This window comes from Microtetraspora fusca (assembly GCF_001570365.1).
GTDB classification, from domain to species: domain Bacteria; phylum Actinomycetota; class Actinomycetes; order Streptosporangiales; family Streptosporangiaceae; genus Microtetraspora; species Microtetraspora fusca.
Window position 1 is genome coordinate 1 of sequence record NZ_BBYK01000084.1, and the last position, 45,104, is coordinate 45,104.

The following is a 45,104-nucleotide window of genomic DNA, read 5'->3' on the forward strand; positions in this document are numbered from 1 at the left end:
TGGCTGCCGCGCAACCCCACCGTCCAATGATCAGCTTTCGGCGACGTTGGAGAGCGGCGTGGAGCGCACCAGTTGACGCCCACGCCTGCGAGTTGTCCGTACTGCCGACGCGGCGCGGAGCCTCTTGCGCCGAGTAGGCCGCCGCCCCACGGAACAAATCGGCCACCAAGCGAGCCACCGAGTGAGCCGACCAGCGAGCATCCAAACTGCCGAACAGCTGAGCCGACGAGCGAGCCGCATATCGAGCGAGCGCCCAAGCAGGTGATATGACGCCATACCGATCGCGGTGGTGAAAAACGCACACGGTATCGGTGAACGGTGTAACTAGACCCCACACTGACGCGTTCGCCATTCTCTCTGTAGCGATAAACAGGGAGATGGCGGCATATGGATGACTACGAGCTCTACTGCCTGGCCGATTTGTTGTTTTATGACAGCCCGGACCAGAAAAATGCTGAGTCTTCGGATTTTTCCGTCTTGTCGAGAGAAATCCCGGAGGGCTGGTTTCATCAGGCGACCGACACGTGGATGTACTTCACGCCGGCCGATGTCGCCGCGCTCCCCACGCAGGGTTGGAAGATCCACGTGTCCGCCCGGCTGGCCGACGCGGAACGGGCGGTGCGTATGGTCTGGGACTACTGCGTGCCGAGGAACGTGGCGTTCAAGTTCCTGCGCAGCGAGTCCGTGCTGGTGATGCACAACTCCAAGGCCGCCTCCCGTTCGTCCAGCGGCAAGCTGATCACCATCTATCCCCCTGACGATGCTCAGCTCGAAACCGTCCTGACCGAGCTGGACGAGCTGCTGCGCGGGGTCGAGGGCCCGTACATCCTCAGTGACCTGCGCTACGGAAGCGGCCCGCTCTATGTGCGGTACGGCGGCTTCGCCGAGCGGCGCTGCCTGGACGCGAGCGGCGAGATGGTGCTCGCCATCGAGGACGGCGAGGGCCGGCTCGTCCCGGACGTGCGGGGGTCCACCTTCGCGGTTCCCCCGTGGGTCGAGCTGCCCGCGTTCCTGGAACCCCATCTGGCCGCGCGCAACGCCGTGACGACGGAGGGCCTGCCGTACGAGATCGAGAGCGTGCTGCACTTCTCCAACAGCGGAGGCGTCTATCTCGGCCGGGACAAGGCGACCGGCCGGCGCGTGGTCCTGAAGGAGGCGCGGCCGCACGCGGGGCTCGACGCGGCCGGACGCGACGCGGTCGCCCGGCTGGAGCACGAGCGCGACATCCTGCGGCGGCTGGCCGGCCTGGACGCGGTGCCCGCGCTGCTGGACCACTTCACGGTCGGAGACCACCACTTCCTGGTGGAGGAGTTCGTCGACGGCAACCCGTTGCAGCGGCTGCTCGTCCACCGCTATCCGCTCACGCGGACCGACCTCGCGTCCGACGCGCTCTCGGCGTACACCGAGTGGGCGCTGGACATGCTGGGCCGGGTGGAGCGGGCGGTCGGCTCGCTGCACGAGCGCGGCGTGGTCTTCGGCGACCTCCATCCGAACAACATCCTCGTCACGGACGAGGGCCGGGTGGCGCTGATCGACTTCGAGGTGGCGACCTGGGCCGAGGACCGGGCCCGGCCGGCGCTGGGCCATCCCGCCTATGCCGCGCCGTCCGACCGGCGCGGGGTGGCGGGCGACGAGTACGCGCTGGCCTGCCTGCGGCTGGGCCTGTTCGCGCCGCAGACGACGATCATGGCGCCGATGCGGCCGGGCAAGGCCCGGCATCTGGCCCGGCTGGTCACGGACACGTTCCCGGTCCCCGCCGCGACGATCGAGGAGGCCGCGCGCACCATCGCGGGCGACCACGACATGGAGGAGCCGCCCGACCCGGGCCGCTGGCCGGAGATTCGCGACGTGTTGTGCCGTGCCGTTCTGGCCTCGGCCACGCCGGACCGCGACGACCGGCTGTTCCCCGGTGACGTGGCGCAGTTCCGTCCGGGCGGCGGGCTCGGCCTCGCGCACGGCGCGGCCGGGGTGCTCCACGCGCTGGCGGCGACCGGCGCGGGACGGTGCCCGGACCACGAGGACTGGCTGCGCAAACGCGCCGTCGCGCCGGAGCCCGGCAGCGCCCTCGGCTTCTACGACGGCCTGCACGGCATCGCCCACGTCCTGGAACGGCTCGGGCACCGGCAGGACGCCCTCGACGTCATGGACATCTGCCTGCGGGAGAAGTGGGAGGGGCTGGGGCCGGGCCTGTACGCGGGCCTGGCCGGCATCGGGTTGAACCTGCTGGACCTCGGCGCGGCGACCGGCGAGTCCGAGCTCCTCGACCGGGCGCGTGAGGTGGTCGACGTGTGCGCCGACCGGCTCGGCGGCCCGGACGACGTGCCGGACGTCAGCGGCGGCGCGAACCCGCGCGCCGGGCTGATGTTCGGCTCATCCGGCCCGGCGCTGCTCTTCCTGCACGCGTACGAGCGGTCCGGCGACGCGGGGCTGCTCGACCTGGCCCGCGTGGCGATCCGCCAGGACCTGCGGCGCTGTGTGCGCGCGGCGGACGGATCACTCCAGGTGAACCAGGGCTGGCGTCACCTTCCGTACCTGGACGAGGGGTCGGTCGGCATCGCGCTGGTGCTGTCCCGGTATCTCGCCCACCGCGCCGACGAGGAGCTCGGCCCCGCCCTGGACGACCTGCTGGCGGTCACCCGATCCGCGTACTTCGTGCAGCCCGGCCTGTTCACCGGCCGGGCCGGGGTGATCGCGGCGCTGGCGATGATCCGGCGGTCGGATCCCGGGCTCGCCGCGCAGATCCGCGGCCTGCGCTGGCACATGCTCCCGTACGGCGAAGGCGTGGCGTTCCCCGGCGACGGTCTGCTGCGGCTCTCGATGGACTTCTCCACAGGAACGGCCGGCGTCCTGTTCGCCCTGGGCGCGGCCCTGCACGAGGAACCGGTGTTCCTCCCCTTCAGCCAGCCGCCTGGCCAGCGGCTCCCGTCCCGACGAGCAGGAAAGGAGGTGTAGACAATGGTTCTCCTCGATCTTCAGGGCATGGAGACCCCCGGTGGGGCCGGCTCGTACGGCGGCGGCAGCACGCTGACCGTGCTGACCTGCCAGTCGTGCCGGCCGAGCAACCTCAGCATCGTTCTCTGCCACTAGCAGAGGTCGGTCATATGAAGGTCGCCCGTCCACGGCGGCCGCTCGGGCCCCGGGTGCTTGCGTCCGGGGCCCGACCCCTGCGGCCCCACCCCCGTCGAGCGGGTGGGGGCCGCCCGCTCGGAAGGAGCACCCCCGAAGACAGCCACGGCACGCGCCGGAACCCCGGACATCGGGAACCGGCGACGTCCCGGACGAGCGTCGCGCTCGGTGAGGAGGACGGATGGAGGCGGCAGACCGGCTGGTGGTCCGGACGATCCGGCACGGCGGCCCGTGGGTGTTCGTCCTGGCCGTGGTGGCCGTCGGAGGTTCGGTCCTCGAACTGGCCCTCCCGTACGTCATCGGCCGGACCGTGGACACGTTGACCGCTGGAACCTCTCCGGGCGTCCTCCCCGGCTCCGTCACAAGCTGCGCGCTGGTCCTCGCCGGAGTCATCGTCTGCGACAGCCTGCGCGTGTGGGCCTCCGGCGCGTCCGGCGCCGCCGCCTCGGCGTGGCTGCGCCACCGGACCATGACGCACGTGCTCGGCGCCGGCCCCGCGTTGACCCGCCGCCTCCCCGAAGGGGACCTCACCACCAGGCTGGGCATGAACGCCGAGGAGACCGGGCACGCGCCCGAGGCGATCGTCACCGGCGCGTCCCTGCTGGTCCCGACGGCCGGCGGCCTGGTGGCGCTCGTTCTCATCGACCCGCTGTCGGCGCTCACCCTCGTCGCCGGGCTCGCGCTGATCGTGCTCGTGCTGCGCGCCTTCATGCGGGACACGTCCGAAGTCGTCGCCGCGTACCAGGGGACGCAGGGCGACATCGCCGCCCGCCTGGTCACCGCGCTGTCCGGCGCGCGTACGATCGCCGCCGCCGGGACGACGGAGAGCGAGGTCGCGCGGGTGCTCGCGCCGCTTCCCCTTCTGAGCGCGTACGGCGAGGGCCTGTGGCGGGCGAACGCCAAGGCCGGGGTCCGCGCCGGCATCGTCGTGCCGCTTCTCGAGGTGGCGGTGCTCGTGGTCGGCGGCCTGCGGCTCGCCGGGGGCGATCTCACCGTCGGCGAGCTGTACGCGGCGGCACGGTACGCGGTGCTCGGCGCGGGGCTCGGCTCCGCGCTCGGATACGTCGGACGGCTGGCCAGGGCGCGGTCGGCGGCCGGACGGGTCCAGGAGCTCTGGCGGCAGCCTCCCCTGACGTACGGGCGGCGCGCGCTGCCCGCCGGTTCGGGAGCGCTGGAGTTCCGTGACGTCTCGGGGAGCGGGCTGCGCGGCGTCGACCTCGTCATCCCGGGCGGGGCGGCGGTCGCGGTGGTCGGCAGGTCCGGGTCCGGCAAGTCGGCGCTCGCCGCGCTGGCCGGTCGGCTGGCCGACCCGTCCGAGGGGACCGTGCTCCTCGACGGCGTGCCCGTGCGCGAGCTGTCCCGTACGGCGCTGCGCCGGGCGGTCGGCCACGCGTTCGAGCGGCCGGTCCTGGTCGGCGACACGGTCGGCGACGCGATCGGCCTCGGCCTGGCCGAAACGACCGAGAGTCTGGCCGACACGACCGAGGGTCTGGCGGACACGACCGAGGGGCTGGCCGACATGACCGAGAGGCTGGTCAACACGACCGAGGGGCTGGCCGACATTACCCAGCCGGAAGCGGACGAACAACCCCTTCTCCGCTCACAAGACCCTCTCGAGCCGGGACGAGACGCGCCTTTCGTCCCGGCGGCGCAGGCGGCCTGCGCCGACGAGTTCGTACGGCGGCTCCCCCTCGGCTATGCGACCCCGCTGGCGCAGGCGCCGATGTCGGGCGGTGAGCGGCAGCGGATCGGGCTGGCCCGCGCCTTCGCCCAGGGATCGCGCCTGCTGGTGCTGGACGACGCGACCTCCAGCCTCGACACCCTCACCGAACGCCGGGTCGCCGCCGCGCTCTCCGGCGAGCTGGGCGGGCGGACCCGCATCCTGACGACCCACCGGGTCGCGACCGCCGCCAGGGCGGACGCGGTGCTGTGGCTGGAGGACGGGCGGCTACGCGGCTACGGCCCGCACGAGGTGCTGTGGGCGCGGGACCCCGCTTATCGGGCCGTCTTCCAGACCGATGTCCCCGATGTTCCCGGCGTCCCCGGAGTTCCCGGCGTCCCCGGCGTCTCGGACGGGGGGCGGGCGTGATCTGGCGGGCGGTGACGCGGGAGCCGCGCCGGCTGGCGCGGCTGGCGGGATGGTCCCTCGCGGAGACGCTGCCCTCGTTCCTCATCGGGCACGCGATCGCCCGCGCCATCGAGGACGGCTTCGCGGCGGGCAGGCCGGTCGCGGGGCTGGCCTGGCTCGCCCTGCTCGGCGGCGCATGGCTGGTGGCCGCGGTGGGCGCCCGGCAGTCCGTCCTGGCCGTCGCCGCGATCGCCGAGCCGTTCCGCGACGAGTTGCTGGCCCGGGTGGTCGGCGGCACCCTCCGCCACGCGGTGACGCCGCCGTGGCGGCCGGGCGCGGAGTCGGTCGCCCGGTCCACCCTCCAGGTCGAGCTGGCCAGGGACGCCTTCGCCTCGGTGATCACGGTGGTCCGGTCGTTCGCGTTCACCGTGGTGAGCGTCGTCCTCGGCATGGCGACGCTCCTGCCGGCCATGCTGCCGCTGGTGCTGCCGCCGTTCGCCGCCGGGCTGGCGGTGTTCCTGCTGTCGCTGCCCGCCATGGCGCGCAGGCAGCGCGCCTTCCTCGTCGCCGACGAGCATCTGGCGGAGTCCGTGGCGGCGATGGCGGGGGGCCTGCGGGACATCGTCTCCTGCGGAGCCGAGGACCGCGTCGCCGCGGACGTCGGACGCGCGATCGCGGCGCAGGCGGCGGCGGCGCGCCGCGTCGCCCGCGTCACGGCGGTGCGCACGCTGTCGCTCGGCGTGGCCGGCTGGCTGCCCGTCCTGCTCGTGCTCGCGTACGGTCCCGGGCTCGGCGCGAGCGCCGGAGCCGTCGTCGGGACGCTCGCCTACGTCGTCCAGTCGCTCGCGCCCGCGCTCGGTGGCCTCGTCGAGGGGCTCGGGGTCAGCGGGGTGCGGCTGGCGGCGTCCGTCTCCAGGATTCGGGAGACCACGCCGTTGCCCGGTCCCGGGTCGAGGCGCGCCGGAAGGGGCCGGGGCCGGGCGGCCACCCCGCGCGGACCGCGCCTCGGGCCGCGGAGGACGGTCCGGCCGCGCGACACCCGGGTCGAGCTGCGCGGCGTGACGTTCGCGTACGGGCCGGAGGCGGAGCCGGTGGTGTCCGACCTGGATCTGGTCCTGCCCGAGGGGTGCCGCCTCGCCGTGGTCGGCCCGAGCGGGCTCGGCAAGTCCACCCTCGCGGCGCTGGTCACCGGCCTGCTCGAACCGTCCTCGGGAGAGGTCAGGATCGGCGGCGTGCCCGCGCGGGACGTCGATCCGGCCGCCCGCGTGCTGATCCCACAGGAGGCGTACGTCTTCCACGGCACGCTCCGCGAGAACCTCACCTACCTGTCCCCCGCCTCCCCCGCCGCCGTACGGAGGGCGATCGACGAGGTGGGCATGACGGAGCTGGCGCGCCGGATCGGCGGGCCGTCGGCGGAGGTCAACCCGGCGGCCCTGTCGGCGGGCGAGCGCCAGCTCATCGCGCTGACCAGGGCGTACCTGTCACCGGCCCGGCTGGTGATCCTGGACGAGGCGACCTGCCATCTCGACCCGGCGGCCGAGGCACGGGCGGAGGCGGCGTTCGCCCGGCGCGGGGGCACCCTCGTCGTCGTCGCGCACCGGCTCACCTCGGCGCTTCGGGCGCAGCACGTGCTGCTCATGGACGGCACGCGCGCACGGCTCGGCACGCATGACGAGCTGGTCGCCGTGTCGCCGCTCTACCGCGATCTGCTCGGCCAGTGGACCCCCGACGTGAAGCAGGTGTCATGAGATACCCCTATGTGGAGCGCCAGGCTGTCGTCGATCGGCTGCACGGCGTCGCCGTACCGGACCCCTACCGCCGCCTCGAGGACCCGGACGACGCGGAGACACGGAGGTGGCTGGCCGCGCAGGACGACCTCTGGCGGGCACACGCCGCCGCTCTGCCCGGCCGGGCCCGGCTGTACACGCGGCTCGCTGAGCTGGCGGACGCGGGCATGGTCACCGCGCCGCTGTGGCGGGGCGAGCGGGCGTTCTTCCTGCGCCGTACGGCGGGGCAGGAGCACGCGGCGCTCCACGTCACCGGGCCGGGCCCGGCCGAGCAGCTTCTCCTCGACCCGTCGGTCATCGACCCGACCGGCCTGACCACGCTTGACGCGTGGCAGCCCGACCCGGACGGCGGCCTCCTGGCGTACCAGATCTCGCGCAGGGGGGACGAGCGGTCGGAGCTGTACGTCATGGACGTCCGGACGCGCCGCGTCGTGGACGGGCCGGTCGGCCCCTGCCGCTACTCCCCCGTGGCGTGGCTGGCCGGCGGGACCGGCTTCTTCTACGTGCGCACCGAGCCGCGCGGCGTCTTCCTGCACCGGACGGGCATCCCGGTGGACGTCCCGGTCTTCGCCCGCGAAGGGGTCGCCTCGTACGGGCTGGAGATCAGCGCGGACGGCCGCTGGCTCGTCGTCTCCGCGTCCCTCGGCTCGCGCAACGACCTGTGGCTGGCCGACCTGGCCGGGGGCCGCCCCGAGGAGCCTGATCTGCGGGTCGTACAGGAGGGCGTGGACGCGCGGACCGCGCTGACCGTCGCCCGCGACGGCCGCGTGTACGTCGTCACCGACCGGGACGCGCCCCGGGTGCGGCTGTGCGTGGGCGACCCGCAGCGGCCGGACGTGTGGAAGGACCTGGTCCCGGCCGACCCGGAGGCGGTTCTCGCGGACTTCGCCATCCTCGACGGAACCGGGCCGAGCCGCCCCCTGCTGCTCGTCACCCACATCAGGCACGCGATCGCCGAGATCGGCGTCCACGATCTGGACACGGGCGAACGGCTCGGCTCCGTGCCGCTGCCCGGCGCGGGATCCGTCGGCTCCCTGTCCGTACGGCACGGCCGCGAGGCGTGGTTCACCTACACCGACCACGTCACACCGCCTGCGGTGTGGCGCTTCGACGGCCGCACCGGCGAGACCGCCCCCTGGCCCGACCCGGGCGCGCGGGCCGCCATACCTGGCGGACGGCCGCGCGGCTCCTCGTCCGGCGACGAGGAGCCGCGGATCGAGAGCCACCGGCTGCACTGCGTCTCGGCCGACGGGACTCGGGTATCGATGCTCGTCATCGCGCGGGCCGGTTTGCACGGGCCGAGGCCCGCGATCCTGTACGGCTACGGCGGGTTCGGGGTCGCGCTGACCCCCGCGTACGCCGCCGACACCCTGGCGTGGACCGAGGCCGGCGGTGTGGTGGCGGTGGCCATGGTGCGCGGCGGCGGCGAAGAGGGCGAGGAGTGGCACCGCGCCGGCATGCTGGAGCGCAAGCAGAACACCTTCGACGACTTCGTCGCGGCGGCGGAGAAGCTGATCTCCGACGGCTGGACCACTCCGGACCGGCTCGGGATCTGGGGCGAGTCGAACGGCGGCCTGCTGGTCGGCGCGGCCCTGACCCAGCGGCCCGACCTGTTCGCCGCCGCGGTCTGCTCGGCCCCGCTCCTCGACATGGTCCGCTACGAGCGCTCCGGCCTCGGCCCGGCCTGGCGGGGCGAGTACGGCTCGGCCGAGGATCCGGACCTCTTCCGCTGCCTGCTCGGCTACTCGCCCTATCACCGGGTGCGCGAGGGCGTGGACTATCCCGCCACGCTGTTCACCGTCTTCGGCGGGGACACCCGCGTCGATCCCGCGCACGCGCGCAAGATGTGCGCCGCCCTCCAGCAGGCCACCGGCGGCGATCGGCCGATCCTGCTGCGGCACGAGGGCGACGTGGGGCACGGGGCCCGGGCCACCAGCCGGGCCACCGCGCTCGCCGCCGACACTCTCGCCTTCATCGCCGCCCACACGGGCCTCTTCCAGCCGGAACACCGGTGACCCGCCGAGCGCCCGGCGCACCGAGGCTTGATGCACCTGGTGGGGTGTCCACGAACCTTGGCCGGCCGGTCACCTCGCCGGAAGAAACCCGCGGCCCGATCAGCGCCGGGGCGCCGTACGGCCGGGGACCGGGGCACGCTCGGCGCCGCCGGAGCCGCGCCGAGGGCCGAGGGGCGGGTAGTGGACCATGCCGATGTCGCCGCCCGTCTCCGGCCACAGCCAGCCGCGCTCCAGCGAGATCCTGATCGCCTCCACACGGGTACGGGCGCCGACCTTCGGCAGGATGCGGCACAGGTAGTTCCGTACCGTCCCCGGAGACAGATAGAGCCGGTCGGCGATCTCGGTCACCGTGGAGCCCTCGGCGGCGACCTGGAGAACGTCCAGCTCCCGCGAGGTGAGCGGGTTCTCCGGGGCGTTGAGCGCGGCGAGGGCCAGCTCGGGGTCGATCACCCGCTCCCCGCGCGCCACCCGGCGCACGCAGTCGACGAGCTGCTCGGCCGAGGCGTCCTTGACCATGAAGCCGCGCGCCTTGGCCCCGAGCGCCCGGCGCAGCGCCGCCGGGGTGCCGAGGCCGGTGAGGATCACCGTCTTGCATTCGGGCATCCGCTCGTGCAGCTCGGCCGCGGCCGTCAGGCCGTCGACGCCGGGGAGGCAGATGTCGAGGAGCGCGACGTCCGGACGGGTCTCCCCGGCGAGCGGGACGATCTCGCCGCCCTCGCCGGTCTCCGCGACCACCTCCAGGTCCTCCTCCGTGGAGAGCAGCGCCACGAGGGCCGATCGGACAAGGTGCATGTTCTCCGCTAGCAGTAGACGGATCAAGCCCGTTCTCCTTATGCGCCTTGGCAAGGTCGGTTGCACGCGATTTCTCCCCCGGCCCGCACAGCTTCGTATCTCTCCCCCTTGGAGTCTGCGCCCACTCCATTTCGGAAATATAGCGTTACCTTATGCCGAGGCACTGAAATACCGTGATCTAGCTGGATTATTTCTCCAGCCTCACCAAGATCAGACGCCAGGCCGCTCCCGACGGTTTACCGGCGCATCCCACCACATCAACGAGCAGGACACCCGTCTCATCGTTGATCCACGCACCTCACAACAGATCCGGACAATTCGCAATGAATTTAACAAACCATAGGGACTCGGATATAGATCCACCGATTACGCCATTTCCTGGCGAATATGGAGTTCCAAACCGCGCGGGATCCCCCATCATTCGAGGACCGAGAGCGCTTTGATGCCTTCATCGACGGGGGCGCCGTACCTCTTGAGCGCCGCGACATGGGCGGCGGTGGCCGCGTCGTACTCCCCGGCGACGCCGGTCGAGACAGGTGCGGGCCAGGGCCCGGCCCATCCCGTCGGTACCACCAGTGATGACGATCGCTGTCATGAGGACGCCTTTCCGGATGTGACGGCCTGGGGGTGGTCGGCCGACACCTGAGGACGGCCGGGCAGCAGCGGGGTCGCGGCGAGGACCACCGCGATGGCGGCGACGACGAGCCAGAAGACTCCGTGGAATCCGGCGATCGGGTCGCCGGAGGTCTGCAGGACGAGGGTGACCAGGGCGACGCCGAGCGCGGCGCCGAGCTGGTTGAGCATGTAGAGCACGGAACTGCCCTGCGCCACCATGGGACCGGGCAGGCTCCGGTACAGCGACCCCATCGTCGGGGCACTGAAACAGCCCATGCCCAGGCCGATGGTCAGCGCCGCCAGCACGGGCCACATCTCGGCGGTATCGGCTCCGATCCGGGTGAACGCCAGCGCGCTCAGCCCGGCCAGGACCGCGCCGCCGACGGCCAGGCCGCGGGCGCCGAGCCGGTCCGACAGCCCACCCGCGAGCGGCATGGCGATCGCGCCGCCCAGACCCGCAGGGGCCATCAACAGCCCGGCGGCCAGCACACCCTGCCCGTGTGCCTGCTGGTAGTACAGCGGCAGCGCGAACAGGGTCGCGAAGTTGGCCAGACCTCCCAGCCCCATGATGGTGACGCCGGCGGTGAAGCCGCGGGAGGCGAACAGCCGCACGTCGATCAGAGGCGGCGTGCGCCGCGAGGCGAGCGCGTGGACGACGTAGCCGAGCATCAGCGCGATGCCCGCGGCCAGCGGAAGCAGTGCCTGCCAAGCGATGAACGCCCCCTGCTCGGCCGTTTGCGACAGAGCCAGGACGAGCGCGGCGAATCCCGGTGCGAGCAGGGCCAGTCCCAGGACGTCCAGGCGGACCTGTGCCCGCCGCCCGGCCGGGGAGTCGGCCGGAATCACCCGCAGGGCCAGCAGGTAGGCGATCAGCCCGATGGGCACACTGAGCAGGAACATCCAGCGCCACGACAGATCGTGCAGGACGGCGCCGCCCGCGATCGGCCCGAGCACCGGTCCCAGCGACAGCACCACTCCCATCAGGCCCATCACCCGTCCGGCGCGCCGCGGTCCGGCGGCGCGGGCCAGCAGGATCAGCACGAGCGGGTCGAGCAACCCGGCGCCGATGCCCTGCAGAGCGCGGAAGGCGATCAGGCTGCCGACGTTCCAGGCCAGCCCGGCGGCCAGCGACCCGGCCACGAACAGCGCCAGGCCCGTCAGCCACAGCCGCCTGCCGCCGAACCTGTCGACCGCCCAGGTGGTGAACGGGATGGTGGCGGTGACCGCCAGCAGGAAACCGGTGGAGGCCCAGCCGACCATGCTGAGCGAGGCGTCGAACGCCGCGGCCAGGCTCCCGGTGGCGACGGCGGCCATCGTGCTGTTGAGAATCCCCAGCAGCCCGCCCAGCAGGACCACGGCGATCATCACCAGCAACCGTCGATCGAGACGATCGTCTGCCGTTATTGAACTCATGGGTTCAAAATACTTATCTGGTTGATCCAAATGCAACCGATCGGTTCATGTGACTGAACCGGCCAGTACAATCGGGGCATGGTCAGGTCACGTGGACGGATCGACAAGCGGCAGGCGATCCTGGACGGCGCGTTCACCGTGTTCGCCCGCCAGGGGTACGCCCAGGCCTGTGTGCAGGAGATCGCCGACGAGGCGGGCGTGGCCAAACCCACGGTGTACAACCACCTCAGCGACAAGGCCACCCTGTTCCGGCACGCGATGCAGGCCGCGGCCCAGACGGCGCTGCATCAGCGACTCGCCGCGTTGGAACCGCTCGCCGACCCCGGCCCCGACCTGCGCGCCACGCTGGAGCAGGTCGGCCACCACCTCCTCCGCCTGCACACGGACGACCGTTCCTGCGCCCTGCGGCGGCTGCTCTACTCGGAGATCACCCAGTTTCCCGACCTACTCGACATCGTCACCGAGAGCGGGCCGCACCGCCTCACCCAGGCGATGGCCGACCGGCTGGCACGGCTCACCCTCGCCGGACGCCTGCGCGCCCCCGACCCCGACCAAGCGGCCGAGCAGTTCATGGCCCTGCTCACCGGCCCGCTGGAAGCACGCTCCCGGATGGGAACCCGCCAGATCGGCGACGCCGAGCTGCATGAGATCGCCCGCGCCGCCGTCGGCACATTCCTCACCGCCTTCGGACCGGCGGACGGTCGGACGGCGGATTGACTTCCTCCCCGCGCGCTCCACAGAGCGCGTCTCGCCGGCCGGGTCAGGCGGGCAGAGAGGCGAGCCAGCCGGTCAGGATCTCGTTGACCCGCTCTCGCCGTTCCTGTTGGATCCAGTGGCCGCAGCCGTCGAGTATGTGCGAGGCGACCAGGCCCGGCAGGGTCGCGGGGTATGCCTTGATGGCGTCGGCCATCCAGGTGGTCGACGCGTCCAGCGCACCTCCGATGAACAGCGACGGCTGAGTGATGGGGGAACCGTTGAAGCGGGCGAGGTCCTCCCAGTCCCGGTCCATGTTCCGGTAGCGGTTGAGAGCCCCGCTCATACCGGTCCGTTCGAACTCCGCGGCGTAGACATCGAGATCGTCCTCGCTGAGCCAGGCGGGCAGCCGACCTGCGGGGAACCGGTCACGCAGCCTTCCGCCCCGGGACACGAAGTGCGGGTCCGGGGCGCCGGCGGGCGGCATCGTGTCGGCGGACAGGGCGGCGTAGAGGCCGGCGAGCCAGCCGCGGACGTCCGGTTCGATCTCGGCCTCGGCCCGGCCGATCGCCTGGAAGTAGCTGACGTAGAACTCCTCGTCTCCGCCCATCTGTGCGAAGACCTCGCTCGGGCGCGGTCCGCCGGGCGGCGCGTACGGCACGCTCAACAGCCCGACCGCGCGGAAGACGTCGGGCCGTACGACGGCGGAGTCGGCGGCGATCGTCGCGCCCCAGTCGTGGCCCACGATCACCGCCGTCCGCTCGCCCAGGGCACGCACCACGGCGACGTTGTCCTCGACCAGTTCCAACATCCGGTACGCGGCCACGTCGCCGGGCTTGGAGGAACGGCCGTAGCCGCGAACGTCGACGGCGACGGCCCGGTAGCCGGCCGCCGCCAGTGCCGGCAACTGGTGGCGCCAGGAGTACCACGACTCAGGGAACCCGTGCACCAGCAGCACCAGCGGCCCGGAGCCCTGCTCCACCAGGTGGATACGACCAGCGGGCGACGCGACCAGACGATGTGTGGCCGCGGCGGCGGGAGCGGACGTCGACATCGATCCCCCAAAACTCTTGATCCTCGTGCGAGCAGGTGCGGACCAGGTGGGCGCACCGATCGTGGCTCGCACGTCAATCGTCCGCTGTGCGGTGACGCCGCCGTGAATCGTGTTGCCGCTTCGGCAAGTCCTGCCGCTGCCCCGCGCTGCTCCGCCGCGGGTGACGGCGGAGCAGCGGGAGGGACGTCAGCCGGCGCGCAGGGCGGTCCAGGCGGACGGGTGCGCCGAGCAGGGGCCGCCGTCGTGCACCATGAGGCGGCCGGCTTGGGGCTCGACCGCGATGGTGGCCAGCGACGCCCAGCGCGTGCCGAGCCGTCCGTCGGCGGGCGCGTGGCAGCAGACCTCCGCGCCGTCGCTCTGATGGGCGGTGAGCAGCGCGGCGAGGTCGTCGGCGTCGTCGAGGCGCCATCCGTCCCGGATCCGCCCGGCGAGCAGGCGGGCCCGGTCGTAGGTCTCCGGCTCGGCCCGGCCGCGGAACTCGCCCGCGGCGAGCGCCGGGTCGGCGAAGTGGTTGGTGTGGACGAGCCAGGCCGAGCCGTCCGGCGTGGTCAGGTCGGGGGTGATCACGGCGGCGCCCGCCGGGCTCAGCTCGACGCACGCCGCCCGGTCCGCGGTGACGACGGTCACGACGGTGGAGGCGGACACCGGGGCCTCGGTCAGGATGCCGACCGCCTCCGCGTACGACCGCGCGCCGCCGAGGACCTTGCGGGCGACGAGGTGGACCGGCACGCCGTCCGCGCCGTCGTCCGCGTGGCCGAGGATGTTGAACAGCACACCGACCCCGGCCTCGTTGAGGCCGATCTTGGCGAGGATGCCGTGCTCGGTGATGCCGGTGAAGGCCACCGCGTCGCCGCGTACGGACTGCAGGTGCCACCCGTCCGCCAGCTCCTCGTGCCAGTCCCACGTCTGCCCGCCCAGGACGCCGGCGCGGACCACGGTCGAGCACTCCCCGGCGCGCGGCGTTCCGGCCGTGGCGAGGATCTCGGTGCGCGCATTGAGAGCGGCGGCGACCCACAGCGGGACGCCCGCGCCCTCGGCGACACCCTCGACCTCGCCGGCCAGTTCGGGCGCCCACGCGCGGGTGGCGGCGAGGCTCCGGAGGGCGAGCGCGGGGACGTCGAGCGTCACGCCCGTGGCCGCCGCGGCGACCTCGAAGAGCTCCGCGTACGTGCGCCAGCCCCGCACGATGTCGGCGCTGAGCCGCTGCCCGCGCTCACGCCCGCGCCGCCTCGGGTCGGCCTCCTCGATCCGCAGGTGCGTATGGGGGCTCACGCCTCCACCTCCCGCGCGTCCGCGCCGGTGGACAGCCGGGGCCGCCATCCGGGCCGGGGCGCGCTGTCGCGCAGCAGCATCGTGTACGCGTGCCGGGGACGGTCGAGCACCTCGTCGGTGCTCCCCCGTTCGACGATCCGGCCCTGCCGCATGACGACGACCTCCTCGCTCACCTGCCGTACGACGGACAGGTCATGGGTGATGAACAGATAGGTGAGCCGGCGGGCCTGCCGGATCTCGGCCAGCAGGTTGAGCACCTGCGCCTGCACGGACACGTCCAGCGCGGCGACGGCCTCGTCCAGCACGAGGACGCGCGGCTCGGCGGCGAGCGCCCGGGCGATGGCGACCCGCTGCTGCTGGCCGCCGCTGAGCTCGCCGGGCAGCGCCCGGGCGTGCGCGGGCCGCAGGCCCACCTGGTCGAGCAGCTCGCCGACCCGGCGACGCGCCTCGTCCCCGGTGACCCGGTGGTGGGCGGCGAGCACCTCCTTGATCGCGGCCTCGACCGTGCGGCGGCGGTTCAGCGACCCGTTCGGGTCCTGGAAGACCATCTGGATGTCGCGGGCGCGGGCCCGCCGCTCCGCCCGGCGCGGCCGCCGGGCGACGGGGCGGCCGGCGAGCACGACCTCGCCGCCGTCCGCGCTTTCGAGGCCGACCAGGATCCGGGCCAGGGTCGTCTTGCCCGATCCGGACTCGCCGACGACCGCGAGGCAGCTCCCGTCGGCGACGGCGAGGCTGACGTCGTCGAGCGCGTGGACGGTGCGGCGCCGCTTTCCCCGGCCGACGGCGAACTGCTTGCGCAGCCCGCTGATCTCGATGACGTTCTCCGCGGTGGTGCTCACGCCCTCGCCTCCGTTTCGCCGTCCCGGCCGGCCTCCGCCGGTGCCCCCGAAACATCCGCCGCATCATCGGCGGGTGCGCCCGCCAGCTCGTCGGCCAGTTCGCCGGCGCGCAGGCAGCGGGTGGCGCGACCGGCGTCGTGGACCAGCGCGGGCTCCTCCCGCTCGCAGCGCGGCGCCGCCCACGGGCAGCGGGACGCGAACGCGCAGCCGCCCTCGATCTCGTACGCGGCGATGGGCCGGCCGGGGATGACGGGCAGCGCGGGCACCCGGGCGGCGATGTTCGGCCGCGAGTCGAGCAGCAGCCGCGTGTACGGATGCCGCGGCGCCGCGTGGAGCTGGGCGGGCGTGGCGATCTCCACGATCTCCCCCGCGTACAGCACGGCGATGCGGTCGCACACGGCCGAGGCGAGTTCGAGATCGTGGGTGACGAAGAGCATCGCCATGCCGTGCTCGCGGCGCTGCCCGTCGAGGATGGCCATGACCTCCGACTGCGTGGTGACGTCGAGCGCCGTTGTGGGCTCGTCGGCCAGCAGCAGCCGGGGCGCGCTCGCCACCGCCGCGGCGATGACGACGCGCTGCAGCATCCCGCCGGAGAGCTGGTGCGGATAGGACGCCATGCAGCGGTCCACGTCGGCGATCCCGACCTGGGCGAGGAGGTCGCGGGCCCGGCGGGTGGCCGCCTCCCGGCTCTCGCCGCGCGCGTCGCACAGCCCCTCGACGAGGAACCGCGAGACCCGGAGTACCGGATTCAGCGCGGCCCGGGGGTTCTGGCTGATCATGGTGACGGCGTCGGCGCGCACCCGACGCAAGTCGGCGGCGCCGAGCGTCCGCACGTCCCGGCCGTCGAGCACCACCCGTCCGGTCACCCGGGCGCCTTCGGGCTCGGTGCGCAGGACGGTGCGCAGCGTCATCGACTTGCCCGACCCCGACTCGCCGACGAGGCCGAGAGCCTCTCCGGGGGCGAGGGACAGCGAGACGCCCCGCAGGAGGGTCCGGTCTCCGTGCTTGGAGGGCAGGTCGAGACGGACGTCGTCGAGTTCGAGGACGTTCATGCCCGGCCACCCGCCTTCCGCCCGCCGAGCCGCTCCCCGATGACGCTGAACGCGGCGACGGCGACGACGATGCACACGCCCGCGAAGACGCTCTGCTGCGGGTGACCCTGGAGGAGCGAGTCCTTACCCTGCGACACCATCAGCCCCCAGTCGGCGGTGGGCGGCTGCACACCGAGCCCGAGGAACGACAGCGCGGCGAGGTCGATCATCGCGTACCCGAAGTTGATCGCGGCGCCGGTGAGGATCTGCGGCGCGATGTTGGGCAGGATGTGCCGAACGCTGACGACGAGCCCGGACAGCCCCTGGAGCTCGGCCGCCTGGACGTAGCCGAGCCGCCGCTCGCGCAGCGCGACGCTGCGCAGCACGCGCGCGGTGTAGGGGACGTACGCGATGGCGAGGGCGACCGTGACCTGTCCGAGCCCGGTCCCGAACACGGCGACGGCGAGGATCGCGAGCAGCAGGTTCGGGAAGGCGAACAGCAGGTCGAGGACGCGGCCGACGAGCGCGTCGACGGTCCTGCCGAACCAGGCGGCGACGAGGGCGAGCAGGGCGCCGCCCGCGCCGGCGAGCAGCACGACGACGGCCGCGCCGAGCAGGCTGGTGCGCGCGCCGTACAGCAGGCGGGCGAGCAGGTCGCGGCCGGACTGGTCGGTGCCGAGCAGGTGCTCGGCGCTCGGGCCCTGGTAGCGCTCGATGACGCTGCCGACGGCGGGGTCGTGGGACGTGATCAGCGGGGCGCACAGCGCGGCCAGCGTGATCAGCGCGACGACCGCCAGGGCGGCGAGGCCCAGCGGGCCGAGCCGTTCTGCCAGGTCGCCGCCGCGCCGCCGTACGGCCGGGCGGTCGAGGGTCTGCGCGGTCACGCGCTCTCACCTCCGAGTTGGACGCGCGGGTCGATGACCGCGTAGAGGACGTCGATCACCAGGTTGACCACGCCGAAGATCGCGACCAGCAGGAGCGCGACGGCCTGCACGACGGCGAAGTCCTTCTGCTGGACCGAGTTGATGAGCATGGCTCCGACGCCGTCGAGGGTGAAGGCGTGCTCGACGACGGCCGCGCCGGCGACGAGGGCGGCGATGTTCACCCCGACGATCGTGGTGACGGGCAGCATCGCGTTCCGGAGGATGTGCCGGCGGGCCACGACGCGCCAGGGGACGCCGCGGGCCAGCGCGACGGAGACGTGCTCCGCCGCGCGTTCCTCGACGACGGCGGTGCGCGTGATGCGGGCGACCACCGCGGCCGCCGGGAGCGCGAGCGCCACGGCGGGCAGGGTCAGGTGCTCGATGCGCCCCACGAAGCCGGACCCGGCGCCGAAGACGGGGAACCAGCCGAGGGTCACCGAGAAGACGCTCATGAGCAGGACGGCGGCGAAGAACGTGGGGACGGCGAAGCCCACGCTCGACCCGAGCAGCACGCCGGTGTCGAACGCGCCGCCCCGCAGGCCGGCGAGCGCTCCGGCGAGCACGCCGAACACCACGATGAGCACGGCGGCGTACAGGGTCAGCCACAGGGTGGTCGGGATCCGGGACGCCAGCAGCGAGGCGACGTCCTGGCGGGTGGTGAGGGACTCGCCGAGGTCGCCGGTGAGCACGCCGCCGAGCCAGTTCCAGTAGCGGATCAGGAAGGGGTCGTCCAGGCCGTACTGGGCCCGGATCGAGGCGAGGACCTCGGGGCTCACGGTCCGGCCCTGGACGAGGAAGCTCTCCGGCGTGCCCGGTGCGGCGTACATCGCCGAGAAGACGAGGAAGCTGGAGATGAGGAGGGTGGCGGCCAGCGCGCCGAGCCGCCGGAGTACGAAGCGCAGCACAACGCCTCCGATCAGGAGGTGGGGGGCGCGTCGCCGCGCCCCGGGTCGGTCATGGTCACGCCGCGCCGAGGTCGGCGGCCCAGGGGTAGTAGAGGTAGACGAACGAGGCCGGGACTCCGGTGATCCCCTTGCGGAGGAACAACCTGACCGACGGAGCGGCGATCGGGATCCAGGGCATCCGCTCCATCACCTTCGTCTGCAGCTCGGTGACGACCTTGGCCCGCTCGGTCTCGTCCAGCGTCCCGGCGGCCTGCTCGATGAGGCGCTGCGTCTCCGGGTCGGAGTGCCCGTCGAAGTTCTGCGACCCGCCCTTGGCGGCGATCGTGCGCAGGAAGGCGAGCGGGTCGGGGACGTCCATGTAGTTGGTCGTCATGAAGCCGTCGTAACCGGCGCGCGCCTTGGCGTCGGAGAAGAAGGCGCCGTACTGCGCGCTCGGGACGCCCTTGGGCTGGATGGTGAGGCCCAGCTCGCGGCCGGCGTTGGACATCTCCGACAGGATGTCGGCGTAGAACTGGCGCTCGCTCGGGTAGGCGATGGTGATCGTCCGGTTCCCGAGGTCGGCCCCGGCGAGGAGCTTCTTCGCCTCGTCGACGTTCTTCGCGGTGCCGGGCAGGGCGTCGTACGCGGGGCCGAAGACACCGTCGCCGTACGTCCAGCCGCCGCGCGGCACCAGCGAGCGGGGCACCTGGGCGGTGCCGGAGAAGACGGTCGCCGCGATGGCCTCCCGGTCGGTGGCGAGCGCGAGCGCGCGCCGCACCGCGGGGTCGCCGAGCGGGCCGCTGCCGGTGCTGATGACGCCCACCACCTGGAGGGACTTGCCGAGGTACAGCGTGCCGGCGCTGGATGCGGAGAGCCGGTCCACCGCGTCGATCGGGACGTCGTAGGAGCCGTCGATGGCGTTGGTCTCCAGGGCACTCGCGATCGCGCCGGGGTCGACGATGAAGCGCAGGTCGACCTGCCGGGTCTTCGCCCGCCGCGACGCGTCCCAGTACGCGTCGTTGCGCAGCATCGTGATCGTCGAGCCCTTCGCCCAGGAGGAGAACGTGTACGGGCCGGTGCACATGACGCCGCCTTCGGGCGTGCCGTACTTGGCGCCCGCCTTCTCACGCTGCGCGCGCTGGACGACCACGCCGATCGGGGTGGCCATGTACGAGTTGAGCGTGGCGTCGGGCTTCTTCAGCGTGATGGTGACCTGGTGCTCGCCGGTCTTCTCGATGCTCGCGATGTTGCCCGTGATCTGGTCGGAGGCCCAGTAGCTGCCCTCGTCGGGGTCGAGGTGGCGGCGCAGGCTGAAGAGGACGTCGTCCGCGGTCATCGGCGTGCCGTCCCAGAAGCGGACGTCGTCCCGGAGCGTGAACACCCAGGTCTTCTGGTCCGTGGTCTCGACCTTCTCCGCCAGGTTGGGCTTCAGCGAGTAGTCGGGGTCGAGCCGCGTCAGCCCCTCGCAGAGGTTCGCGACGACGGTGTTCTCGGGGTAGTTGAACGCCTTGATGGGGTCGAGGGACGCGGGCTCGCCGAAGGGCAGGTTCCAGGTCGCCTTGTCGAGATCCCGCTGTGCGGCCGGGGTGGTCACAAGAAGGTCGTCGAGCTTACGGTCGGCCGTCTTCTGGACGGCCGGGCCACCGCCGCACGCGGCGAGTCCGAGGCTCAGCGATGCGGCCAGAACCGCTGTCGCGCAGATACGCATCTCGTTCTCCGAACTGGGGGGAGTGGACCCTTTGGGGCCGTTTGAGCAGGCCCTGGGCGCGATAGCCAGCGACCATACAGCACAAAACGTTTTAGTAAAAGGTTTTGTGTCCTACCATGTTCGGTATGTCCGAGCAGGGATCACCCCCCTCCCGCCCGACGATCCGAGACGTCGCGCGCGAGGCCGGCGTCTCCGTCACCACGGTGTCCCACGCGCTGAACGGCAAGGGGACCGCCTCCGAAGCCACGCGGCAGCGGGTCCTCGCCGTCGCCGACCGCCTCGCCTATCGCGCCCACCCCATGGCCCGCGGCCTCCGCCAGGGGCGCACCGGCGTCCTCGGACTCGACATGCGCCCGCTCGACGCGATCGGGTCGTACCTGCCCGAGGGCGTGGACTACTTCATGCGGTTCGCCGGCGCGGCGGCGGTGACCGCGCTCGACCACGGGCTCGGTCTCATGCTCGTGCCCGACCTGACCCGCTCGGACATCCCCCAGTACGCCCACGGAGTGGACGGCTACGTCGTCGGCGATCCGGTGCGCGACGACCCGGTGCTCACCCGGCTGCTCGACGCCTCGGTGCCGGTCGTCACCGTGGGCCGCGATCCGGGGCGGCCGACGTTCACCGACTGGGTGGGCCCCGACGACGTGTGCGAGACCAAACGCGTCCTCGACCTGCTGCGCTCACGGGGCGCCGAGCGCATCGCCTTTCTGGCGGGCACCGACGACAACGCCTGGAACGTGGACTCCGAGAAGGCGTACCGGTCGTGGGCGCGACGGCACGGCGTGCCCGCCCGCGTCCTGCACATCCCCGAGGCGGCGGGCGAGGAGGGCGGCGCGGACGCCGCCCGGCGGCTGCTGAAGGGCAGGCAGCCACGGCCCGACGCGGTCTACTGCCAGACCGGACGGCACGCGGCGGGTGTGCTCGCAGAGGCGCGACGGCTCGACGTGGCCGTCCCGCGTGACCTGCTCATCGCGGCGGGCTCCGACGCGCAGCAGACGCGCCACGCGACACCCGCGATCACGGCCCTCGATCTCATGCCGGAGGAGACGGGCAAGGCGGCCGTCGAGCTGCTCATCGCGCGGCTGGCCGGGGACACCCGGCCGGGGCCGATCGTCCTGCCCGCGGATCTGCGCATGCGCGCCTCCACCGGGGACGACTGACCGGCGACACGCCGACGCCCGCGCCCCGGTTGGACATCTCTAAGGAAGGCCGGGGCGCGGGCGCCGAGTCAGGTGAGGGGCGACGTCAGGACGCCACGGCCGTGGCCGCCCCGAAGCGGGCGATGACGTCGTCCCAGTTGACCAGCGACCACAACTTCTCCACGTAGTCGGGGCGGACGTTGCGGTACTGCAGGTAGTACGCGTGCTCCCAGGCGTCGAAGACCAGTAGCGGGGTCGTGTTCATGCCCACGTTGCCGTGGTGGTCGTAGACCTGCTCCACGACGAGCCGGCGGCCGAGCGGCTCCCAGGCCAGGACGCCCCAGCCCGAGCCCTGCACGGTCGAGGTCGCGGTGGTGAGCTGCTTCTGGAACGCCTCGAAGGAGCCGAAGTGCTCGTCGATGGCCGCCGCGAGTTCCCCGTCCGGACGGTCGCCGCCGTCGGGCGAGAGGTTCTGCCAGAAGATCGAGTGCAGGACGTGCCCGGACAGGTTGAACGCGTAGGTCTTCTCCAGCCCGACCAGATTGCCGAACTCGCTCTTGTCTCTGGCCTCGGCGAGCCGGTCCAGCGTGTCGTTGGCGCCCTTCACGTACGCCGCGTGGTGCTTGGCGTGGTGCAGCTCCAGGATCTCTCCCGTGATCGCCGGCTCCAGCGCGGCGTAGTCGTATGGCATGTCCGGCAGGGTGTACCGCCCCATGGCGTTCTCCTCACCATTCGCTAGTTGCAAGTTATTCGCAATAGCGATCCTAACGCAACCACCCTCGCCATGATCGGGCCCCGCCCGGTTGCCGGGGACAGACAGGCGAACGCCGTAATGTGATGCCATTAATATCGATCAGTAATTCAATATTTATTTTTGTCTGATATTATGTGCTCCGATAATTTTCTCGGCATTTAGCATCGTCGTTCCATAGTGAGAAAGGAACGACGGGCCCATGCACGTAGGACAGCCCAGCCAGACCGCGATCATTACGGCGGCCGCCCGCGCCGCGCACCTCGTGGTCGACGGGGAGCCGTTCATCTTCCATGACACCGTGGCCGCCGCGCTGCTCGGCGAGCACGCCGAGCAGATCATCGGCTTCCACCGGGCGCACGGCGAGCACCTCATCATGTCGGGCGTCCGCGCCCAGGTGACCGCCCGCAGCCGCTACACCGAACGCCGCCTGGCCGAGCTGGTCCGCGACGGCCTGGAGCAGTACGTCGTGCTCGGCGCGGGCCTCGACACCTTCGCCTACCGCTCCGACCCGGCCGCCCGGGTCGCGGTCTTCGAGGTGGACCACCCCGCCACGCAGCGATGGAAGCGCGAGTTGCTCGCGGCCGCGGGCATCCCGCTGCCGGAGACGCTGACCTTCGCGCCCGCGGACCTGGAGACCGCCGACCTCGGATCGGGCCTGGCCGCGGCCGGGTTCGACCCGTCCAGGCCGTCCCTGGTGAGCTGGCTCGGAGTCTCCATGTACCTCACCGCGGAGGCGGTCGCCGCCGCTCTCGCGGCCGTCGGCCGCTTCGCGCCGGGCACGGAACTGATTATGGAGTACGCCCTGCCGCCCGCCCTCCGCGACGAGCGCGGTGCCGCCTACGCGGAGTTCGCCCTCCCCGCGGCCGCCGAGCGGGGCGAACCCTGGTTGACCTTCTTCACCCCCGACGACCTGTCGGCACTGCTGGAACGGCAGGGCCTGGAGACGGTCGAGCACGTACGGCAGGCCGACAGCGTCGAGCCGGCGTTGTGGCGCCGCTCCGACTCCCTGCGTCCCACCGACCTGTGCCGCCTGGTCCGCGCGACCGTTCCCCACCGCCCGGCCGCCGCGCCGGCCGTGACCGCCTCCGGCGGTTCGTAGGAGGCGGGCGACCGGCCGGCTCCCGTCACGGGCGGCCCCGTACGAGATCGAGCGCGGCCGCCTCGATCTCGTCTTCGGTCAGCAGGACGTGCGCGGCGGCGTCCCCGAGCGGGACGAAGCTGTCCCGGCTGGTCACGCGCGCGACGCGACCGTCGAATCCCGCGTCGGCCAGCGCGGCGAGCACGCCCTCGGACACGCCGCCCGACCGGCGGGTCTCGTCCACGACCAGCACCCGGCCGGTGGCCGTCGCCTCCCGCAGCAGGTCGTCCACCGGCAGCGGGGCCAGCCAGCGCAGGTCGAGCACGCGGCAGCGCAGGCCGAGACGCCGCGCGACGCGCAGGCTCATGTGCAGGCCGTTGCCGAACGTGACGATCGTGAGCTCGTCGCCCGAGCCGTACACGCGGGCGCGGCCGATCGGCACGTGCTCGGCCGATATGGGCGCCAGCCACTCGCCGTCGCCCTCGTCGTGCAGGTCGCGCGTGTGGTAGAGGGCGATCGGCTCCAGGAAGACGCACACCCTGCCGTCGGCGCGGGCGGCGGCGACGCAGGTGCGCAGCATCGCGGCCGCGTCGTCGGGGCGGGAGGGCGTGGCGACGACCAGCCCCGGGATGTCCCGCAGGGAGGCCACCGCGTTGTCGTTGTGGAAGTGGCCGCCGAACCCCTTCTGGTACGCGTATCCGGCGACCCGCACGACCATCGGGTTCCGGTACTGCCCGGACGAGAAGAACGACAGTGTCGCCGCCTCGCCGCGGATCTGGTCGACGGCGTTGTGCAGGTAGGCGAGGTACTGGATCTCGGGGACCGGGAGCAGGCCGGACAGGCCCGCGCCGAGGGCGAGGCCGAGGATCGACTGCTCGTCGAGGAGCGTGTCGAAGACCCGCCCCGCGCCGGCCCGGCGGAGCAACCCGCGCGTCACGCCGTACACGCCGCCCTTGCGCGCCACGTCCTCGCCGAAGACCAGCATCTCGGGGCAGTGGTCGAGGAGGTCGGCGAGCGTCTGGTTGATCGCCTGGGCCAGCGTGACCGGCTCGGCCGGGCGGGCCCGCGCCGCGTGGGCGGCGGCCACCGCCTCCCCCGCGACGGCGGCCGGACGCGACGGGGCGAGCGGCGCCATCACGGCGCGTGCCGTCTCCAGCCGCGCGGCCGACGCGACCTCGCGGGCGATCGCCCGCACCTCCTCGCGTTTGGCCTCGGCCAGGGCGGCCACCTCGTCCTCGGTCACGACGCCCCGCGCGACCAGCAGGCGTGCGGTCGCGGTCAGCGGGTCGCGCTCCTCGTCGGCCGCGATCTCCGCCCGCGACCGGTAGGCCACCTCGGCGTCCGACCCGGCATGGCCCATCAGCCGCACCGTGCGCAGGTGGAGGAAGGCCGGACGCCGGGTCCTGCGCACCCATTCGGCGGCTTCGGCGGCGGCCTCGTACGCGGAGGCCACGTCGCACCCGTCGGCGGTGAAGTGGCGCATGCCGAGGCGGGAGCCGTACGACGCGATCCATCCGCCCGGGGTGCGGACGCTGATGCCGATGCCGTTGTCCTCGCACACGAACAGCACGGGCAGCGGGAGCCCCTGGTGCGCGCAGTACGCGGCGGTGTTGAGCGCTCCGGTGGCGGTCGAGTGGTTGGCCGAGGCGTCCCCGAAGGAGCACACGACCACCGAGTCGTGGGGCCACGCGCACGCCACGCCGAGCTTGGCGGCCCGTTCGACGGCGAAGGCCACGCCGACCGCGCGCGGCAGGTGCGAGGCGATGGTCGAGGTCTGCGGGATGACGTTGAGCTTCGGATGCCCGAAGACCTTGTGCCGCCCGCCCGCGATCGGCTCCGAGGCCGCCGCGACCAGGCCGAGCAGCACGTCGCGCAGCGGATCCGTGCCGGGCACCTGCCGGGCCCGTTCCAGGTAGAAGGCCCCCGACCGGTAGTGCAGCAACGCGGGGTCGGTGGGCCGCAGCGCCGCGGCCACGGCGGCGTTGCCCTCGTGCCCGGCCGACCCGATGGTGTAGAAGCCCGCGCCCTGGGCGCGAAGCTCCCGGGCCGCCAGGTCCAGGTGCCTGCTCCCGAGCTGGCTGTCGTACAGCTCGAGCAGGCGGGCGTCGGTCAGCAACGTGGGCTCCCTTCGTGGCGGACCCGGCCTCCCACGATGGTGTGACGCACCGTCGCGTCCGCCACCTCGGAGGCGGTCACCGCCATGATGTCGCGGTCGAGGAGCACGAGGTCGGCGAGCTTGCCCGGCTCGACGGAGCCCAGCTCGTGATCGAGCCCGGCGGCGCGGGCCGCCCAGCGGGTGTAGCCGAAGATCGCCTCCGCCCGGGTGACGCGCTGGTCCGCGCCGAACGCCTGCCCGACCTCCGCGCCGCCCTCGCGCCGGCGCCGCGTCTCGGCGGCGTGTATCCCGTGGAAGGGGTTCGGGGAGGCGACCGGGAAGTCGGAGCCGCAGGCCAGCAGCGCGCCCCGGTCGAGCAGGTCCCGGAAGGCGTAGGCGTCCCGCGCGCGCTCCTCCCCCAGCCGATGGGCGGTCCACGCCAGGTCGTCCGTGACGTGGACGGGCTGCACCGAGGCGATCACGCCGAGCCGCGCCAGCCGGTCGCGGTCCCGCTCCGTCATCACGGAGGCGTGTTCGATCATGAACCCCCGGGCGTCGCCGACCGTCTCGAACGCGTCGAGCACCAGGCGGTTGGCCAGGTCGCCGATCGCGTGGACGACCAGGTCGAACCCGAGGCGGCGCACCGCGCGCCCGGCCTCGACCACGCGCTCGACCGGCATGAGCTGGAACCCCGCGCCCGACGGGTCGTCCGCGTACGGGCGGCTGAGCAGCGCTCCGCGCGCGCCGAGGCCGCCGTCGAAGATGAGGCGCAGCCGCCGGACGCCGAAGCTCGCGTCCCCGGCGAAGAGGTGCTCGGCGGCGAACTCGGCGAGGTCGCCCTCCTCGGGGGCGTTCAGCATCCCGAAGACGCGCGGTCCGTCGAGCCCCGGGTAGGCGTCGAGCCAGGCCACGTCCTCGATGGCGTCGTGCAGCCCGGTCAGCCCCAGCGCGAGGCAGTCGCGGGCGCCGAGCCGCAGCAGCTCGCGGCGGCGCGGGCCGTCCATGGGCGGTACGGCCTCGCGCACCGGCCGGGCGGCGCCCTCGACGAGGACGCCGGTCGGCTCGCCGGTCTCGTCGCGCAGGACGCGGCCGTCCGACGGATCCGGGGTGTCGCGCCCGATCCCGGCCAGGCGGAGCGCGGCGCGGTTGGCGATGGCACCGTGGCCGTCGAACCGGTTCAACAGGACGGGGTGGCCGGGCACCGCCGCGCTGAGCCGATCGACCGCCGGACGGTCGCCCGCCCACCCCCGCCCCACGATCCAGGTGCCCTCCGGCAGCTCCCGGGCCCGGACGGCCACCAGCTCCACGATCCCGGCCATGTCGGTCATCCCGCGCAGGTCGAGGTCGACGTGGGTCTCGCCGAGATTCAGCAGGTGGGCGTGGCAGTCGATGAGGCCGGGCAGCAGCGAGCCGCCGCCCGCGTCGATCACCTCGGCACCCGGCACCGCCCGGCGGCACCGATCCTCGTCGCCGACGGCGACGATGCGGTCGCCGCGTACGGCCACGCAGCCGGCCCGGGCCCGCGCGCGGGCCGGGTCGGGCGTGTCCGCGGCGAAGATCGAGGCGTCGCGGATCAGCAGGTCGTCACCCACGTACGCGCACACCGTCCTGGTACACCGCCACGATGGCGGACTTGAGATCGGCGAGGTCGTACGGGTCGCGGTCGACCAGGACCAGGTCGGCGCGCTTGCCGGGGGCGATGGTGCCCCGGTCGTCCGCCACGCCGAGCAGGTCGGCCGCCGACGACGTGGCCGCCGCCAGCACGTCCTCCGGTTTCATCCCGGCCTCCTGCATGAGCCGCAGCTCCAGCAGGTTCTCGCCGTGCGGCGTCACCCCGCTGTCGGTGCCCATCGCGATCTTCACCCCGGCGGCGTACGCCCGGGCGACGGACTCGCGGTGCACGCCGGTCATCTCGCGCGCCTTGGCCAGCGCGTTCGGGCTGATCCGCATCCCCTGGTCGGCCATGGCGAGCAGGGAGTGCCCGGCCGAGAGCGTGGGCACCAGCCACGTGCCGGCCTTGACCATCATCTCGATCGACTCGTCGTCGAGGATGGTGCCGTGCTCGATCGAGCGCGCCCCCGCCCGCACCGCGTTCTTCACTCCGGCGGGGGACGTCGCGTGCGCCATCACCGCGCGGCCCTGCGCGGCGGCCTCGTCCACGATGACCGCCAGCTCCTCGGGGCTGAACTGGCGGTGCCGGGGATCGTCGCGGGGCGACAGCACTCCCCCGGTCGTGCACACCTTGATGACCTCGGCCCCGGCCCGCAGCAGCTCGCGCACCTTGCGCCGGACCTCGTCGGGGCCGTCGGCGATGCCGTCCGGGCGTCCCGGGTACGGCAGGCCGTACAGGAAGTGGTTCCCGGAGGCGCGCCAGCCGTCGCCGTGCCCGCCGGTCTGGCTGATCATCGAGATCGAGATCTGCAGCCGCGGGCCCTGGATCAGACCGCGTTCGAGGGCGAGCTGGACCCCCAGGTCGGCGCCTTCGGCGTCGCGGGCCGTGGTGATGCCGCAGTCCAGCGTCGCCGCGAGGTTGGCCATCGCCGCGTAGAACTGGTACGAGAACGGCTGCTCCAGCCGGGTCGGCAGGTCGAGCCCGGAGCCGGTCACGTGGACGTGGCAGTCGAACAGGCCGGGCAGCAGCGTCAGGCCGGAGGCGTCGACGCCCACGTCCCCGTCGAGTCCGGTGCCGACCTCGACGATCCGGCCGTCCTCGACGACGACGTCGGCCTGGGCGATGGGGGTGCCGGTGCCGTCGAAGACGCGGCCGCCGTGGAAGAGGGTTCGGGTCATGGTCGCTACTCCAGGTGCCTGACGAAGTCGCCGATCCGGCCGTCGGCCGTGCCGATCCGGTCGGCGGGGAGGTCCTCGATGATCACGCCGTGCTCCATCATCACGATGCGGTCGGCGGCCCGCCGTACGAAGCCCATCTCGTGCGATGCGACGATCATGGTCATGCCCTGGTGGGCCAGCTCCTCCATGACCGTCAGCACCTCGGCGGTCGTCTCCGGGTCGAGGGCGCTGGTCGGCTCGTCGAACAGCAGCACTGACGGGCGCATGGCGAGCGCCCGCGCGATGGCGCCCCGCTGCTGCTGGCCTCCGGACAGCTTTCGCGGGTACGCGTCGGCCTTGTCGGCCAGGCCCACCCGCTCCAGCAGGCCGTGCGCGCGCTCGACGGCCTCCTCCTTGGACGTCCCGAGGACCCGTACCGGCCCCTCGATCAGGTTCTCCAGCAGGGTCATGTGCCAGAACAGGTTGAAGTCCTGGAACACCATCCCGATGTGGCGGCGGGCGTCGGCGATGGCGTTCTCGCTGAGCGGCTGCAGCCGCCCGTCGGGGGTCTCGCGGTAGCCGACCAGCTCGTCGTTGACGTAGATCCGTCCCTGCTGGATGGACTCGAGATGGTTGATCGTGCGCAGGAACGTGCTCTTGCCCGAGCCGGACGGCCCGATCAGGCAGACCACCTCGCCGGTGGCCACGGTGAGGTCGATGCCCTTGAGCACGTGCAGCGGGCCGTACCACTTGTGCACGTCCTGCGCGCGTATGGCGGCCTTGGTCGTCACGCCGTCCGCTCCGTTTCCGGGTGTCACGCCGTCTGCCCCGCTTCCCGGCCGCCGGTGCCGATCAGGTGCTCGCGGATCCGGCCCAGCAGCGTGCGGGAGCCCGCGGTGGCCTCGTGCCGGCTCAGCCTGGCCTCGATCACCGACTGGACCACGCTCCACACCGAGGTCATGAGCGCGTAGTTGACGGCCAGCCCGACGAACAGCTCGAACACCCGGAAGGTCTGCGCCGCGTACGTCCCCGTGGTCTGGAACAGCTCGGGCACGCCGATCACCGCGGCCAGCGAGGTGACCTTGAGCATGACGTTGAACTGGTTGCCCATCGGCGGGATGATCACCCGCATGGCCTGCGGGATGATCACGCGGCGCAGCATGGTGGAGCGCCGCATGCCGAGGGCCTTGGCCGCCTCGACCTGACGCCGGTCCACCGACTGGATGCCGTTGCGGAAGATCTCGCCCATGTAGCCGGCCTCCCGGATGGCCAGGCCCACGCAGGCGGCCTGGAAGCCGGCCGAGACCTTGATCTGGCCGAACAGGTAGGCGTCCTCGAAGCGGTAGATCTCCGCCGCCGCGAGCCCGGTGAAGAGCAGCATGAGGATCACCAGCTCGGGCACGGCGCGCAGCATCCACACGTACACCGCGGCGGCGTACCGGATCGGCCGGAACTTCGACAGCCGCGCGATGCCGAGGAACAGCCCCAGCACGATGCCGAGGGTCTGCGCGATCACCGCGAGCAGGATCGTGCGCTGCATCGCGCCGAGATAGCCGGGCGAGAGGTTGAACAGGTGGGTGAAGAAGAAATGCCAGTCGAACGTCACAGCTTGACCCCGGGGGCGCACAGCGGCGGCTTGCCGTCGCCGAACTTGTCCAGGGTGACCGACCCGAGGCCGTGCTTCTCGAAGATGCTCTGGTAGCGGCCGTTCCCGCGGAGGTTCTCCATCGCCTTCTCCATCGCCTTGAAGAGCTCCTGCTCGTCCTTGCGGATCAGGAACCCGACCCGGTCGTCGTCGGTCGTGCCGGAGGTGCAGCCGGCGCCGCCCGACTCGATGCCGCCGTTGGCGAGCGCGCCGTAGTACGCGGCCGAGGAGTCGGTGCCCACGGCGGCGTCCAGGTTCTTCGCCGCGACCTGCTGGAACATGTCGCGGGTGTTGGGCAGCGTGACGACGTCGATCTGCGCCTTGCCCTCGGCGACGATCTTCTTGTTCCAGGCGACGACCATGTCCTGCGCCAGCGTGCCGTCGGGCACCCCGACCTTCTTGCCGGGCATGTCCTCGAAGCTGTGGATCTGCTTCGGGTTGCCCTTCGGCACCACGACCTGGGTGACCGCGTACGACGAGGGCAGCCACCAGACCTTGTCGCGCCGCTCGGCCCGGTCGGCGAACTCGTCGATGAGCATGTCGCAGCGCTTGCCGATCAGGCCGGACAGTAGGCCCGAGGACTCGTACTGGGTCCAGTTGATCTTCAGGCCGAGCTCTCCGGCGAGGGCCGTGCCCAGCTCGAACTCGGCGCCGACGCGCTCTCCGTCATGCATGTAGATACGGGGCGGGTTGGTGAACGCCGAGCAGAGGTTGATGACGCCCGTGTCGGCATAGGGCTTGGGGGGCTGGACCGCCGCGTTGGCGACGTGCTCTCCGCCGTCGGCCGGGGCCTTCGTGCACGCGCTGAGGGCGAAGGGCATGCATCCGGCGACGACGACCGCCAGAACTCGCCTGCTGACCATGAGTTCCTCCTGACCGGCAACTCACATACGTCTCAAACACATCTGATATATCTGAGTGCTCAGGAATGTAGACTTCGCGACGAAAGCGCGTCAATACTTCCGATCAGAACAGGAGACGCGGATGGCGGAGGGCGTGCGTGAATCCAACACAGGCCAGCTGATGGCCGAGCGGGCTTACGTCTACATCCGCGATCAGATCGTCACCGTGGGGATCCCGCCCGGCACCCCCGTCGATGAGGAGAAGCTGATGCGCGAGCTCGGCGTCGGCCGTACGCCGGTGCGCGAGGCGCTCAAGCGCCTGTCGGTCGAGCGGCTGGTCACGGTCTACCCACGGCGCGGCACGTTCGCCTCGGAGATACAGCTCGACGACGAGCTGTGGCTCACCGAAGTGCGGGTGCCGCTGGAGGGCCTGGCCGCCGACCGCGCCGCGCGGAGGGCGTCCACGGAGCAGCGGCGGACGCTGGAGCGTCTGTCCGAGGAAATCACCCGGGAGATCGCGGGCGGGGCCGACATGCTGCGCCTCGTCCTCTTCGACGCCGAGATCCATCGGGCCGTCTACCGCGCCGCCCACAACCCCTACCTCGAGAGCACGCTGACGACCTACCTCAACCTGGGCATGCGGATCTGGTTCCACCGGCTGAACCACCTGCCCGACCTGAGCCCGCACGTACTGGACCAGCGCGAGGTCATCGCGGCGATTCTCGAGCGCGACGGCGACCTGGCCCGTCGCACCGCAGAGGACCACTTGCAGGGGTGCTCGCACAGCATCCGCACGAACGCGTAAGGAGACGTCATGTCCCGCACCATCCGATCCATCGTCGCGGGCGATCGTCCGTCCGACGGCGCCCGGATGTTCCGCTCCACGAATCCGGCGCGTACCGACGAGCTGGTCGCCGAGGTGCGGCTCAGCGACGAGCGCGGCTTCGTCGCCGCGTGCCGTACGGCCCGTGACGCGCAGCGCTCCTGGGCCGACGTCCCGGCTCCCGTGCGCGGCGAGGTCATCGCGAACGTGGGCCGGCTCGTGCGGACCAACGCGGAGCGGCTGGCCCGGCTGATCGTCCAGGAGGTCGGCAAGCCGCTGAAAGAGGCGCGCGGCGAGGTTCAGGAGCTGGCCGACACCTGCACGTTCTTCCTGGGCGAGGGGCGGCGCCTGTACGGGCAGACGGTCCCGTCGGAGATGCCCGACAAGCAGCTCTTCACCTTCCGCGAGCCGGTGGGCGTGGCCGCCGTGATCACTGCGGGGAACTTCCCGGTGGCCGTCCCGTCCTGGTACATCGTGCCGGCGCTGCTGTGCGGCAACGCGGTGGTGTGGAAGCCCGCGGAGTACGCCGCCGCCTGCGCCGAGGCGCTGTACGAGCTGTTCGCCCACGCGGGCCTCCCCTCCGGCGTGTTCAACGTGGTGTTCGCCGAGGGGCCGGAGACCTTCTCCGGGTTGACGGACGCCCTGGAGGCGGGGCTGGTGGACAAGGTCGGCTTCACCGGATCGAGCGAGGTGGGCGTGCGCATCGGCGAGCTGTGCGGCCGCCACCTGCAGTCGCCGTGCCTCGAACTCGGCGGCAAGAACCCCATGGTGGTGACGGAGGACGCCGACCTCGGCCAGGCGGTGGAGGGGGCGCTCTTCTCCGCCTTCGGCACCGCCGGGCAGCGGTGCACCTCACTTGGCACGGCGCTTGTCCACGAATCTGTTGTTTCGGACTTCATTCGGTTGTTCGACGAGGCGGCCCGCGCGGCGGTGGTCGGCGACCCGGCCGGCGACGTGCTGTACGGGCCCATGCTGGACGAGAAGTTCGCCCGGTCGCACGAGAAGCACCTGGAGTGGATCGGGGCCGCCCACTCCATCCACGGATCGACCGGAATCGGACGGATCGGGCCGGACAACCCCAGGGCCGGGTTCACCGGGGACGCCGAGCGGGGGCTCTACTACCACCCGGTCATCGTGTCCGGCGTGCGGCCGGGCGACGCGCTGTTCGACAACGAGACGTTCGGCCCGCTCGTGGGCGTCACGCCGTACCGGAGCCTGGACGAGGCGATCGAGCTGGCGAACGCCCCCGGGTACGGCCTCTCGTCGTCGATCTACACGGTCGATCCGGCCAACGTGTTCCGGTTCCGCCGCAAGATCCGGGCCGGCATGATCAGCGTGAACAACTCCACCTCGGGCGCCGAGGCCCACCTGCCCTTCGGCGGCAACGGCCGCTCCGGGAACGGCAGCCGCCAGTCCGGCCAGTGGGTGCTCGACCAGTTCACCCGCTGGCAGGCGATGAACTGGGACTACTCGGGCCGGCTGCAGAAGGCGCAGATGGACGTCGCCGCCGTCGAACCCGACCTCGACTACCAGCTCGGGTGACAGCCACGCCGCCTCGGATGACCCGCGCCCTCCTGGTTTCCCCCACGACCAGGAGGTGCGGCCGGGGGCGGCCGGAGGCAGCCGTGAGGTGAGCGCCCCGGGTCCTCGGCCGGTGAGGACGGCGACCGAATCCCAGTGCGGATTTCGGGAAATTGGCGACCGGACGAATTTCCCGACGTGCTCTCCCGCAACCGGCGATCGCGGCGCGAAGCGGCCTGTCCGGGGTCTTCACTGGACGAGGGCCTGGCGGACCTCGCGGAGCCGTTCGTCGTTCCATTCGATCCCGGGGTCGGGCTCCAGGAAGGTGAAGGCGGTGCCGGCGATCCCGATGGCCGGCAACGACCACTCGGCCGCCTCCGACGCTCCGAAGGGACCTGCTTCGACGCGTCGCGTCGCGATGTCCGGGGTGGACATGGCCATGATGACCAGCCCCCGCATGGTGGCGTGCGCCAGGCTCGCCATCGTCTCGAACGTGGCGTTGAGTTCGGGCCGCAGGCGGTAGCCGAGCAGTTCGGCCATGTGCCGGTAGGCCTCGGCGATCCGTTCCACGAACGCGCGTTCCGACCGGGCGAGGGCGTCGCGCACGTCGGCACGCAGCTGTCCGTCGTCCAGGCTCAGGAACGTCGCGTGCAGGGCGATGTAGGTCCGCCACTGCGTCGATCCGTGGATGGTCTCGAAGTCGTGCAGCGCCCCCTGGCGGAGCATCTCCGCGCACAGCTCCCGGCGCCGTTCGGGTGTCTCCAGCCAGTCCAGCCGGTCCCTGGCCACGGCCCTGACCAGCTCGCTCGCCGACCTCTCCTCCGCGACGGCCGCGGGTGTCGCCGCTCCGGCGATCTCCCTGAGCAGGTCGCTGAAGAACAGGTCCTTGTACGGCCAGCGGCGGTAGGCGGCGCTGCGCGAGACGCCCGCGTCGCGGATGACGTCCTCGAAGCTGATGTGCTCCATGCTGACGGTCAGCCCGGTGTCGTCGATCGCGGCCATGGCGGCCTGGAGCATACGCCGCTCGGTCTCCTCGTCCGACAGCCTGCGGCGTCGCCGGGCGGGACCTGTGGCCATTCGTGACTGATCGCTCATGTTGTACTCTCGTTGAGACATGATGTTTCAAGTTCCATATCCGAAGTTCCAACACGGCACACTATCGGAACGCCGTACGACCGAGGAGGTCCGATGCAGCCAACACCGCCCATGCGGAAAGCGACCGTCGCCATGTACACGGGGGCGGCGCTCACGCTGGTAGCCGTACTCGCCCTGGTCGTCGACCAGTCGGGCGGGGGCCTCGCCCGCCACCTTCACGACACCTATCCGGGCCGCGCCCCCGGCTGGTTGAGCATGACGACGGCGAGCATCGCCACATACCTGTACGCCCTTTACGGGGCCGGATTCGTCCTGTGGCTGTGGATGGCGCGGAAGGCCGGGAAGGGCACACGGCGCGTCCGGATCACGGCGACCGCGGCCTTCGTCGTGGGGAGCGTCCTGCTGGTCTACAACTTCACCCAGCCCCACCCGCTCATGGTGACCGCCACCGGCGCGCTTCCCTGTCTGAGCGGCCTCGCGGCGGTCGCTTTGCTGTGGGCCGGCCGGTCCACGCGCAAGAGCGTGACCGCCTGACACGGCGTCAGTAGCCGCGGCGCTCCGAGCGAGGGACGGCGGTCTCGTTCCTCGCCGGGATCGGGGTCGGTCGACGAACCCCGCCCCCGTCTCTTCGGGGGCGGGGTTCGTCCTGTTCAGGCAGGCGCTGCAGAAGGTGCGCGGATCCGCCCACAGGGATTCTTGATCAATGTCAGCCGGGCGCGGGGCCGCGTCAGCGTGACGGCCGCCGACGTCGGCGATGCCCAATGCCCTCGACAATGCGGTCGGCGTCGGCCACGCCCCCGTCGGCCGACCGGAAACAGCCCGATCATGGTTCCTCCAGCCGTATGGCCCGGGTGGGGCAGAACAACGCCGCCTGCCGTACGGCTGCCTGGGCCTCGGCCGGGGGCTCCGGCCGCAGGAGCGCTACGAGGCCGTCCTCGTCACGCTGGTCGAACACCTCCGCGGCGGCGATGACGCACAGGCCCGCACCGGTGCACAGCTACGTGTCCGCGAAGACGCGCATGGCTGCTACCTGATGGCATTCGTGGCAAGCTTGTCGAACTCGCGGTCCGGCAGCGTGCGGTCAAGCTCCAGGAGCTTGTCGGCCAGCCGGCCGACGGCGTAGCGCGTCTCGGGCTTGACGGCTTCGACGGCCTCCCGGATGGTCGCGTGGCGTCGCTGTACGACGGCAGCCCTTCTTGGGAACCCGGCCTCGTCGGCGGTCAGACTCCATTGCCGCCGAGATTTCATTTACGCTGCGGCGCACCTCACTCGGCATTTCGGTAGCAGTCCTCAACTCATGTGGAGCAGCGTCGCCAGCACGGCCACGGCAAGCAGGAGGGAGATGGCTATCGCCCACCGGCCCATGCACGCTATGGCCGCCAAGGCGAAAGGGATACCGCTGTAGACCAGGACCGCTCTTCCAGGACCGGGAAAATCGCCTTGGAAGATCACAGCCCCGGTAATCCAACCCGCCATTCCCCCGACGAAGACGAGGATGGCCCAACCCACTGGAGACGCGGACGCGAGCGATGAGGCACCACCGGTCACGAGCGCGACCACGGCCAGCAACCCGACCGTGCCGACGATGCCCACGGGGACGGAGGCCAAAAAGAGGCCGGCCACTCCCCCAATAAGAAACCCGAAAATCAACAGTGGTGCCAGGCAGGCGGTCATCAGAGCCCCGACCGCCCCCGCGCCCACAATCTGGGCGACTCGAAGCGCCCATAGCCGTATGGCCACGCGCCTCGCCGACGAAGCCGATCCCGGGCCGGAGGTGGAATGCGCCACCAAATGATCATAGGCATCGAACTCGGGGCCGTTAAGAGGCGCGCGATGAGCCCCCAAGGCACTGCTGGAATATCACAGGACATCGCTGAAGCCGCCGGTCCCCCGGTGATGGCATAGCGGCCAGCCGGCACCGCAGCCGGTCCGTGCCGATCCCTGTCTCTTGCCCGGCGCAAATGCCCGTGACCTGCGGTGTGGCGACACAAATCTCTCTGGAGACAGGAGACCATCCCGTATATATCCCGCGCCGGACATGCGACCCGGCCTTCTGAGATCCGTAGGTTCCCAACGATCACCAGGGTTCGTTCAGAACCGTTCGCCTCGCTGGTCGCGAGCCGCTCAGGCGATCAGGTCCGTTCGGCTCAGTTCATGATCGCCGCTTCGAGCGACTCCCACGGTGGCTCCCAGAACGGCCTACTCGTACAGACCGGCGGCGCATCCTGTCTTACGCGCCGTCTCAGGACTCACGTAGTAATGCACCAAAGCGCGTTCGCCTGCTGCGTTCAGCCAGTCGGCGCGGATGGTTACGACACGTCGCCATCCGAGACTTTCGTACAGAGCGATGGCCGCGTAGCCGTCGTCCGACACGTCGAGCATGAGAGACATACCTCGGTTGGCCACCTCCTCGCAGGCCGCCTCGAGGAGCTGGGCGGCCTGCCCGCGGCCTCGCCGCCGAGGGGTGACGAAGAGCCGGGTGATCGATGCAACCGGAGCGGCCGGCATACCGAGGGCCTCAATGAGGGACGGCTCAAGAGTTGCCGCGTCAAGCTGTGAGAGCCCCACGTGTCCGACCACGTCAAGCCCTTCAACCGCCACCCATGCCTCAACCAGGTGGGATGGCGTCAGCCATCGCGCGGGATCGGCGGGCCAGTCCACCGGGTAGCGATCGGATGCATGCACGGTGGCGAGAGCATCGACGCACGCAGGCAGATCCTCGACAGTTCTCCGACGGATCAAGGAAGTCTCCATCCCGGTGATTGTATTTGCGGACCGTCGAAACCTGCCGGTGGGCTGATCATGAGCCGATGGCTCGCCGATGGCCGAGAAGATCAAAGCCGGCACGTTGACCTTCTACTTTGATCACGGTCGTGGAACATGAAGCGGCTGAGCGACAACCAGCGCACAGAGGGCGCTCTGGCCTCATGAGTGATCAACCGCGGAACACTGGTCTGATGGAACTCTCCCCTGAGCTCAGAAATCGTCTGGCTGAGCTGCGATGTGATCTCCTCTGGGGCCGCCTCTCGGGGCCCGCGCCGGAGGCAGGCTGGCTTGCCCGCGAACTGATCGAAGCCGGTCTGGACTCTCCAGCGGTGTGGGAGCTGGCGGGCTACACGTTGTCCATCGGATCAATGACCGACGTCGAGCCGCTCGTCCGCGAGGTGCCGGCGGAGAGCGGCTTCCCACCCATCGATGTCCAGCGCCCACCATGGGAAGTCGCCCGCGATGTGGCGCAGGGAGTAGCCGAGGGCACACTCCCCATCGGTAAGGGTGCGGACTTCCTGATCCTCGAACTCAGGGACAAGTGCGACGGCCCTGAGGAGATCTTCCGGCTGATGGGGCTCATCGACGACTGGGAGGCCCCGCAGGCGACTCCGCCGAGTGACGATGAACTCCGCGGGCAAGCACGGAAGATCGCGAACGCCGCAACCGACCGGCTTGAGGCGATGAATGATCAGGGTTCGTAGAAGTGGGAACCGTGCCGGCCAATGGTCGCGGATCACTCTGCGCCCCCTTCGGAATCTCAGCCCCTACGGTCTTCGGCAATGTGCGGGCGATCACCCTGGAACCGGAGCGCCCCTGCCGGAGGCGTATGCGGTGTGAGGACGGGCGACCGCCCCGCAGCCCTGGGTACTCGTCATGAACGCGCGCTCGTGTTCGCCCTTATATAGGCTCTGATGACCTTGTCCGGGGGCATTACGCTCAGCGTCGAGTTTGGGAACGGATCATGGGATGGGTTTCTGCCCGGATTGTCGTCGGGCTCGTTCTCGCCGCTTTGGGCGTCGTGCTGGTTGCGGGTTGCCAGAACGGCGAGAAGAAGGCGGCTCTTCCTGCTGGCACATCACCTCAGCGGGTGGTGGCGGCCTACATAGATGCGATCAATGCCCATGACAGGGAGGCGGGGCGACGGCTGTCGACCCAGCGCTTCGCTGAGCAGGAAGAGAAAGTCGTTGACAGCCTCTTCGACGATGCGAAGCTCTCCGATGTGGAGATCGAGACGCCACAGCCTGAACCCGGCTACCAGTCTCCAGACGGCAAGCGCTACCGGGAGGCCGTGAACGTTCCGGTGTCGTTCACGCTCAGGCACGGCGACGAGAGCTCCATGCCGAATGGTCCCACCACTTGGGGATACATCCTGGTCCGTGCCAGTGCGGGTCAGCCGTGGCGGATAAACGATGCCGGAGTTGGCTGACTCGTGCGGCGGCGTGGCATCGGTGCGGCGAGGACAAATCGGCAGTGCGGCCAAATGTGTTTTCGATGCGATTAGCGGGTGTGGCAGGCCTTTTCACTCGGCGAGGAGTGCTACGGCATCAGGGGTGAGACGGCCGAGGGTTCCATCGGGGCGCCGGACGTTATGGCACCCGTCTAGTTCGACGTATGCCTCCCAGGAGCCGGGGGTCAGTACTGCGAACCGGGTGTGGTTGCTCGGGCAGTCGCTCGTTGGCGCGGTGTTCAGGGCGTTGAGCAGGGTGCGCAGTTTGCTGCCCTGGAGGATGCGCGAAGATTCGAGCTTTCCCCTGAACTTCCAGATCGGGGCCGTGTCCGGTGTCTTCTCTGTGATGTGGTAGACGCATACCCGTAGGCCCTCCGGCGGGGGATTCCAGATGTGGGAGGCCACTACCTCTGGCCATCCCGGGGGGCGGAGAATGTCGGGGTACTCCTCGCTACAGCCGGCCCTGAAGGCCTTTTCGCTCCCGCCCCTCCGAATGGGTATCTGTTTGTCGACGTGGTACGGCAGGCTGCGAATGGCGGCCAGAGCGGAGGGGAACGGCTCTCCGCATACGCTAGTTGGCACGTCGGGTAGCACCGCCTTGCCGGAGGAGTCGACCACGACGAAGTAATCGACCAAGAAGCCCTCAAGCGTGCAGATCTGGTCGAACAACGACCACTCGGACGGGCGGCGTAGCTCGGCCATCAGCCCGGTTGCGGGGCCGTCGGCGCGCTCCTGGATCACGACCTCCCAGAGCCCCTTGCCGGGCAGATAGCGGGACTCCCAACGGCAGCGGATGACCTTGACCGGAACGAAGCCGTCGGGGAGCGGCTGGCGTGGCGCGGGCGGCAGGACCGGGTCCGGCCGCCCCTTCGGGCACGAGGCGGTGACGACGTAATCCAATTGGGCCCTGGCTTCCTCGCGGTCGCCTCCGGTGAGAACGACGACAGCGAGCAAAGCGAGAACTACCCGAAGAGATCGCACTTCACTGGGACGTGTTGCCTGTCCTTTTTGGTTCGCCGAGGAAAGCGATCAAGCGCAAGATTCCGTGGGCGTACCTGATGGGGCCTCCTCCGGCGTTCGGGGTGCAGGGCTCGAACTCTCCAGGGGTGAGGAGAGCAACGAGCGGTTCACCGATTCCGGCAGGGCCCATGACGAGCGAGGCCTCCGGAGTGGTGGCATCAGGCTGCGTTCGACAGCCTGCGGGCGCATACGCGGCGCATGCCATGCCAAAGCAAAAGACCAGACCACAGGGGATGTGGCCTGGTCTGGAGAGCGCGCCCCGAGGGATCCGAACCCCCGACCGTCGGATTAGACGCAAGATCGTTCGCGTGCTGACTGCGGACGTTCAAGACTTTGGACTACCGATTCGTGATGCTTCGTCCGCAACCCATCCGGATTCGATGACGGGTCGTGACGAGGGCTGACGGCGCGTTCCGGGACATGCGAGCACGTCGCGAGCACGCACCGCCGGTCCACGGGCGTCCCGGCATCCCGGCAGACGAAAAGGAGTGGGCTGAGGACTCAGTTTCGAGAGCGGGGGCGTGATGAGGCCGACGGCTCCTGGATCCGTCGGCCTCATCACGCGGCGCTGTCAGTCTGCGACGAAGAACATCCGCTTGTTGACGAACTCGTCCATGCCGAGGGGACCGAGCTCGCGGCCGAACCCGGAGCGCTTCACCCCGCCGAACGGAATTTCCGCGCCTTCACCGGCAGGGGTGTTCACGTTCGACATCCCGGTCTCGAGCCGTGAGGCCATGGATGTGGCTCGATCCACGTCGGTGCTGAACACGGCGCCACCCAGTCCGTACTGTGTGTCGTTCGCCAGCTCCAGGGCCTCCTCGTCGCTGCCGACCTTGTAGACCACGGCGACCGGCCCGAACAGCTCTTCGCTGTAGGCCCGCATGTCCGGGGTGACACCCGTGAGGACGGCAGGCGAGTAGTACGCCGCCGGGGCGTCACACAGCACACCTCCGGCATGCAGCGTCGCTCCCTTGCTGACCGCGTCCTCGACCTGGGCCGCGAGCGTCTCCGCAGCCGCCCGAGATGACATCGGGGCGAATGACCCCGGCTCGATCGCGAGCGCCTTCCGAGTGAGCTCCGAGACGAAGTCATCGAAGATGTCATGCATCACGATCATGCGCTTGTTGGAGTTGCAGGCCTGGCCCATGTTGTACATGCGGGTGTCCCACGCGGTCTCCGCCGCCTCCGCGACGTCTTCGCTGTCGAGGATCACGTAAGGGTCGGAGCCTCCCAACTCGAGCACGCACTTCTTCAGGTGCCTCCCCGCGAGCGACGCGACGATCGCACCGGCCCGCTCGGATCCGGTCAGCGAGACGCCCTGCACCCGCGGGTCGGCGATGATCGTCTCGATCTGCTCGTGGGTCGCGAACAGGTTGACGTACGCGCCCTCCGGCACGCCGGCGTCCTTCATGATCTGTTCGACCGCGAGCGCCGACCTCGGCACCGACTCGGCGTGCTTGAGGATGATCGTGTTGCCCAGCATCAGGTTGGGCGCCGCGAAACGGGCGATCTGGTAGAACGGGAAGTTCCACGGCATGATCCCGAGCAGGGGGCCGATAGGCAGTTTCTGTACGACCGCCTTTCCGCCTGCGAACGTCTTGATCGGCTGGTCCGCAGCGAGCGTCGGGCCCTCGGTCGCGAAGTAGTCGAAGATCGCCTGGCAGAACTCGACCTCCCCCACTCCCTCCGAGATCGGCTTGCCCATCTCCTGGGCCGCGATCGCGGCGAGCTCATCCGCACGCTCGGCGAACAGTGCTCCGACCTTGCTGACGATCTCGGCACGTCGGGTGATCGGGACGTCCTTCCACGTCGCGTACGCCGCAGCGGCGGCCGTCAGCGCGGCCTCGACGTCTGCGTCGGTCGCCGGCTCAAAGGTCTCGACGACCTCGCCCGTCGCCGGGTCGGTCACCTGGTAGGAGGGACTGGTGCTCATCGTCGTTCTCCTGTCGGGAGTGGTTCAGCCGGTGCCGGGTCGGGCACCGATTGTGAGTGTCGGCGGTGCGGAGTTCCGCGCCGACGCGTCCGCCCCTCGCTCGCCTGGTCGCTCTCGAAGGAGACAACAGGGTCGAGCGCCTCGGGCCCCGAGTACGGGGCGACGGCGGCCCTGCAGATGTTCACGGTGCGCCTCGGGTAACAGGGGTTGTCATGGCGTCGGCCGCCGTACGGCTCGCGGCCCGGCTTCGATCATGTCGATCAGAGCTGTCTGGTCTGGGGGGACCCACTGGCCGCTGAGCTCGAGCGTCGCTCCGCCGATCTCTTCGGTTCAGAGACTACCGTCGGTGCGTTCGCGTGCTTCAACCACGGTGCGAGACCTCAGAGCTTGCCGACCCGCGGGCCAGGATGGTGGCGGTCTTGGCGATGGTCTTGTTGTCGGTCGCGAAGCCTGGGGTGCGGTTGGTGTAGATCCCCATGATGATGGGAGCGGCGTTCTTCTCGGGCCGGAGCTGCTCAGACCGACACCTACCGGGGACCGATTCAGGCCGCGGCGCGCAGGCTGAGGCATTCAGCCTGCCCACTGGGGAGCCGATCTCGTGAAATCGCATAGAGCGGTCAAACCTGAGCTGGTACGAGTTCGCCTGCAAGTTCACCGACATGAAGTGGAAGACCGCATCGGCGAAGTACCGCCAGGACATCGCCCGCGCGCTTACCGCCGCTACTCCCGCCATGCCGGCCGACGGAAACGGCAAGCCGGACGACCTCACCCTGCGTACGGCGATGCGCCGGTGGGGTTTCAATACGAAGCAGCGAAACGACGCTCCTCGTGAAGCTGCCGCCGCACTTCGTTGGCTCGAAGCCAACACCAAGCCCGCTCCGGCCCTCGCCGACAACCCGGCGGCCGTGCGGGAACTGCTCGACACGGCAACCTCGCTGCTCGACGGCAAGCGGGCCGCTACGAGCACCGTTCTGCGGAATAAGACCATCCTGCAGAACGCGATGGACTACGCCGTCGAACTCAAGCTCCTGCCCACCAACCCGGTCAAAGGGCTGAAGTGGAAGCCGCCCCGGTCCGCCAACGAGATCGACCGCCGCAGCGTCGTGAACCACACCCTCGCCGCTGGCCAAGCGGGTCTACGACCTTCGGCACGCGTGCGTCTCAACGTGACCCAACGCGGGCGTGCCCGCCACCCAGGTGGCTGAGTGGGCCGGTCACAGCGTGGAGGTTCTCCTGCGGATCTACGCCAAGTACATCGCGGGCCAGGACGAGGCCGCCAAGCGGCGGATCTCGGACGCGCTGAGGGGCATCGACTGATCCAAAACACGCCCAGAAAGTCTGCGCACGTATTTGGCACGATCACCCGCAACGGATCGGACATAGCCGTACGCCACCGGACACAACAAGAGAGTCCCTGACCGGCATTACCGCTGGTCAGGGACTCTTTCGTGCTGCGAGGAGAGAGCGCGCCCTGAGGGATTCGAACCCCCGACCGTCGGATGAGAAGTGGATGATCCGTTGCTTGGCGTCGATGTCTGTGACCTGCGGTGTTGGGATGCTGATCTTCCAGGCGGTGGAGACCATCCCGCATATATCCCGCGCCGTGACATGCGGCCTAGCCTTCTGATCCGTAGGCCCCCAAGCAGTCTCCAGGATCGTTCAGAGCCGTTCGCCGCGCTGCTCGCCGGGACTCCGGGCATTCAGACCCCTCCAGCTCAGTTCATGATCGTCCGTTCGAGTGGCTCCCAAAGTGGCCCCCATAAGGTTGGTGGACTTCCTGGCCTGTTTGAGGCGCTCAGGGGTTTTTGGAGACTGGTGCGCCCTCAGCATCCAGCAAGCCAAGAGCGCTTCATTCGCTTGAGCCGGCTCAGATGTGGGTGACCGAGTAGTAGAACCAGTAGGCGAGGAGCCCCATCAGGCTCACGCTGGCAACGAAGATCCCTAATGCGATTCCGAAGAACCTACTCCCCGGCCCCTGGAACCTCAAGAATGCTCCGATGAGTGCCCCGAACGCAGGAAGTCCGACCAGGATCAGTGTCGGAACGAGTAACTGCCGCAGCCCGTACTCGTTCACTTCGATCAGGACGCGGCGAACCGGCATGACCATGAGGATCGCACTTAAGAAAAGAAGGATGGCGGCGAAGGGTCGGTAGCTGTGCCGGTCCGGATCGGAAGGGTGGGCGGTCATGGTGCTGGATGCTGGCATTGCCATGGTGCAGCGTCAAGATCGCTCGCTGTTGTGGGTAGTGGAACCACTCGCATATCAGCTTGGGAATCGCATGGATCACGGCCCGTCCGGGTGCTGACCTGCGCGTGGGGCCGGTTATGAGTGACCGTGATTGACCGCTCGTCACCCTGCCTAATTGCACGCTAATTGCACGACGATCGGGGGCCAGGACGCAGGTTCAAGGCTGATCGGTCTTGTAGTTGAAGTACACGGTGAGGCTCGGCCAAGGGCCCTCCGCTGTGATCTCGGTGTGCATGACCATGTCGTGTACCTCGACGTCTCCGAGGTCCTCGATGCTGTCTGCGACTCTACGGAGAAGCGCCGGCACATCTCCTTGCCGGTGGCCCTTCGGGTTGGCCTGGGAGAAGTGGTGCATGGTCCAGGTGATTCGCTCGGGCACGTTCCGGCCTTTCTCTGATCGTCGCGGTGGCCGTGCTTGGCGTCGCCTTGTTGGTCTGGGCGGTCGCGGCGATCCGCAGAATGCGGAGACTGCGGAGGCGGGTCTATCGCACGACAGGCTCTGTCATTCGGAGAGAGGGCGTCGGAGCACTTCGAGTTCTCTACATTGGCTCGGATCAGCAGGAGCATGAGGTTGTGGTCTCCGCCGGTACAGGGTGAGGGGTACACGGACAGGCTGGGCAGCAGGTACCACTGCTGGTGGATCCGGAGAATCCGAGTGAGCTTGTAGAGATGTCGCCGTTGGGTGAGGGGACCTTTCAGGTTGCTGTCCTGCTGGTGCTGGGTGCCGTGGCCTTCCTGGGAGGTATTGGGAACCTCGTCGCGCGCTTGCTTGGGTGAAGTGTGGCACGGACCACGTAAGAGTGCGCGACGCAGTGGTGATGATGCACAAGGGTGTGCCGGTGCTGCGTTCGGAGAGGCGGTCCGAGCTGCTGGAGCCGGGCTAGGCTCAATCTTGGTAAAACAACCTGTCGGCTGCTGGACGGTCGTGATGTCGCTAGAGTCCGTGCCTCCGAAGTATGCGCAACTTGTGCAGACGCTTCAGCGGCGTATTGAAGCGGGAGACTACCCGCCGGGGACGCTGCTTCCCAGTGAGAACCAGTTGATCCAAGAGTTCGGCGTGTCCCGCCCCACCGTTGTTGCCGCGTTGCGGGTGCTGAGAGAACAGGGCTGGATCGAGTCACAGCAGGGCAAGGGCCGTTTCGTACGGGGCCGTCCCGCGCTCGCCCTGGCCGAACAGCCGCGACCCGGTCATGCCTACCTGACCACCCCCGAGACCGCTTCCCCTGGCGAGGTGTTGGAAGCGGGCGCGCAGACTGTACCGAACCGGGTTGCCGCGCTGCTTGATCTTCCGGCCAAGAGCCGGGCGTTCCTGCGTCGCCGCCTCGTGGTCCGCGATGGCGAGCCGTCCGAGATCGTCTCGTTCTGGCTACCCTTGGACCTGTGGAAGGGACGGATCTGACCAGCGCCGACCCGTTGCCGGACAGCATCCGGCATCATCTCCAGGCGCATAAGGGCGTGCGGTGCGATCACATCATCGAACAGATCACCGCACGCATGCCCTCAACGGATGAGGCGAAGCGGCTTGGTGCGCCGTAGAACACTCCGGTCCTGGACGTCTACGCGGCCGTGCGTGACGCCTCCGGCCGTTCCCATCTCGTGGTGAACGTGCTGCTTCCCGCCGACCGTCACGAATTGGAAGACGCCTACCCGATCGGCTGAGCACCAACCCGGCAGGAGCGATCTTGAGATCATCGGCGGACGCATAC

41 protein-coding genes are annotated in these 45,104 nt (G+C 70.6%); 15 read left to right on the forward strand and 26 right to left on the reverse strand.

Going from position 1 to position 45,104, the window contains the following annotated elements; genetic code table 11:
• Window positions 1-387: 387 nt before the first annotated feature.
• The 5 genes from lanKC to AWQ68_RS37630 all read left to right on the forward strand — a co-directional run bounded on the left by lanKC (window position 388) and on the right by AWQ68_RS37630 (window position 8,996).
• Window positions 388-2,952 (forward strand): class III lanthionine synthetase LanKC, encoded by a 2,565-nt coding sequence (gene lanKC / locus AWQ68_RS37615; protein WP_066950698.1) that lies wholly within the window; start codon window positions 388-390, stop codon window positions 2,950-2,952.
• Window positions 2,953-2,955: 3 nt separating this feature from the next.
• Entirely contained in the window at window positions 2,956-3,087 is a 132-nt protein-coding gene (locus AWQ68_RS43200) for a SapB/AmfS family lanthipeptide (RefSeq protein WP_157546386.1), read from the forward strand.
• Between the two features lie 220 nt (window positions 3,088-3,307).
• Window positions 3,308-5,215 carry an ABC transporter ATP-binding protein gene (locus AWQ68_RS37620; RefSeq protein ID WP_066950701.1) on the forward strand — a complete coding sequence of 636 codons (1,908 nt, stop codon included), beginning with the start codon at window positions 3,308-3,310 and terminating at the stop codon, window positions 5,213-5,215.
• The gene (locus tag AWQ68_RS37625) at window positions 5,212-6,942 is read left to right on the forward strand and encodes an ATP-binding cassette domain-containing protein (protein WP_066950703.1); all 1,731 of its coding nucleotides are present in this window, start codon (window positions 5,212-5,214) and stop codon (window positions 6,940-6,942) included. Before AWQ68_RS37620 ends, AWQ68_RS37625 begins: the two co-directional genes overlap by 4 nt.
• Entirely contained in the window at window positions 6,939-8,996 is a 2,058-nt protein-coding gene (locus AWQ68_RS37630) for a prolyl oligopeptidase family serine peptidase (RefSeq protein WP_066950706.1), read from the forward strand. Before AWQ68_RS37625 ends, AWQ68_RS37630 begins: the two co-directional genes overlap by 4 nt.
• A 99-nt stretch (window positions 8,997-9,095) precedes the next feature.
• On the opposite strand, the gene AWQ68_RS37635 is transcribed toward AWQ68_RS37630, so the two are convergent.
• The 3 genes from AWQ68_RS37635 to AWQ68_RS37640 form a co-directional block, all read right to left on the reverse strand.
• On the reverse strand, window positions 9,096-9,815 hold the full coding sequence (locus tag AWQ68_RS37635; RefSeq protein ID WP_084464847.1) for a response regulator transcription factor: 720 nt from the start codon (window positions 9,813-9,815) through the stop codon (window positions 9,096-9,098).
• 390 nt (window positions 9,816-10,205) lie between these two features.
• A complete protein-coding gene (locus AWQ68_RS43205; protein WP_174554188.1) occupies window positions 10,206-10,361 on the reverse strand; it encodes a hypothetical protein in 156 nt (51 codons plus the stop codon).
• An 18-nt stretch (window positions 10,362-10,379) separates the two neighbouring features.
• Window positions 10,380-11,816 carry a DHA2 family efflux MFS transporter permease subunit gene (locus tag AWQ68_RS37640; RefSeq protein WP_066950711.1) on the reverse strand — a complete coding sequence of 479 codons (1,437 nt, stop codon included), beginning with the start codon at window positions 11,814-11,816 and terminating at the stop codon, window positions 10,380-10,382.
• 78 nt (window positions 11,817-11,894) lie between these two features.
• Between AWQ68_RS37640 and AWQ68_RS37645 the strand changes: the two genes are divergently transcribed.
• Window positions 11,895-12,533 (forward strand): TetR/AcrR family transcriptional regulator, encoded by a 639-nt coding sequence (locus AWQ68_RS37645; RefSeq protein WP_066950714.1) that lies wholly within the window; start codon window positions 11,895-11,897, stop codon window positions 12,531-12,533.
• A gap of 43 nt (window positions 12,534-12,576) precedes the next feature.
• On the opposite strand, the gene AWQ68_RS37650 is transcribed toward AWQ68_RS37645, so the two are convergent.
• The 7 genes from AWQ68_RS37650 to AWQ68_RS37680 all read right to left on the reverse strand — a co-directional run bounded on the left by AWQ68_RS37650 (window position 12,577) and on the right by AWQ68_RS37680 (window position 20,220).
• Window positions 12,577-13,563: an alpha/beta fold hydrolase gene (locus tag AWQ68_RS37650; protein WP_066950715.1), complete on the reverse strand. Its 987-nt coding sequence runs from the start codon at window positions 13,561-13,563 to the stop codon at window positions 12,577-12,579.
• 186 nt (window positions 13,564-13,749) lie between these two features.
• Window positions 13,750-14,835, reverse strand: a complete 1,086-nt coding sequence (locus AWQ68_RS37655; protein ID WP_066950775.1) for a C45 family autoproteolytic acyltransferase/hydrolase — start codon at window positions 14,833-14,835, stop codon at window positions 13,750-13,752.
• The gene (locus AWQ68_RS37660; protein ID WP_084464848.1) at window positions 14,832-15,674 is read right to left on the reverse strand and encodes an ATP-binding cassette domain-containing protein; all 843 of its coding nucleotides are present in this window, start codon (window positions 15,672-15,674) and stop codon (window positions 14,832-14,834) included. The genes AWQ68_RS37655 and AWQ68_RS37660 overlap by 4 nt, the downstream gene beginning before the upstream one ends.
• Entirely contained in the window at window positions 15,671-16,726 is a 1,056-nt protein-coding gene (locus AWQ68_RS37665) for an ABC transporter ATP-binding protein (protein ID WP_066950718.1), read from the reverse strand. Before AWQ68_RS37665 ends, AWQ68_RS37660 begins: the two co-directional genes overlap by 4 nt.
• On the reverse strand, window positions 16,723-17,589 hold the full coding sequence (locus AWQ68_RS37670) for an ABC transporter permease (protein WP_084464849.1): 867 nt from the start codon (window positions 17,587-17,589) through the stop codon (window positions 16,723-16,725). The genes AWQ68_RS37665 and AWQ68_RS37670 overlap by 4 nt, the downstream gene beginning before the upstream one ends.
• On the reverse strand, window positions 17,586-18,533 hold the full coding sequence (locus AWQ68_RS37675; protein WP_218007216.1) for an ABC transporter permease: 948 nt from the start codon (window positions 18,531-18,533) through the stop codon (window positions 17,586-17,588). The genes AWQ68_RS37670 and AWQ68_RS37675 overlap by 4 nt, the downstream gene beginning before the upstream one ends.
• A gap of 55 nt (window positions 18,534-18,588) precedes the next feature.
• Complete coding sequence (locus tag AWQ68_RS37680; RefSeq protein WP_066950722.1) at window positions 18,589-20,220, reverse strand: ABC transporter substrate-binding protein; 1,632 nt, start codon at window positions 20,218-20,220, stop codon at window positions 18,589-18,591.
• 125 nt (window positions 20,221-20,345) lie between these two features.
• Here AWQ68_RS37680 and AWQ68_RS37685 point away from each other — a divergent pair, with 125 nt between their 5' ends.
• On the forward strand, window positions 20,346-21,380 hold the full coding sequence (locus AWQ68_RS37685; protein ID WP_066950724.1) for a LacI family DNA-binding transcriptional regulator: 1,035 nt from the start codon (window positions 20,346-20,348) through the stop codon (window positions 21,378-21,380).
• A gap of 85 nt (window positions 21,381-21,465) precedes the next feature.
• Here the strand turns inward: AWQ68_RS37685 and AWQ68_RS37690 are convergent, their stop codons facing one another.
• On the reverse strand, window positions 21,466-22,074 hold the full coding sequence (locus tag AWQ68_RS37690) for a superoxide dismutase (protein WP_066950727.1): 609 nt from the start codon (window positions 22,072-22,074) through the stop codon (window positions 21,466-21,468).
• A gap of 238 nt (window positions 22,075-22,312) precedes the next feature.
• On the opposite strand from AWQ68_RS37690, the gene AWQ68_RS37695 reads away from it, so the two are divergent.
• Window positions 22,313-23,212, forward strand: a complete 900-nt coding sequence (locus tag AWQ68_RS37695; protein ID WP_066950730.1) for a class I SAM-dependent methyltransferase — start codon at window positions 22,313-22,315, stop codon at window positions 23,210-23,212.
• A gap of 25 nt (window positions 23,213-23,237) precedes the next feature.
• Here the strand turns inward: AWQ68_RS37695 and AWQ68_RS37700 are convergent, their stop codons facing one another.
• Genes AWQ68_RS37700 through AWQ68_RS37725 form a run of 6 tightly spaced genes read right to left on the reverse strand, consistent with a single transcriptional unit; the run spans window position 23,238 to window position 30,563 of the window.
• Window positions 23,238-25,307: a dehydrogenase E1 component subunit alpha/beta gene (locus AWQ68_RS37700; RefSeq protein ID WP_066950732.1), complete on the reverse strand. Its 2,070-nt coding sequence runs from the start codon at window positions 25,305-25,307 to the stop codon at window positions 23,238-23,240.
• Window positions 25,301-26,878, reverse strand: a complete 1,578-nt coding sequence (locus AWQ68_RS37705; RefSeq protein WP_066950735.1) for an amidohydrolase — start codon at window positions 26,876-26,878, stop codon at window positions 25,301-25,303. Before AWQ68_RS37705 ends, AWQ68_RS37700 begins: the two co-directional genes overlap by 7 nt.
• Window positions 26,871-28,076 (reverse strand): metal-dependent hydrolase family protein, encoded by a 1,206-nt coding sequence (locus AWQ68_RS37710; RefSeq protein ID WP_066950737.1) that lies wholly within the window; start codon window positions 28,074-28,076, stop codon window positions 26,871-26,873. The genes AWQ68_RS37705 and AWQ68_RS37710 overlap by 8 nt, the downstream gene beginning before the upstream one ends.
• A gap of 5 nt (window positions 28,077-28,081) precedes the next feature.
• Window positions 28,082-28,846, reverse strand: a complete 765-nt coding sequence (locus tag AWQ68_RS37715; protein WP_066950740.1) for an amino acid ABC transporter ATP-binding protein — start codon at window positions 28,844-28,846, stop codon at window positions 28,082-28,084.
• Window positions 28,847-28,869: 23 nt separating this feature from the next.
• Window positions 28,870-29,661, reverse strand: a complete 792-nt coding sequence (locus tag AWQ68_RS37720; protein ID WP_066950743.1) for an amino acid ABC transporter permease — start codon at window positions 29,659-29,661, stop codon at window positions 28,870-28,872.
• Entirely contained in the window at window positions 29,658-30,563 is a 906-nt protein-coding gene (locus tag AWQ68_RS37725) for a transporter substrate-binding domain-containing protein (RefSeq protein ID WP_066950745.1), read from the reverse strand. Before AWQ68_RS37725 ends, AWQ68_RS37720 begins: the two co-directional genes overlap by 4 nt.
• A 160-nt stretch (window positions 30,564-30,723) precedes the next feature.
• Here AWQ68_RS37725 and AWQ68_RS37730 point away from each other — a divergent pair, with 160 nt between their 5' ends.
• The gene (locus tag AWQ68_RS37730; protein ID WP_084464856.1) at window positions 30,724-31,347 is read left to right on the forward strand and encodes a GntR family transcriptional regulator; all 624 of its coding nucleotides are present in this window, start codon (window positions 30,724-30,726) and stop codon (window positions 31,345-31,347) included.
• A gap of 9 nt (window positions 31,348-31,356) precedes the next feature.
• Window positions 31,357-32,907, forward strand: a complete 1,551-nt coding sequence (locus AWQ68_RS37735; protein ID WP_066950749.1) for an aldehyde dehydrogenase family protein — start codon at window positions 31,357-31,359, stop codon at window positions 32,905-32,907.
• Between the two features lie 228 nt (window positions 32,908-33,135).
• Here the strand turns inward: AWQ68_RS37735 and AWQ68_RS37740 are convergent, their stop codons facing one another.
• Window positions 33,136-33,963, reverse strand: a complete 828-nt coding sequence (locus AWQ68_RS37740) for a TetR/AcrR family transcriptional regulator (RefSeq protein ID WP_084464851.1) — start codon at window positions 33,961-33,963, stop codon at window positions 33,136-33,138.
• Between the two features lie 111 nt (window positions 33,964-34,074).
• On the opposite strand from AWQ68_RS37740, the gene AWQ68_RS37745 reads away from it, so the two are divergent.
• Complete coding sequence (locus AWQ68_RS37745; RefSeq protein ID WP_157546392.1) at window positions 34,075-34,515, forward strand: hypothetical protein; 441 nt, start codon at window positions 34,075-34,077, stop codon at window positions 34,513-34,515.
• A gap of 289 nt (window positions 34,516-34,804) precedes the next feature.
• Here the strand turns inward: AWQ68_RS37745 and AWQ68_RS37750 are convergent, their stop codons facing one another.
• From AWQ68_RS37750 to AWQ68_RS37765, 4 genes are all read right to left on the reverse strand, one after another.
• Window positions 34,805-34,978: a ferredoxin gene (locus AWQ68_RS37750; protein WP_245656511.1), complete on the reverse strand. Its 174-nt coding sequence runs from the start codon at window positions 34,976-34,978 to the stop codon at window positions 34,805-34,807.
• Between the two features lie 29 nt (window positions 34,979-35,007).
• A complete protein-coding gene (locus AWQ68_RS44520) occupies window positions 35,008-35,229 on the reverse strand; it encodes a hypothetical protein (protein WP_066950752.1) in 222 nt (73 codons plus the stop codon).
• A 42-nt stretch (window positions 35,230-35,271) separates the two neighbouring features.
• Window positions 35,272-35,769: a hypothetical protein gene (locus AWQ68_RS37760; protein ID WP_157546395.1), complete on the reverse strand. Its 498-nt coding sequence runs from the start codon at window positions 35,767-35,769 to the stop codon at window positions 35,272-35,274.
• A gap of 411 nt (window positions 35,770-36,180) precedes the next feature.
• The gene (locus tag AWQ68_RS37765) at window positions 36,181-36,735 is read right to left on the reverse strand and encodes a GNAT family N-acetyltransferase (protein ID WP_084464852.1); all 555 of its coding nucleotides are present in this window, start codon (window positions 36,733-36,735) and stop codon (window positions 36,181-36,183) included.
• A 203-nt stretch (window positions 36,736-36,938) separates the two neighbouring features.
• Between AWQ68_RS37765 and AWQ68_RS37770 the strand changes: the two genes are divergently transcribed.
• The gene (locus AWQ68_RS37770; protein WP_157546398.1) at window positions 36,939-37,451 is read left to right on the forward strand and encodes a hypothetical protein; all 513 of its coding nucleotides are present in this window, start codon (window positions 36,939-36,941) and stop codon (window positions 37,449-37,451) included.
• 260 nt (window positions 37,452-37,711) lie between these two features.
• Complete coding sequence (locus AWQ68_RS37775; RefSeq protein WP_084464853.1) at window positions 37,712-38,176, forward strand: DUF4829 domain-containing protein; 465 nt, start codon at window positions 37,712-37,714, stop codon at window positions 38,174-38,176.
• A gap of 93 nt (window positions 38,177-38,269) precedes the next feature.
• On the opposite strand, the gene AWQ68_RS37780 is transcribed toward AWQ68_RS37775, so the two are convergent.
• From AWQ68_RS37780 to AWQ68_RS37790, 3 genes are all read right to left on the reverse strand, one after another.
• Window positions 38,270-39,151, reverse strand: a complete 882-nt coding sequence (locus tag AWQ68_RS37780; protein WP_066950762.1) for a hypothetical protein — start codon at window positions 39,149-39,151, stop codon at window positions 38,270-38,272.
• A gap of 637 nt (window positions 39,152-39,788) precedes the next feature.
• A complete protein-coding gene (locus AWQ68_RS37785; protein ID WP_066950765.1) occupies window positions 39,789-41,150 on the reverse strand; it encodes an NAD-dependent succinate-semialdehyde dehydrogenase in 1,362 nt (453 codons plus the stop codon).
• 361 nt (window positions 41,151-41,511) lie between these two features.
• Window positions 41,512-41,805 carry a hypothetical protein gene (locus AWQ68_RS37790; RefSeq protein ID WP_157546399.1) on the reverse strand — a complete coding sequence of 98 codons (294 nt, stop codon included), beginning with the start codon at window positions 41,803-41,805 and terminating at the stop codon, window positions 41,512-41,514.
• A 4-nt stretch (window positions 41,806-41,809) separates the two neighbouring features.
• On the opposite strand from AWQ68_RS37790, the gene AWQ68_RS43845 reads away from it, so the two are divergent.
• The gene (locus AWQ68_RS43845) at window positions 41,810-42,355 is read left to right on the forward strand and encodes a hypothetical protein (RefSeq protein ID WP_169809064.1); all 546 of its coding nucleotides are present in this window, start codon (window positions 41,810-41,812) and stop codon (window positions 42,353-42,355) included.
• A 662-nt stretch (window positions 42,356-43,017) separates the two neighbouring features.
• Here AWQ68_RS43845 and AWQ68_RS37805 read toward each other — a convergent pair.
• The gene (locus AWQ68_RS37805) at window positions 43,018-43,338 is read right to left on the reverse strand and encodes a hypothetical protein (protein ID WP_066950773.1); all 321 of its coding nucleotides are present in this window, start codon (window positions 43,336-43,338) and stop codon (window positions 43,018-43,020) included.
• Between the two features lie 1,027 nt (window positions 43,339-44,365).
• On the opposite strand from AWQ68_RS37805, the gene AWQ68_RS44525 reads away from it, so the two are divergent.
• The gene (locus AWQ68_RS44525) at window positions 44,366-44,797 is read left to right on the forward strand and encodes a GntR family transcriptional regulator (RefSeq protein ID WP_218007217.1); all 432 of its coding nucleotides are present in this window, start codon (window positions 44,366-44,368) and stop codon (window positions 44,795-44,797) included.
• The last annotated feature ends 307 nt before the right edge of the window (window positions 44,798-45,104 follow it).

What these genes read in the sequence shown, in the direction of transcription:
- AWQ68_RS37775 (WP_084464853.1), top strand. Translation starts at nt 37,712, where the DNA reads ATGGGATGGGTTTCTGCCCGGATTGTCGTCGGGCTCGTTCTCGCCGCT.
- AWQ68_RS37685 (WP_066950724.1), top strand. Translation starts at nt 20,346, where the DNA reads ATGTCCGAGCAGGGATCACCCCCCTCCCGCCCGACGATCCGAGACGTC.
- AWQ68_RS43200 (WP_157546386.1), top strand. Translation starts at nt 2,956, where the DNA reads ATGGTTCTCCTCGATCTTCAGGGCATGGAGACCCCCGGTGGGGCCGGC.
- AWQ68_RS37645 (WP_066950714.1), top strand. Translation starts at nt 11,895, where the DNA reads ATGGTCAGGTCACGTGGACGGATCGACAAGCGGCAGGCGATCCTGGAC.
- AWQ68_RS37745 (WP_157546392.1), top strand. Translation starts at nt 34,075, where the DNA reads ATGCAGCCAACACCGCCCATGCGGAAAGCGACCGTCGCCATGTACACG.
- AWQ68_RS43845 (WP_169809064.1), top strand. Translation starts at nt 41,810, where the DNA reads ATGAAGTGGAAGACCGCATCGGCGAAGTACCGCCAGGACATCGCCCGC.
- AWQ68_RS37740 (WP_084464851.1), bottom strand. Translation starts at nt 33,963, where the DNA reads ATGGCCACAGGTCCCGCCCGGCGACGCCGCAGGCTGTCGGACGAGGAG.
- AWQ68_RS37735 (WP_066950749.1), top strand. Translation starts at nt 31,357, where the DNA reads ATGTCCCGCACCATCCGATCCATCGTCGCGGGCGATCGTCCGTCCGAC.
- AWQ68_RS37680 (WP_066950722.1), bottom strand. Translation starts at nt 20,220, where the DNA reads ATGCGTATCTGCGCGACAGCGGTTCTGGCCGCATCGCTGAGCCTCGGA.
- AWQ68_RS37640 (WP_066950711.1), bottom strand. Translation starts at nt 11,816, where the DNA reads ATGAGTTCAATAACGGCAGACGATCGTCTCGATCGACGGTTGCTGGTG.
- AWQ68_RS44520 (WP_066950752.1), bottom strand. Translation starts at nt 35,229, where the DNA reads ATGAAATCTCGGCGGCAATGGAGTCTGACCGCCGACGAGGCCGGGTTC.
- lanKC (WP_066950698.1), top strand. Translation starts at nt 388, where the DNA reads ATGGATGACTACGAGCTCTACTGCCTGGCCGATTTGTTGTTTTATGAC.
- AWQ68_RS37805 (WP_066950773.1), bottom strand. Translation starts at nt 43,338, where the DNA reads ATGACCGCCCACCCTTCCGATCCGGACCGGCACAGCTACCGACCCTTC.
- AWQ68_RS37665 (WP_066950718.1), bottom strand. Translation starts at nt 16,726, where the DNA reads ATGAACGTCCTCGAACTCGACGACGTCCGTCTCGACCTGCCCTCCAAG.
- AWQ68_RS37725 (WP_066950745.1), bottom strand. Translation starts at nt 30,563, where the DNA reads ATGGTCAGCAGGCGAGTTCTGGCGGTCGTCGTCGCCGGATGCATGCCC.
- AWQ68_RS37690 (WP_066950727.1), bottom strand. Translation starts at nt 22,074, where the DNA reads ATGGGGCGGTACACCCTGCCGGACATGCCATACGACTACGCCGCGCTG.
- AWQ68_RS37770 (WP_157546398.1), top strand. Translation starts at nt 36,939, where the DNA reads ATGGAACTCTCCCCTGAGCTCAGAAATCGTCTGGCTGAGCTGCGATGT.
- AWQ68_RS37730 (WP_084464856.1), top strand. Translation starts at nt 30,724, where the DNA reads ATGGCCGAGCGGGCTTACGTCTACATCCGCGATCAGATCGTCACCGTG.
- AWQ68_RS37765 (WP_084464852.1), bottom strand. Translation starts at nt 36,735, where the DNA reads ATGGAGACTTCCTTGATCCGTCGGAGAACTGTCGAGGATCTGCCTGCG.
- AWQ68_RS37620 (WP_066950701.1), top strand. Translation starts at nt 3,308, where the DNA reads ATGGAGGCGGCAGACCGGCTGGTGGTCCGGACGATCCGGCACGGCGGC.
- AWQ68_RS37785 (WP_066950765.1), bottom strand. Translation starts at nt 41,150, where the DNA reads ATGAGCACCAGTCCCTCCTACCAGGTGACCGACCCGGCGACGGGCGAG.
- AWQ68_RS37695 (WP_066950730.1), top strand. Translation starts at nt 22,313, where the DNA reads ATGCACGTAGGACAGCCCAGCCAGACCGCGATCATTACGGCGGCCGCC.
- AWQ68_RS37630 (WP_066950706.1), top strand. Translation starts at nt 6,939, where the DNA reads ATGAGATACCCCTATGTGGAGCGCCAGGCTGTCGTCGATCGGCTGCAC.
- AWQ68_RS37710 (WP_066950737.1), bottom strand. Translation starts at nt 28,076, where the DNA reads ATGACCCGAACCCTCTTCCACGGCGGCCGCGTCTTCGACGGCACCGGC.
- AWQ68_RS37650 (WP_066950715.1), bottom strand. Translation starts at nt 13,563, where the DNA reads ATGTCGACGTCCGCTCCCGCCGCCGCGGCCACACATCGTCTGGTCGCG.